Origin of the sequence: Streptococcus equinus ATCC 9812 (assembly GCF_000187265.1) — a bacterium.
GTDB lineage: Bacteria > Bacillota > Bacilli > Lactobacillales > Streptococcaceae > Streptococcus > Streptococcus equinus.
Genome location: NZ_GL698430.1, coordinates 1 through 43526 on the forward strand (window position 1 = coordinate 1; position 43526 = coordinate 43526).

Below are 43526 nucleotides of genomic sequence, written 5' to 3' on the forward strand. Positions count from 1 at the left end.
CAAATCTTTGTAATTTTTTAGTAAAGGAAGTTATAAATACTGTAAAATAGAGATATTTACACACCTTAGAGAAGGTTTTGAAACAAAATTGCCTTATGTATTTCTTAAAAAAAATAATGATTTTATATTTTTAAGGCTGTCTAATTCTTGATAAACTACACAATTAGTATTATTTTTGGTAGAAAAATATTAATTTAGACTAGCATTGACTCCCCCAAAAACGAGCCGCTTCTGTATATAGGCATTTTTGGGGTAATCCGCTACCTGTTAGCTTCTGTGCAGCAATATATCATAATTGTCCTTAGGAAGCAAAATAGAGCCTTCTGGGCCTCTTATTTGATTCCTTAAAGTGGATTTAGCACCTTTCTCTTAAAAATCTGCTAAAAAGCGATAAAAAAAGAGTATCACAGCTGCTCTCAATATATATTTGAATTGAGAATAAGAATCCAATATGGTTAATTTTTACAACAAAATAATATAAGCACGCTATAACTTTTATCACTACTACATAAATCAAGCTGTAAAATATCCAATACTGAAATTGTAAAGAAATAGGTAACCTAATATCTCAATTTCAGAGATGAATAATCAAAAGTTATAGGAGGTTCCCCGGGAAAAATCATTTTTGCCATAAAATGCAATAGAAAAACGCCTGCTTACGAAGTGTTTCTAATCTAGAGACATTTCGTAAACAAGCGTTACTTATCTATCACCAATATGATGAGTGTTCCCGCTAGGAAAAAATCCTAGCGGTAGACCAGAGCTAGACTAAGAACCAAAGGTTCCATCATCATAACACTCAACAAAATTGATAAAAATTAAACTAATTCAATGATTGCCATTGGAGCAGCATCACCACGGCGAGGTTCAGTTTTAAGAATACGAGTGTATCCACCGTTGCGTTCTGCATAGCGAGGTGCGATTTCATCGAAAAGTTTTTGAAGAGCTGTTTGTGAAGAGTATTTTTCAGTAGCTTCATCAAAGTTTTCAGATGCAATTTCATTACGTACGAAAGCAGCAGCTTGACGACGTGCATGAAGGTCACCACGTTTACCTAAAGTAATCATTTTTTCAACTGTTTTACGGATTTCTTTAGCACGAGCTTCAGTTGTTACAATAGATTCGTTAATCAATAAATCTGTTGTCAAATCACGAAGCATTGCTTTACGTTGTGAGCTAGTGCGTCCTAATTTACGGTAAGCCATTTTTTCCTCCTATATTATTTATCGTTTTTGAGTCCGAGTCCAAGATCAGCAAGTTTAACTTTGACTTCTTCAAGGCTCTTACGACCAAGGTTACGGACTTTCATCATTTCAGGCTCAGTTTTTTCTGTCAAATCGAATACAGTGTTAATGCCTGCACGTTTAAGACAGTTATATGAGCGGACTGACAAATCAAGTTCTTCGATAGTACGGTCAAGCACTTTTTCATCGTTAACTTTTTCTGCTTCTTTCATTACATCAGTGTTTTTAGCAACTTCTGTAAGGTCAGTAAATAGATTCAAGTGTTCGATCAAAACGCGTGCAGATAGACCTAAAGCATCTTCAGGAATGATTGTGCCATTTGTCATGATTTCGATTGTCAATTTATCAAAGCCGTCATTGCTACCTACACGAGCAGGTTCAACTTGATAATTAACTTTCTTCACTGGTGTGTAGATAGAATCTACAGCCAATGTTCCCACTGGAGCATCTTCTTTTTTATTGCCTTCTGCTGGAACGTAACCACGTTTTTTAGCAACAGTCATTGTAGCTTTCAAACTGTGTCCTTCAGCAATAGTAAAGAGATAGTGGTCAGTGTTGACAATTTCAACATCGCTATCTGTCAAAATATCTCCTGCAGTTACTTCTGCTGGACCTTCAACATCAAGTTCGATAATTTTTTCATCATCAACATAAGATTTTACTGCAAGTCCTTTAATGTTAAGGATGATTTGCATAACATCTTCGCGTACACCTGGAATAGTGTCAAATTCGTGGAGTACTCCATCAATTTTAATTGATGTTACTGCCGCACCTGGGAGTGAAGACAAGAGTACACGACGAAGAGAATTACCTAGAGTTGTACCATAACCACGTTCAAGTGGTTCGATAACAAATCTGCCGTAATCTTTATTTTCATCAATTTTTGTTATTATTGGTTTTTCAAACTCAATCATTTATTATACTCCCTCGAAACGAATCTTGTGTACTATTAACAATTATGATTACACACGACGACGTTTTGGAGGACGAGCACCATTGTGTGGCACAGGAGTAACGTCACGGATTGAAGTCACTTCAAGACCAGCAGCAGCAAGAGCACGAATAGCAGACTCACGACCTGAACCAGGACCTTTTACAGTAACTTCAACAGTTTTAAGACCATGTTCTTGTGCAGATTTAGCAGCAGCTTCAGCAGCCATTTGTGCAGCGAATGGAGTAGATTTACGAGAACCTTTGAATCCAAGAGCACCAGCTGATGACCAAGCAATTGCATTACCGTGCACATCTGTAATCATAACAATAGTGTTATTGAATGTAGCGTGAATATGAGCAACACCAGATTCGATGTTCTTTTTCACACGACGTTTACGTGTTGGTTTAGCCAATTTTTTTACCTCCTATTTTATTTTTTCTTACCAGCAATCGCAACAGCTTTACCTTTACGAGTGCGAGCGTTATTTTTAGTGTTTTGACCACGGACAGGAAGTCCTCGACGGTGACGGATACCACGGTATGAACCAATTTCCATCAAACGTTTGATGTTCATGTTCACTTCACGACGAAGGTCACCTTCAACTTTGATTGCATCAACTTCACGACGGATAGCATCTTCTTGATCTGATGTCAAATCTTTAACACGGATGTCTTCAGAAACACCAGCAGCTGCTAAGATTTTCTTAGAAGTTGCAAGACCGATACCATATACATAAGTAAGTGAAATTACTACACGTTTTTCATTTGGAATATCAACTCCAGCAATACGAGCCATTTTTTCTCCTTTCTATATTATCCTTGACGTTGTTTGTGTTTTGGATTTGATGGACAAATTACCATAACACGACCGTTACGACGAATAACTTTACAGTATTCGCAAATTGGTTTGACTGATGGTCTTACCTTCATTTTTTAATCCCTCCAATTATTTCGATTATTTAAAGCGGTATGTGATACGTCCACGTGTTAAATCGTAAGGACTCATTTCAACAGTAACACGGTCACCTACCAAAATACGAATGTAGTTTTTACGGATTTTTCCTGATACAGTTGCCAAGATTTGGTGTCCATTTTCTAATTCAACAGTAAACATAGCGTTAGGCATCGTCTCAACAACTTTACCTTCAATTTCAATCACATCTTCTTTTGCCACGCAAAAGTACCCCCTAAATTTCGATTTGATGTCCTCTGAGTGCAGAGGTAACAATTATAAGCCAGACTAGCCTATTATATCACGACTCTTCTACTTGTGCAAGTAGAAACTCTTAAATTATTTTAATGATGAGATTGCTTTTGCAATGTCAGCAAATACATCATCAATGTCTTGGTTACCTTGAACATCAAAAACAATACCAGCTTTACGATAGTGTTCGATGATTGGTGCACCTTGAGCAATGTTAACATCTAGACGACGTTTTACAGTTTCAGGTTTGTCATCTTCACGTTGATAGAATTCGTGTCCTTCACATGCATCACAAGTTCCTTCAACTTTTGTTGGATTAAATACTTTGTGATAAGTTGCTCCACAAGAACGGCAGATGAAACGACCTGATAAACGTTCAATCAAGCTTTCTGGATTAACGTCGATGTTGATAACACCGTCTAATTTAAGATCCAAGTTTTTAAGTGCTTCGTCCAAAGCGTGTGCTTGTTCAATAGTACGTGGGTAACCATCAAGCAAGAAACCTTTTTCAGTGATATCAGCTTGTGCCAAACGTTCTTTAACGATACCGTTAGTTACTTCATCTGGTACAAGTTCACCTTTATCGATGAATGATTTAGCAAGAACACCCATTTCAGTTTTGTTTGCCATTGCAGCACGGAACATGTCTCCAGTTGAAATGTGAGCTACGCCAAATTTTTCAACGATTTTCGCAGCTTGAGTTCCTTTACCAGCACCTGGTAAACCCATGATTAAAAGATTCATGATACTCTCCTTATTTTATTTTTAAATAAATTTAACACCGAGGTGCTAAACTTATTCAAAAACAAAATAGAAAGGTTGACTAGGTCAACCTATATTCTATTCTGCTGTATTCATGAAACCAACATACTGTCTCTTCAAGAGATAACCTTCAAGTTGTTTCATTCCTTCAATGCCTGTTGAAATCAAGATTAGAAGACTTGTTCCTCCAAGAGCAATACTACTAGATAGATTCATTGCTTGTTGAGCAATAATTGGTGTTAATGAAATAAACGCCAAGAAAATTGATCCGACAGTAGCTAATTTCTTCAATAATGAAGACAAATATTCTTCTGTTTCGCGTCCAGGTCGAACACTAGGAATATATGACGCACCCTTTTGCAAGTTTTCTGCAGTTTTTTCAGGATTAACTTGTACAAAAGTATAGAAGAATGAGAATAAAATAATTAGTACTGCGTAAATTACCATTCCAATCGGTGTTTGGTAATTCAAGAATGATTCTAGAGTTGTAAGCCAAGGAATATCATGTCCATTTGAAATCAACGGAATAATCGTACTTGGAATCGTTGTAATCGAACTGGCAAAGATAACGGGAATGACGCCAGCCGGATTAATTTTTAAAGGAAGATAAGAACTTGTTGGTGCTCCTTGAACAAGTTTTGTATATTGGATTGGAATTTTATATTCTGCTTGTTGGACAAAGGTTGTAAAGAAAACAATTGCCAATACAGCGACGATTAACAAAGCTACAAAGATGTATGAAGATACTAAGTCACTTGAACGAACATTTACAAAGAAATCTTCATAGATTGTTGAAATCGCATTTGGAATTGATGAAATGATACCAGCAAAGATAATCATTGAGACACCATTCCCGAAACCTTTATCGGTGATTTGTTCCCCAAGCCAAGTCACAATCATACTACCTGTTGTGAGCAAAGCTCCAATCAGGATATATGTTTTAACATTTGGTGTTGAAACAAGTGAAATGCTTGATAAAGTATTAAAGCCTGCTGTAATCCCAATTGATTGGATAAATGCAAGAACTAGTGAAATATAGCGAGTCGCTTGGTTTAATTTACGACGACCAACCTCACCTTGTTTGCTCCATTCAACAAACTTAGGTAAAATATCCATCTGCAATAGTTGAACAATGATAGATGCTGTGATGTACGGGCTAACACCCATTGAGAATACAGAGAAGTTACTCATAGCATTACCAGAAACAAGATTCAACATATTAAGAAAGGGAAGTTCACCTAGTTGGTCAAGACTTTTGGCATTAATACCAGGTACGGTAATATGCGTACCAACTCGGAAAACAAAGATGATAAAAAGCGTAAAGAAAATTTTATTTCTAACATTTTTTACCTTTAGTGCATCTTTAAGTAATTTAAAGAACATACCGAGTCCTCCTCAATTAGATGACTTCGATTGAACCACCTTTTGCAGTGATAGCTGCTTCAGCAGATTTTGAGAATTTAGCTGCTTTAACAGTCAATTTTTTAGTCAATTCGCCGTTACCAAGAACTTTAACGCCTGATTTTTCAGCACGGATGATTCCAGCTTCTTTAAGAACAACTGGAGTTACTTCTGTACCATCTTCGAAAACGTTAAGTTGATCAAGGTTTACAAGAGCGTATTCTTTAGCGTTGATGTTCAAGAAACCACGTTTTGGCATACGACGGAACAATGGAGTTTGTCCACCTTCAAAACCAAGACGTACTTTACCACCGCTACGAGCTTTTTGACCTTTTTGACCGCGTCCTGCAGTTTTACCGTTACCAGATGAAGTACCACGACCTACACGATTACGGACTTTACGAGAACCTTCAGCAGGTTTAAGTTCATGAAGTTTCATTATTAATTTCTCCTTATTTGTAAAATGCTAGCGCCTCTATGAGGGGAAAGGACTCCCCATAAAAACTCGCCTATACTATATCTAGTTTAAGTCGCAAGAGTTTCCCCCGCGACTTAAACCTAAAATTTATTTAATGTTAATTATTTAACATCTTCAACAGTTACCAAGTGTGAAACTGAAGCAACCATTCCACGGATAGCTGGAGTGTCTTCTTTGACAACTGAGCTATGTAATTTACCAAGTCCAAGAGCAGCAACTGTTTTACGTTGTGCAGGAATGCGTCCGATTGGAGACTTAGTCAAAGTGATTTTAATTTGAGCCATTATTATCCCCTTTCTTAAGCTAAGTCAGAAACTGAAATACCGCGAAGAGCAGCAACTTCTTCTGCACGTTTAAGTTGTTTCAAACCTTCAACAGTTGCGCGAACAATGTTGATTGGAGTGTTTGAGCCAAGTGATTTAGATGTAACATCTGCAACACCAGCCAATTCGATGACGGCACGAACAGCACCACCAGCGGCAACCCCAGCACCTTCTACAGCAGGTTTCAACAATACTTTAGCTCCACCAAATTCTGAACGAACTTCGTGAGGAATTGTTGTACCAACCATAGGTACTTCGATCAAGTTTTTCTTAGCGTCTTCAACAGCTTTACGAATAGCTTCTGGTACTTCTTGAGCTTTACCAGTACCGAAACCTACACGACCATTACGGTCACCAACAACTACAAGAGCAGCAAAGCGAAGACGACGTCCACCTTTAACAACTTTTGTAACACGGTTGATCGCAACAACGCGTTCTTCAAGTTCAACTGCATTATCTTTAAATGCCATTATTTAGTGTCCTCCCTATTAGAATTTCAATCCGTTTTCACGAGCTGAGTCAGCCAAAGCTTTAACACGTCCGTGATAGAGATATCCACCGCGGTCAAACACCACTTCAGAAATACCTTTAGCTACTGCGCGTTCAGCAACAAGTTTACCGACAACAACGGCTTGTTCTGTTTTAGTTCCTTTAGAAACTTCTTTATCAAGAGTTGATGCACTTGCGAGCGTTACACCCGCTACGTCATCAATAACTTGAGCGTAGATGCCTGTATTAGAACGGAAAACGTTCAAACGTGGGCGATCAGCAGTTCCAGAGAGTTTACCGCGAACGCGACGGTGGCGTTTTTGGCGGATTTTGTTTTTATCTGGTTTCGAAATCACAATTTTCACCTCTTAATTAATTGATTAATGTCGAAACGACATTGTTGTATAAATATTAGCGTATGAGTTCTGCGAGAATAACTCTCGCAAAATCTCCCATAAGCTATTATTTACCTGTTTTACCTTCTTTACGACGTACGTACTCACCAACGTAACGGATACCTTTACCTTTGTAAGGTTCTGGAGCACGAAGGCTACGGATGTAAGCTGCTGTTTGACCAACAACTTCTTTGTTGATACCGTTAACGACGATAGTAGTTGCAGATGGAACTTCAAATGAAACACCTTCTGGAGCTTCTACTTCGTCTTGGTGAGATTTACCTACAGAAAGTACAAGTTTTGAACCTTGAAGTTGAGCACGGTAACCAACCCCGCGCATTTCAAGTTCTTTTTTGAAACCTTCAGAAACACCAACAACCATGTTGTTCAAGTTAGCACGAGCTGTACCATGGATTGTTTTCATTTCTTTTGAGTCGTTTGGACGGTGAAGCGAAACTTCAGTGCCTTCAACTTTGATTTCAATATTTTTGTTAAACTCACGAGTGAGTTCGCCTTTAGGTCCTTTGACAGTTACTACGTTATCATTGTTAGTAACTTCTACACCAGCAGGCAAGTTGATAACTTTATTACCAATACGTGACATAGTTTTATTTTCTCCTGTTAGATTGTCAAGCCGCATACGCGACGAGTTTTCACGGGGCGACTATTATACAGAATACCTGTATCTATAGTCCATTATTTTTAGTAAGAAACTTTTTCAATAAAAATTGAAAGGAAACTTTATCTTACCAAACGTAAGCAATAACTTCTCCACCAACGTTCTTTTGGCGAGCTTCTTTGTCAGTCAAAAGACCTTCTGATGTAGAGATGATTGCAATTCCAAGTCCGTTAAGAACTTTAGGAACATCTTCACGTTTTGCGTAAACACGAAGACCTGGTTTAGAGATACGTTTCAAGTTAGTGACAACACGTTCACCGTTTTGTCCGTATTTAAGGAATACACGGATGATACCTTGTTTGTCATCTTCGATAACTTCAACGTTTTTTACGAAACCTTCGCGTTTAAGAATTTCTGCAATTCCTTTTTTGATATTTGATGCAGGTACTTCAAGCACTTCGTGTTTTGCTTGGTTAGCGTTACGAATGCGTGTCAAAAAGTCTGCAATTGGGTCAGTCATAACCATTTATATATTCTCCTCTTACTAGTAGTTTGAATAGTTCACTTGCTAGTTAATGTGCCTTACGGCTTGTTTTCAAGAATAACTCTTGAACCCATCATGAACTTCGCCAAACAGAGGATAATTTCTTCTATATGGCTTGTTCAGTCAGGAATATTATATCATCGACTTACCAAGAAGCTTTGGTAACGCCTGGGATTTGTCCTTTGTAAGCTAACTCACGGAAGCAAACACGGCAAAGTTTGAATTTGCGGTAAACTGAGTGTGGACGGCCACAACGTTCGCAACGAGTGTAAGCTTGCGTAGAGAATTTCGCAGGGCGATGATTCTTAGCAATCATAGATTTTTTAGCCAATTGATTTACCTCCTAAATTATTTTGCAAAAGGCATTCCAAGGCCTTTAAGCAATTCACGACCTTCTTCGTCAGTGTTAGCAGTAGTTACGATAACGATATCAAGACCACGTACTTTATCAACATCATCAAAGTTGATTTCTGGGAAGATCAATTGTTCTTTCACACCAAGTGTGTAGTTACCACGTCCGTCAAATGATTTTGTTGGAACACCGTGGAAGTCACGTACACGTGGAAGTGAAACAGTTACCAATTTATCTAAGAATTCGTACATACGTTCACCACGAAGGGTAACTTTTGCACCGATCGCTACACCTTCACGAAGACGGAAGCCAGCGATTGATTTCTTAGCTTTAGTAATCAATGGTTTTTGACCTGAAATAAGTGCCAATTCAGCAGCAGCTTTTTCAAGGTTTTTAGCGTTATTTACAGCATCACCAACACCCATGTTAAGAACGATTTTCTCAACTTTTGGGACAGCCATAACTGAAGTGTAGTTGAATTTTTCAGTCAAAGCAGGAACTACTTCGTTAGTGTATTTTTCTTTTAAGCGATTTGCCATTATATACTTTCTCCTTTCCTTCGTGATTAATCAAGCACTTCGCCTGATTTTTTGTTGTAACGAACTTTTTTGCCGTCTACAACTTTGTAACCAACACGTCCTGCAACACCATTTTTGTCAAGAACTTGAACGTTAGACACATGGATTGGTGCTTCTTTTTCCACGATAGCACCTTGAGGGTTTACGTTGTTTGGTTTTTGATGTTTTTTAACAATAGCAACACCTTCAACAACAACTTTGTTGACTTTAGGAAGGGCTTTAAGAACTACAGCTTCAACGCCTTTGTCCTTACCAGCAATAACGCGAACTTTATCGCCTTTTTTTACAAACATTTGGTTTTTCTCCTATTATTTCTTACGCCCTAATGGGCACCCTGCAAAAGCAGGGGACTTAGTTTGTGTTTATGAATTAAAGTACTTCTGGTGCAAGTGATACGATCTTCATGAAGCCACCTTCACGCAATTCACGTGCAACAGGGCCGAAGATACGAGTTCCGCGAGGAGTTTTGTCATCACGGATAATTACTGCAGCGTTGTCGTCAAATTTGATGTATGAACCGTCTGGACGGCGTGCACCTGATTTAGTACGAACAACTACAGCTTTTACGACATCACCTTTTTTAACAGCTCCACCAGGAGTAGCTTGTTTTACAGAAGCAACGATTACGTCACCGATGTTAGCGAATTTACGTCCTGAACCACCAAGAACTTTGATAGTCAAGATCTCACGAGCACCGCTATTATCAGCAACTTTCAAGCGAGTTTCTTGTTGAATCATTTCAAATTTCTCCTTTTAGTTTGATTAGATAATAACAGCTTCTTCCACAACTTCTACAAGACGGAAGTGTTTTGTAGCTGAAAGTGGACGAGTTTCCATGATACGAACGATATCGCCTTCTTTAGCAACGTTGTTTTCATCATGTGCTTTGTATTTTTTAGAATAGTTGATACGTTTACCATAGACTGGGTGGTTACGTTTAGTTTCAACTACAACAGTGATTGTTTTATCCATTTTGTCAGATACTACGCGTCCAACAAGGGTTTTACGTTGATTACGTTCCATTATTAGAATTTCTCCTTTCCCAATCTATTATTTCTTTTCAGATTGCACTGTTTTAACACGTGCAATTTGTTTTTTAACTTCGTTCAAACGAGCAGTTTGATCAAGTTGACCTGCTGCAGCTTGGAAACGAAGATCAAAAAGTTCTTTCTTAAGTTCGTTTTCTTTCTTAGCAAGTTCTTCTTGAGAAAGACCACGAAGCTCTTTAACAAAATCTTTAATTTCTTGAAGTTTCATGATTTCTCCTTATTCTGCTTCACGTTTCACGAATTTAGTCTTAACTGGCAATTTGTGGCTAGCAAGACGAAGTGCTTCACGTGCAACTTCTTCAGGTACACCAGCGATTTCGAACATAACTTTACCACGTTTAACTGGTGCTACCCAACCTTCAGGTGCCCCTTTACCAGAACCCATACGTACACCGATAGCTTTAGCAGTGTATGATTTGTGTGGGAAGATTTTAATCCAAACTTTACCACCACGTTTCATGTAACGAGTCATTGCGATACGGGCAGCTTCGATTTGACGGTTTGTGATCCAGTGGCTAGTCGTAGCTTGAAGTCCGTATTCACCGAATGCGACTTCTTTACCACCTTTAGCTTCACCGCGCATTTTTCCACGGAATTCGCGACGGTGTTTAACACGTTTAGGTACTAACATTTGTTATTTGCCTCCTTTAGTGTTTTTACGAGCTGGAAGAACTTCACCACGGTAGATCCAAACTTTAACACCAAGTTTACCGTAAGTAGTGTCAGCTTCTTCCCAAGCGTAGTCGATATCTGCACGAAGTGTGTGAAGTGGAACAGTTCCTTCTGAGTAACCTTCAGCACGAGCGATATCAGCACCGTTCAAACGACCAGATACTTGAGTTTTGATACCTTTAGCACCTGCACGCATTGCACGTTGGATAGCTTGTTTTTGAGCACGACGGAAAGCAACACGTTGTTCAAGTTGACGTGCAATGTTTTCACCAACAAGGTGTGCGTCCAAATCAGGTTGTTTGATTTCAACGATGTTGATGTGAACTTGTTTTCCAGTCAATTTGTTAAGTTTAACGCGAAGAGCGTCAACGTTAGCTCCACCTTTACCGATAACCATACCTGGTTTAGCAGTGTGAAGTGAAACAATTACTTTATTTACAGCACGTTCAATTTCAATACGTGAAACTGAAGCGTCTGCCAATTCTGTTTGGATGAATTTGCGGATTGCAAGATCTTCATGAAGGTAATCCGCGTATTCTTTTTCAGCATACCATTTCGCATCCCAATCACGGATGATTCCGACACGCATACCAATTGGATGTACTTTTTGACCCACGATTTTACCTCCTTATTTTTCTGACACAACTACTGTTACGTGAGTTGTGCGTTTGTTGATTGGTGAAGCTGAACCTTTAGCACGTGGACGGAAACGTTTCATTGTTGGTCCTTCGTTTGCGAAAGTTTCAGATACTACCAAGTTAGCTTTTTCCAAACCAAAGTTGTTTTCTGCGTTAGCGATAGCAGAGTTAAGAACTTTTTCAACTACACGAGCTGCTTTGTTTGGAGTGAATTTCAAGATTGCGATTGCGTCAGCAACGTTCTTACCACGGATAAGATCAAGTACAAGACGTGTTTTACGAGGTGAAACACGGACTGTACGAGCCATTGCTTTAGCTGAAGTAATTTCTGCCATTGTGTCCTCCTCCTATTAACGACGTGTTTTCTTATCGTCAGCTGCGTGACCTTTGTAAGTACGAGTTGGTGCGAATTCACCAAGTTTGTGACCTACCATGTCTTCTTGGATGTAAACTGGTACGTGTTTACGTCCATCATAAACTGCGATTGTATAACCGATGAAACTTGGGAAAATCGTTGAACGACGTGACCAAGTTTTAATTACTTTTTTCTTTTCGTCATTTGCTTGAGCTTCAACTTTTTTCATCAAATGCTCATCGACGAAAGGTCCTTTTTTAAGACTACGTCCCATTTTGTAGTTTTCTCCTTTAAAATATAGTACCACAGCGGCCTGTGTGCAAAATGCACACTACCGAGCTGGCGGATGATTATTTAACTAAGCGACTGAATTATTTATCGTTACGACGACGAACGATAAGTTTGTCAGATTTAGCTTTTTTGTTACGAGTTTTAAGACCAAGCGCAGGTTTACCCCAAGGAGTAGATGGCGCTTTACGTCCAACTGGTGCTTTACCTTCACCACCACCGTGTGGGTGATCATTAGGGTTCATTACAGAACCACGAACTGTAGGACGGACACCCATCCAACGGCTGCGACCAGCTTTACCAAGGTTAACAAGAACTTGTTGTTCGTTACCAACTGTACCGATTGTAGCACGGCAAGTTCCAAGAATCATACGAACTTCGCCTGATTGAAGACGAACAAGAACATATTTACCTTCTTGACCAAGTACTTGTGCAGATGCACCAGCGGCACGAATCAATTCAGCACCTTTACCTGGTTGAAGTTCGATGTTGTGAATAACTGTACCAACAGGGATGTTAGCAAGTGGAAGTGCGTTACCAACTTTGATATCTGCATCTGGACCTGAAACGATACGTTGACCAACTTCAAGACCTTTAGGTGCAAGGATGTAAGCTTTCACACCATCAGTGTAGTGTACAAGAGCGATGTTAGCTGTACGGTTTGGATCGTACTCGATAGTTTTAACAACTGCTTCAACACCATCTTTGTTACGTTTGAAGTCAATCAAACGGTAGTGACGTTTGTGTCCGCCACCTTGGTGACGTACAGTGATGCGACCGTTGTTGTTACGACCAGCTTTGTTTTTAAGTGAAACAAGCAATGATTTCTCAGGAGTGCTTGTAGTGATTTCAGCAAAATCCAAAGAAGTCATATTACGACGACCATTTGTCGTTGGTTTATAAGCTTTAATACCCACGTTATTTCCTCCTTAGATTATTCAGCTTCAGCTGCAAACAACTCGATTGCTTTAGAATCAGCTGTAAGAGTGATGATAGCTTTTTTAGTTTTTGAAGTGAAACCAGTGTAACGACCAACACGTTTAGCTTTTGGTTTAACAGTTACAGTATTCACGTTTGCAACTTTAACTCCATCAAAAGCAGCTTCAACAGCTTGTTTGATCAAAAGTTTGTGCGCACGAGAGTCAACTTCAAATGTATATTTACCTGCTTCGAGGTCGTACATTGATTTTTCAGTGATAACTGGTTTTTTGATTACGTCGTACAAATTCATTATGCAAGAACCTCCTCGATTGTAGAGATTGCTTCTTTAGTAACAAGAAGTTTGTCGCTGTTTACGATATCAAGAACACTTGCAGTTGTTGCAGTTGCAACTTTAACGTTAGGAAGGTTACGTGCAGAAAGAGCTGCAAATTCATTACCTTCTTCAAGGATTACAAGTACTTTTGAGTCAACGTTAAGAGCTGAAAGTACGTTTGCGAATTCAGCAGTTTTTGGAGCTGCAAATGAAAGGCTTTCTACAGCTACAAATTTTTCTTCAGCAACTTTAGCTGAGTAAACTGATTTCAATGCAAGGCGACGAACTTTTTGTGGAAGTTTGTATCCGTATGAACGTGGAGTTGGTCCGAAGACTACACCACCACCACGCCATTGTGGTGAGCGGATAGAACCTTGACGAGCGCGTCCAGTTCCTTTTTGACGCCATGGTTTACGACCACCACCAGATACTGCAGAGCGGTTTTTAACTGCGTGAGTACCTTGGCGAAGGCTAGCGCGTTGGCTGATAACAACATCAAACACTACTGATTCGTTTGGTTCGATACCGAAGATAGCATCGTTCAATTCAACTGAGCTAACTTCTTTACCAGTTTGGTCAAATAGTTTTACGTTTGCCATTTTAACTGTTTTCTCCTTTCTTATTATTTAGCAGCCTTAACTGCTGATTTGATAGTGATAAGAGATTTCTTAGCACCTGGTACGTTACCTTTGATAAGGATAACGTTTTTCTCTGGGATAACTTGGACAACTTCAAGGTTTTGGATTGTCACACGGTTACCACCCATACGTCCTGCCAAGTGTTTGTTTTTGAAAACACGGTTAGGCGCAACAGGTCCCATAGAACCTGGACGACGGTGATAACGAGAACCGTGAGCCATTGGTCCACGAGCTTGACCATGGCGTTTGATAACACCTTGGAAACCTTTACCTTTAGATGTACCAGTTACATCAACAACATCTCCAGCTTCGAATGTATCAACTGTGATTTCTTGACCAACTTCTAAGCCTTCAATGTTTTTGAATTCACGAATGAAGCGCTTAGGAGCTGTGTTAGCTTTCGCTACATGGCCTTTGGCAGGTTTGTTGCTCAATACTTCACGTTTGTCGTCAAAACCAACTTGAACAGCTTCATAACCGTCTGTTTCAACAGTTTTCACTTGAAGCACAACGTTTGGAGTTGCTTCGATGACAGTAACAGGGATGAATTCACCAGATTCAGTGAAGATTTGAGTCATTCCCACTTTTTTCCCTAAGATTCCTTTTGTCATGAGAAAATATTTCCTTTACTTTATTTATTTAAAAAGTTTTTAATGAGCGTTTTTTATGCTCAAAAAAGTTTTTAATGAGCGTTTTTTGTGCTCAAGAATCAAATCCTTATTAAAGTTTGATTTCTACGTTAACACCACTTGGAAGATCCAATTTCATCAAAGCATCAACAGTTTTTTGTGTTGGGTTGACGATATCGATCAAGCGTTTGTGAGTACGCATTTCAAATTGTTCGCGAGAATCTTTGTATTTGTGAGTCGCACGAATAATTGTGTACAAGCTACGTTCAGTTGGAAGTGGAACTGGTCCAGCTACTGAAGCACCTGTACGTGTTGCAGTTTCAACAATTTTTTCTGCCGCTGTATCAAGTGTACGATGTTCGTATGCTTTCAAACGGATACGGATTTTTTTGTTTGCCATCTTTTTCTCCTTTTCGTCTATTTAAGATAATAGGCTAGCTCCTCAAGAAAACCAACACGCCTTTTGCGTGGCAATGCAACCGAGCGTGTCGCAACCTCTTGTATCATAGCTAAAGTCACTGTATCAACAGCACTTGTCTATAATATCAGATTTAACAGTGCATTGCAAGGATTTTACTCCCTTTTTTTCGATTTTTTTGAAGAAACTGTTTTCAGTTTTCTTACACAAAAAAGACCAGATAAATATCTGGTCATAATTTACGCTATTTAATAGTAGAGTTTTAGATTTTTTTCATGTATTTTCTGTAAAGAATGTATAAGAATATCCAACGAAAAACATTATCTGCCACCGTAGCAAGCCAAACTCCTGTTAGCCCAAAATGCAAAACAATTCCTAGAACATATCCAGTTACAATTCGAATCACCCACATACCGACGGTTGTTGCATAAAAAGGTAACTTTGCATTTCCTAATCCTTGCCAAGTTGCTGTAAATATGAGAGTTCCAGCAGTTGCTGGTCCGCCAATAAATGAGTAAAACAAAACCACAAGGCTCGCTTCTAATGCAGCTTCATTTGTCGTAAAGAGATGCGTTAGCTGATTACCTGAAAAATATACCATCGCTCCTACAGCAAACATAAGCACAGCTGATACAAGATAAGAAGTTCGTACCAACTGACGGATTTCTTGTTTATTTTTTTGCCCAAGACTATGAGCAACCAAAATAACTGTCGCTGTGGCCACACCCATTCCTGGCATATAGTTAAACTGAGTCAAGGTTTCACCAATAGCATTTCCCGCTACAACCTCCGTACCAAATTTAACAATAATGGCTACAATAACAACATCACCAGCTCGCATCATTAAACGTTCACCTGCCGCTGGCAAGGCTATGCTTACCAAATCCCGATCAAGTGTCCACCTAATATTTTTAACAATCTTTTTAATTGGCAATTGACTAGCTAGCATTACGACTCCAAGAAGGCGAGAAATTACCGTTGAGCATGCTACCCCAACAATTCCCCAATGAAAAATAAATATCGCTACAGCCGATAAGACTGCATTTAAAACATTGGTCAGCAGACTCACATACATAGGTAATTGTGGTTTTCCAAGCGCTCGCAAAAAAGCGCTCAGAGTTGTCATAAGTCCTAGACTAACAATCAAACCACCTACAATAGCAAGATACAAACCTCCTGTCTGTGTAACAGCCGCTTCAGTCCCCAACCAAGCTAAAATGTACTTACCAAATACTATTGAAATCAAGCCAAGAAGGACACTCAAGCCTAAAGTAATAAGTAAGGACTCCGACTGATAATGCAGTGACTTTTGAGGATTCTTTTCACCAATACTTTTAGACACCAAACTAGACACCGCTGCACCAAGAGCAATAAAAATCGCTTGATAAATTGTAATAATGTTATTGGCCACAGATACCCCTGAAACAGCAATTAAGCCGACTTGCGCAACAAGGTAATTATCGACAACACCCATGAGCATCTGCAGCAAATTTTCCATCATCGCTGGAAAAGCCAGACGCATAATTTTCTTTGTTTGTTTCATATCTCTATCGTAACAAAAAGAAAAGCCGAGAACCAGTCTCAGCTTCTACTTTTTAAAGTCCCAAATAATCTTCGACAGCTTTTTGCATATCACTTGTCGCAACAACTGCCCTATGTCGAACTTCAGCTGTTTCAAGTCCATCGACAGCTTTCGGAATAACGACACCTGATAATTTTTCAAGTTCTTTTACTGCAGCAAAATCGTCTGCTGGAGCTTTTCCACTCACTGCTTCAACTGCCACACGTGGGAATTTATATGGACTTGCTGTTGAGGCAATGACCGTTGGCGTGTGATCTCCTGTACGTTCAACATATTTTTGATAAACAGCTGATGCAACTGCCGTATGAGGATCTTCAACATAGTCAGAAGCATCATAAACACGCTTAATCTCAGCCGATGTTTCAGCTTCTGTTGCATATCCAGCTTCAAACATATCAAGAATTTCTTGATTGACTTCTGGAAGTGTATATTCACCTTGTGTAGTCAGTTTTTCCATCAATTCTTTTGTCTTAGCAGCATCATTACCCAAAAGGTGGAAAATCAAACGCTCTAGGTTAGAAGATACCAAGATATCCATTGAAGGACTTGTTGTTACTTTAAAGTCACGTTTTTTATCATAAGTCCCTGTTGTAAAGAAATCAGTCAACACTTTATTTTCGTTCGATGCACAGATTAATTTACCTACTGGAACACCAATTTGACTAGCATAATAAGCTGCTAAAATGTTACCGAAGTTTCCAGTTGGAACTGTAATATTAACTTTGTCACCAACTTTAATATGACCAGTTTTGACAAGCTGAGCATAAGCATAAACGTAATAAACAACTTGAGGCACCAAGCGACCAACATTCATTGAGTTAGCTGACGAAAATTGGGTTTTGTGGGCAAGCAATTTTTCACGCAAAGCCACATCATTAAACATACGTTTGACATCCGTTTGAGCATCATCAAAATTACCAGTAATTGCAACAACATGAGTGTTATTACCAGTTTGAGTTGTCATTTGGAGTTCTTGAATTTTGCTGACACCGTCTTTAGGATAAAAGACAATGATTTCAGTTCCGGGAACATCTGCAAAACCTGCCATGGCAGCTTTACCAGTGTCACCCGATGTCGCTGTCAAAATTACAATTTTATTGTCAACACCTTGTTTCTTAGCTGATGTTGTCAAAAGGTAAGGCAAAATCGACAAAGCCATATCCTTAAAGGCAATCGTTGAACCATGGAAAAGTTCAAGATTATATTGGTCACCCAATTTCACTACTGGAGCAATCGCTGGGGTATCAAATTTTTCATCGTAAGCTGAGTTGATACAGTAATCTAACTCCTCTTCAGTAAAATCATCCAAAAAAGCTGACAAGACCAATTTTGCTACTTCTTGGTATGAAGCATCCTTTAAAGCATTAAAATCTAAAGCTACTTTTGGAATTGACACAGGGGTAAACAAACCGCCGTCAGTTGCCAATCCTTGTAAAATAGCTTGGCTAGCAGTTACTTTGTTATTTTCGTCACGAGTTGATTGGTAAATTAACGTCATCGCAAATTCCTCATTTTTAGATAGTCTTGCACCAATTGTATCACAATTATCAGAAAATTTATACAGTTTTACGCTATTTATTAAAAAAAGCACCCTTTCGGTGCTGTTACAACTTACTATTTACCCCAGCGTGAATCTACGCCCGCAATTGAAATCCAGACACTTGCCAAAACATCATAGAACAACTCAGCCACTTGTTTTACCCCTTCTCTCACGTTTTATGTCACATATATTATAACGCTATCAAACGTTGATGTAAAGGGATTTTTGATATATTTTTGACGTCATATTTTCTCACATAGATTGACAGTTTCTAACATAAAAAAAGCCAACCGAAGTTGACTTTTCTGTATTAATTATCCGATTCACCTTTTGCAGGCTTTTTAGCTGATTTATCAATGGCCTGTTGAATTGTCTTAACGTAAAGATTAGCTCCTTTTGTATTGGCATCGCTGTAGTGAACACCATCAGTGCCATTCCAAATTTCAGGATGATTCGTCGCTGCTTTATACCAATCAGCAACCGTAATGTAACTATAAGACTTCGCTAAGCTCAATTCATAATCACGCGCCTCTTTAACCTTCGCTTCATCACCAGCATTGTACGGCGTAACAATAACTAAACGATAGCCATCTGGCAAAGCATCAATAAATTGTTGAATATCTTCTTGATAATGATCTAGTGAGTTTACACCGATTGCCAGAACTGTCGTTTTAGAAAGAGTACCACTAGAAATTTCATTTTGGAAAATTTCAAAAGCATTATCAAAACTTCGACTAACCGCCGCATCTAACTGCACATTCGGAAGCAATGTCGCAAACGACGCACTTGAACGAAGAGCAACAGAATCTCCAATAACAGTGACATCACTCAACGCTCCCGCATCTCCTGCCGCTACCGTATGAGTACGATTTAAATTCACTTGAGATTGTTGAAGCGAACTAACTAAAAGACTTGTCTCAAATTTTCCTACCGCAGGTGCCGTCATAACTGTCACAAGCGTCACCACAGCTAATGCTGCCGAACCACCTAACATCCATTTCTTGTAAGGTTCTAAGTCTAATGGTTTACCAAACAATTTCGGTGATTTTCCAGCAAGGAATGGTTCAACAACATAGTAAGACAAGGTTGAAAATACCAATGAAAGAATAACTGTTAGCAAGACAGCAAAACCATTTGACATCAACTGAGTAAAGATAATGTAAAACGGCCAGTGGAACAAATAAACACCATAACTGACATCTGCTAGATAATTGATAATGGCAGGCTCTTTAGCATTTGGAGTTTGGTCGTTCAAAATACGCGCCGCATAAATCATCACCGTAGCAAATAAGCTTGCCAAAACAAAACCAAATAAGTAGGTGATACGTTGATCAAACTTCAATATAAACATCAACAGCACTAACAAAGCTGCGCTCACTAGCATTGTCAAAATGCTACGCTTTGTAGACCACAATCGGACATTCTTTTTAAAGCGAGCAGTCGTCTCTTTAATCCCTGTCATTGTCGCAGCCATTGCCCCCAAGAAGAATGGGAAACTGTGCGTTAGAGATGAGAAGTAAATTGTTGACACATTATCAACAAAAAATGCTCGGACGAACATGGATAGAAAACTTCCTGCGAAAAATACCAAAGAAAGTCCAAAAATCAAACTACGGAATTTTGCTAAACTATCCTGACGTCTTCCTAGTAACCAAACTAAAAATCCCCAAATTAGATAAAAATGCATCTCAATTGCTAAACTCCATGTATGAACAAAGAGATGAGGGATAAATTGTGTTTCGTAATTACCACCTGTAATGATTTCATAAAAGTTTGTCGTGAAACCTATCACCGCAGCCACTTGACTACCAATACTTGCCACATAATCTCTACGGACTAAGTAAGTAAACGGCATAACAATCAAAATCATTAAAATTAATGGCGGAACGATACGGTAAAAACGTCTCTTATAAAATCCTAAAAGATCAATTTTCTTACTTCGTGAATACTCATCAATCAGCAATGCTGTAATCAAATACCCTGAAAAAGTAAAGAAAATGTCAACACCAATAAAACCGCCTGGAAAAGCCGTTTTAAAGAAATGGTAGAACAGAACCAACAAAAGTCCTGTCACCCTAACCATTGAAAACCATTTTATTCTCATTTTTGAAAAATCCCCTGTTTAAAGGTTCCTGTATATACCTTACCATTTTGTGCAGTCAAAACGCCTTCGCCATCTGGTTGACCATTTTTGAACTCACCTTTATAAATCCAACCAGAATGTGACGTAAAGACGCCTTGCCCTTCAAAAACTCCATCTACAAAATCACCTTCATAGACATCGCCGTTCTCATATGTCAACTTACCTTGACCATTCATACGATGATTAACCACATAACCTGTGTAGGTAATTTTACCATTATCGTATATCAATGTTGTTTTTGATTTTATCGTTAATGCAAAAACCGATAAACCACAAACAATAAGAATTAAAACCGTCAGAAGCTCGAGGCGACCTCTGGTTAATTTGATTTTTTTCATTTTACTCAACTTCTCTTTAAGAATTTCTTAGTCGCGCTAGCCACTGTTCACAACCACGCTTAACCAAATCATAAGTAGTATCAAAATCACCTGTATACCATGGATCAGGTACTCCACCATCCACAAAAAGAAAGATTTTATCATCAAATCTACCACGTGATATTTGTTTTAAATCTGCCACATTATTGGCATCCATACCAATAATAACATCAAAGTCACAAAAGTCTTGATATGAAATCTGTTGGGATGACTTGTAATTATCATAAGCAATCTGATGCTTTTTAAAAATTTCTTGTGTTCCATGATGAATAGGATTGCCATGCTCCCAACTTGATGTTGCACGACTCTCGATAAGCAGATGTTCATCACTTATCAAATCTTTCATCACAAATTCTGCCATTGGACTTCGACAAATATTTCCTAGGCAAACAAAACAGATTTTTTTCATTTTTTCTCCTACGAGTTATCAGCATCTTGCTTAAAAACTTCATCTACCATTATAACAAAAAATAGTACCTTATCACATGCTAATTACTTTTTTAGCAAAAGGAGAGAGCCCTGCTAAGCAGAGCCCTCTCAGGAGATTATGAAAAAGAAAAGTTTTAGGATTGTTTATAGTATAAGAAAACATGCTTAAATAAAGCTTAAGCATGTTTTTTATTTTTCTATATAAGGATATCCTAAATGTTCATATGCCTTAGCAGTTGCCACGCGCCCAGTTCTGGTACGCATGATAAATCCTTTTTGAATCAAATAGGGTTCATACATATCTTCAACCGTATCACGTTCTTCTGCGATATTAACAGAAAGAGTCCCTAGACCAACAGGCCCACCATTATAAACTTCAATCATCGTGCGCAAGATTTTTTGGTCAATATAATCAAGTCCCTCGTGATCAACATCAAGCATCGTCAACGCTTTATCTGTAATGCCTTTTGTGATGATACCATCGCCCATGATTTGGGCATAATCACGCACACGTTTCAATAAACGGTTAGCGATACGTGGCGTTCCACGACTGCGTCGTGCTAATTCTTGTGCGGCTTCATGGACAATTTCCATCTCAAAAATATCAGCCGTACGTTCTACAATTTCTGTCAAATCTTCAACAGCATAATATTCCATGTGACCAGTGATACCAAAACGTGCACGCAATGGATTTGAAAGCATCCCTGCACGCGTTGTCGCACCAATTAAAGTAAAAGGTGGCAATTCTAAATGGACACTACGACTAGTCTCACCATTACCAATCATAATGTCAATATAGAAATCTTCCATAGCGCTGTAAAGCACCTCTTCTACTGCCATTGGCATACGATGGATTTCATCAATAAACAACACATCACCTGGTTCTAAGTCATTCAGAATCGCAACCAAATCACCAGCCTTTTCAATAGCCGGTCCAGAAGTTTGTTTTAAATTCACCCCTAATTCATTAGCAATCACAAATGCCATTGTCGTCTTACCTAACCCCGGAGGGCCAAACAACAGCACATGGTCCAATGACTCATCTCGTAATTTAGCAGCTTCAATAAAAATTTTCAGCTGATTTTTTACCTTATCCTGTCCAATATATTCTTTTAAATACTGAGGACGAAGCGTACGTTCCACAAACTCTTCATCACCCATAATATCATTGTCTAAAATTCTGCTCATAGCCTTATTATACCAAAACAAAGACCATCAGTGAATTGTTTGATAATCAATTATAATCCCCACCAACTAGTTAAAAGAATTGAAAATACCTTCATTGTTAACTTCTCCTCTCCTTTCCCAATTTCTAATATTATTGTAAAAGGTTTCAAGAAAAAACAACATGACAAAAATGTCATGTTGTTGTATCGAATTTCCATTCTTCTTTAAGTTTGTTTTCTAGGTAAACATCACCGATTAATCTTGCAAATAAAGTTGCGTGTGTAAAAGATTGTTTTGCACTGTCATAATCATGTTTAAACTTCAAATAATATTTCCATTCAACTAAGCTTAAAATTGGGCGACGTTGAAAATCATGAATCTCAGTCATAATCCTATCGCTTATCTTAATCACTTTATAAACGTAGTCTTCTCGTTCAAATTTAAAAGCCAGAGCAATATTATTTAACAACACATTATTTAAAATCAAACTAGTCTCCGGCGTAACATGACTTTGATTTAATAAACAATCCATCAAATTATCGTAAATATCCAAACTGTAAATTCCAGTATACGCTTTAGCAGATGCCATGCATACACAGTAAAGATCAATCAAAATTAAATCATTGATATTAAAAGTCTCTTTACGAATAACTTGATCAAAATAATCATTTAAAATACCATCACCAAAATTTACGTCATCACTAAAATGAACATCAAATTTTGACTGTAAACAATCTATGATGAGTTTCTCTTCTTCAGGAATAATATCATAATAATTTTCTGATATCTCATCAAAATAATCATTTTTCCGATCAACTCTCTCTTGATCGCCATACGTCGGTGTCCTAAGCAACAAATACTTCAGCTCTTTATACCGCTTTGGTAATTCTAAGCTATCGCCGTCTGTCAGGGTTCCGAGTTTTACACCAAGGCGATTAGCAATGAATTGTGCTTTACTTAGGTTAGGTATCGATTGATTTAGCTCAATTCGTGCTAGTTGTCGTACGGATAATTCGGTCTCGTCCCCACAGAATTCTTCGCGTGAGATTCCCTTTTTCTCCCGCAAAATACGAATTTTGTTCCCAAATTTTTTCACTTCTATCTCCTATTACAAAAAAAGTTGGTATATTTTATATTTTAACATAACGCTTTTTTGCAACAAAACATTTTCATTAAAAACAACAAATTTTCTAATAAAATATTTAACAAAAAAACGCCTGAGACAAACATCTCAGACATTTTTCTATTATATTAGTCACCTAAACCGATCCGTTCAAAGATTTCATCAACACGTTTAGTGTAATATGATGGGTTGAACAATTCATCAATTTCGTCTTGTGTCAAACGTGAAGTGACTTCTTCGTCAGCTTCAAGAAGTGGTTTGAAGTCAACTTGATTGTCCCAAGAATAAGCTGTCTTAGGTTGAACAAGGTCATAAGCTTGTTCACGTGTCATACCTTTTTCGATTAATTTAAGCATTACACGTTGACTGAAGATAAGACCAAATGTAGAACCCATGTTGCGAATCATGTTTTCTGGGAAAACAGTCAAGTTTTTCACAATATTGCCAAAACGGTTAAGCATGTAATCGATAAGGATTGTTGTATCTGGTGAAATGATACGTTCAGCAGATGAGTGAGAAATGTCGCGTTCATGCCAAAGTGACACATTTTCGTAAGCTGTAATCATGTGACCACGGATAACACGTGCAAGACCTGTCATATTTTCTGAACTGATTGGGTTGCGTTTGTGAGGCATAGCTGAGCTACCTTTTTGACCTTTAGCAAAGTATTCTTCAACTTCACGTTGTTCAGATTTTTGAAGACCACGGATTTCAGTTGCCATACGTTCGATTGATGTTGCAATACTTGCAAGAACTGCAAAGTATTCTGCATGAAGGTCACGTGGAAGAACTTGTGTTGAAATTTCTTGTGCACGAATACCAAGTTTTTCACACACATAAGCTTCAACAAATGGTGGAATGTTAGCGAAGTTACCAACAGCACCTGAGATTTTACCAGCTTCAACACCAGCAGCAGCGTGTTCAAAACGTTCGATGTTACGTTTCATTTCACTGTACCAAGTTGCCAATTTCAAACCAAAGGTAGTTGGCTCAGCATGGACACCGTGAGTACGTCCCATCATGATTGTAAATTTATGTTCTTTAGCTTTGTTAGCAATGATTTCAAGAAAATTATGCAAATCTTTGCGGATGATTTCATTAGCTTGTTTGTAAAGGTAACCATAAGCTGTATCAACAACATCAGTTGATGTCAAGCCATAGTGCACCCATTTACGTTCTTGTCCAAGACTTTCAGAAACCGCACGTGTAAAAGCAACAACGTCATGACGTGTTTGTTGTTCAATTTCCAAAATACGATCAACGTCAAAACTTGCATTAGCACGAATTTTAGCCACATCTTCTTTAGGAATTTCACCTAATTCAGCCCAAGCTTCGTCAGCCAAAATTTCAACTTCAAGCCAAGCTTTGTATTTGTTTTCTTCACTCCAAATTGCCGCCATCTCAGGGCGTGAATAACGATCAATCATGTTTAAGATATTAAGGGCATTAAGCGAATAAGGTTAACACCCTAGCTCCTTTCCTTTTTTTAGTTATATCAATAAAATAACTAACAAAATTAATTAAAATCTTCCTTACCAATTTCAACAGATGGATAGTGAGGTAAAGTTGTTAAATCTGTATCAAGTGGCAAATCATAAACAGCAAGGTAATCATTGGGGTACTTATTTGTCAGCTCTTCCATTTTTTCAGAAATACGAGACCTATCAGAAGAAGCAAAAACGACTTCAACGATAGCTTTCTCAACATTATCAATATAAGCATGAACAATGATTTTCAGCATATTTTCCCCGATTAACACTTTAAAAATCCATTCCTTCCCCCATTTCCGCAATGGTATCTGGTTCATCACTAAACAAAGTAATGTGTCCCATTTTGCGGTTATGCTTTGCCTCTAGTTTACCATAAAGGTGGAGGTGAGCGCTAGGATTTTCATTAACATATGCTTGCGCTTTGTCCATATGTTGACCAAGAACATTAAGCATAACAGCTGGTTGGTGCAAGTGAATCTTAGGAAGAGGCAAACCGAGAATTCCTAAAATATGTATATCAAATTGTGAAAAATTACAAGCCTCGATTGAATAGTGCCCAGAATTGTGAGGGCGTGGTGCGATTTCATTGACAATAATGTCATCAGATGTTGCAAACATTTCAATACATAGTGTTCCAGACAATTCTAGTTTTTCAGCAATTTGAACAGCCATTGCTTGTGCTTTTTTAGCAAGTTCGTCAGAAATGCGAGCTGGCACGATTGTCTTAGATAGAATGTTATTACGATGAATATTTTCTTGCACTGGGAAAACAGTCATATCCGTGCCATTTCCTGAAACAATCACAGATATTTCAAGGTCAAAATTCACAAATTCTTCCAAAACACACTCATAAGAGTTTGCTAATTTGTTAGCGTCAGCTAAATCATCTGCTGACTTAATCACGATTTGCCCGTGACCATCATAACCACCAGTTGCTGTTTTCAAGACATAATTCTTGGATAAATCAATATTCTCAAGGTCAAGGCTCGATATCACAACCTTATAAGGTGCCACTTTCACACCTGCTTTTTGAGACAAAAAGTTTTTCTCAAAGATACGATTTTGTGAAATGCGAAGTAGGTCAGTTCCTTGTGGCAATTGATTGTCTTTAACCACAGCATCCAAAGCCTCCGCATCGACATTTTCGAACTCATAAGTAAGCACATCGCAACGCTCTGCCAATTCACGTATCGCATCAACATCATCGTACGGTGCCACAATCATATCACTAACACGTGATGCTGGGCAATCCGCTGTCGGGTCAAGGGTAACCACCTTGTGCCCCATATAAATAGCTGAAATAGCCATCATCTGACCTAATTGTCCACCACCGATAATACCAATTGTTTTAGTCGAGTTCATCTGTTGATGCCTCCGCAACCTTACCTTGTTCGATAGCAAATTTTTCTAGTTTTTCTGCCAAAGCTGCATCTTCAATCGCCAAAATACGAAGAGCTGTCAAAGCTGCATTTTTAGCTCCTGATTCACCAATCGCCATTGTCGCAACTGGTACACCACCGGGCATTTGAACGATTGAATAAAGAGAATCAAGTCCACTAAGGGCACGTGATTTCACAGGAACACCAATAACTGGAAGTGTTGTTTTTGCTGCGACCATACCAGGTAAATGCGCAGCACCACCAGCACCAGCAATAATCACCTTGATACCACGACCTCGTGCTTCTTCGGCATGTTTAAACATCAAATCTGGTGTACGATGAGCTGAAACAACTTTCTTCTCATAAGCCACACCAAATTCATCAAGTACTTCTGCTGTTTTTTTCATGGTAGCCCAATCTGATTTGCTACCCATGATAACTGAAATTAATGGTTTCATTATTTTCCTTCCAATTGTTTTATATCTTCAACATCAAGAACAAGATAACCAAGTTTCTTTAATTTTTGAGTAAAAAGTCCGCTACCTGCTACTTTTTGACCAGAAAAATTTCCATCATAAATTTGATTGACACCACACGACGGACTGCGTGATTGTAAAACTGCTAGGTCAATTTGTTTGCCAGAAATCTCATTGACACAACGCTCAATTCCTTTTTCAAACAAATCATCGTAACAATTTCCCATCTTATCGAGAACGTGTCCGTCTACTAATTCAACAGGTTCTCGTGGTGTAGGAAGCCCAGCTAAAACTTCTGGACAAATAGCTATTACATCTTTGTCAGCAACATAATCAACAAGAGCTTGGTTGTAATTATGACCGCCATTGTACTTATATCTCTCACCCAAGAGACATGCACTGACTAAAATACATTTAGGTTTAGCGTCCAAGAGCTTTACTTCCAATATCGTTACGATAGAAAAGACCTGTTGTATCTTGTTTGGCAAGTTCTGCATAGATAACATCTTGAGCTGATTTTACATCATCTTCTGTCGTCACTAGCATATACACACGTCCACCATTTGAAAGAAGGGAATTATCTTCAGCAAATTTTGCTCCCGCATAATAAGTAATAACATCACCTGATGTTTTTGCAGGAAGGTGAACACCTTTTTCATAGGCAACAGGATAACCTTCTGAGGCAACCACTACACCAAGAGTCACACCTTTATCTGTCCATGTAATTTTTGGAACTTTTCCATCCAAAATATCAGTCATATTTTGTGCAAAATCAGATGTCAAACGTGGCAAGATAACTTGTGTTTCAGGGTCACCAAAACGTGAATTGAACTCGATAACTTTTGGTCCATCAGCTGTCAAGATAAGACCAGCGTAAAGAACACCAAGATATGGACGACCTTCAGCAATCATACCGTTAAGAACTGGCTTAACAATTGTTTCAACGGCAGTGTCAATTACAGATTGTGGCAAATGTGGCACTGGTGCGTAAGCTCCCATACCACCAGTATTAGGACCTTTATCACCGTCAAAAGCACGTTTGTGGTCTTGTGCTGTTGGCATGATGTAGAATTTATCACCATTGACAAAAGCAAACAATGAGAATTCTTCACCGTCAAGAAATTCTTCGATAACCACGCGCGCACCAGAATCACCAAATTTATTATCAAGCAACATTTCATGTGCGGCTTCTACCGCTTGATCAACTGTTTCAGCAACAACCACACCTTTACCAAGTGCCAAGCCGTCTGCTTTGACAACAATCGGTGCACCATGTTCTTCAATATAACTCTTTGCTTGTTCAAAATCTGAGAAGGTGCTGTAAGCCGCTGTTGGAACATGGTATTTAGCCATGATTGATTTAGCAAAGTCTTTAGACCATTCAAGTTCTGCTGCAGCTTTACTTGGTCCAAAAGCTTTTAAGCCAGCTGCATTAAAATCATCAACAATTCCTGCTGCTAAAGCATCATCAGGACCGATAAATGTCCAAGCAACGTCATTTGCTTTTGCAAAATCAATCAGTTTAGAATGTTCGGAAATTCCGATATTTACTAAATCAAGTCCGTCAAGTGTCATTCCATCGTTACCAGGTGCTACAAAAACCTGACTCACCTGAGGAGATTCCAACAACTTCTTAGCAATAGCGTGCTCACGCCCGCCAGAGCCAACAACTAAAAGTTTCATAAGTAAAAATACCTCAATAGAAAACAATCATAGGAGCTAGCGCTCCACTATCAACAAAGCACGCAAAAACAAAACGTTTTTACGAATTATCTAGATATATTATATCACATTTGTTCGGAAATAGATAAAAATCCCGTGATAAGTTTTGAAAAATTACATTAAATATAAAAAATCCCAATCAATTTAGATTGGGATGGAATCGGATTATGAAAAAAAGTTTATTTAGGAGTTATTTTAGTATAGGTATTCTTACTTAAGTGAGGCTTAAGAATAACTTATAAAAAACTTAAAGCAAAAGCACCTTAGCTTTCAGCCAAGATGCCTTGCGGTGAAATATTAAATAAAGGAAGTAAAATTAGTCAATCTTAATGACGGAAATGGCGAACACCTGTAAATACCATGGTAATGCCGTATTTATCAGCCATGTCGATTGATTCTTGGTCACGAACTGAACCACCAGGTTGGATGATAGCTTTCACACCTGCAGCAGCAATTTCTTCAACGTTATCTGCAAATGGGAAGAAAGCATCACTAGCAAGAACAGCACCGTTAAGACGGTCTTTAGCTTGGTCAAGTGCAATACGAACTGAAGCTACACGGTTTGTTTGACCAGGACCAACACCAAGTGTCATGTGGTCATTTGTCACGATGATACCGTTAGATTTAACATATTTGATTGATTTCCAAGCAAATTCAAGAGCTGCTTTTTCTTGGTCAGTTGGTTGACGTTTTGTCACAACTTTCCAGTCAGCTGGATTTTCTTCGATAACATCTTGGTTTTGAACCAAAAGTCCACCAACAACACCAGTGTATTCTTTTTCTAATTGGCTAGCTTCTTGAGCATCAAACGGCAATTGAAGAATACGCATATTTTTCTTCTTAGTTGTCAAAATTTCAAGAGCTTCATCAGAATAGCTTGGCGCAATGATGATTTCAAGGAAAATAGCGTGCATTTTCTTAGCTGTTGCGGCGTCAACTTCGCGGTTAAGCACAACGATTCCACCAAAGATTGAAACAGGGTCTGATTCATAAGCGTAATCCCAAGCTGTTTCGATGTCATCTGCTTGACCGATACCACATGGATTCATGTGTTTAAGCGCAACAACAGTTGGACGGTCTTTGAAATCACGGATAATGCGGATAGCAGCATCTGCATCGCGAATGTTGTTAAATGACAATTCTTTACCGTTCAATTGTTTAGCAGAAGCAATTGAGTAATCTGTTGGCAAAGCTTTTTGGTAGAAATCAGCATCTTGTTGTGGGTTTTCACCATAACGCATTGGTTGCTTCAAATCATAAGTGATTGTGAGTTTTTCAGGTTTTGTTTCACCAACTTGTTTTGTAAAGTATTCCGCAATCAAAGCATCGTATGCTGCAGTGTGACGGAAAACTTTTGCTGCCAAACGTTGACGAGTTTCAAAGCTTGTTTCGCCATTAGCTGACAATTCATCCAAAACAACTGCGTAATCAGCAGGGTCAACAACAACTGTGACGCTAGCGTGGTTTTTAGCCGCAGAACGAAGCATTGAAGGTCCACCGATATCAATGTTTTCAACTGCATCAGCATAAGTGACATCTGGTTTCAAGATTGTTTCTTTGAATGGGTAAAGGTTAACCACGACAAGATCAATCAATTCAATATGATTGTCTTTTGCTGCTTGAAGGTGGCTGTCAAGGTCACGACGAGCCAAAAGACCACCGTGGATATTTGGGTGAAGCGTCTTCACACGACCATCCATCATTTCTGGGAAACCAGTCACATCATCAATCGCAATTGTATCAACACCTGCTTTATCAAGCGCAACTTTTGTTCCACCAGTTGAGATAATATCCCAACCAAGTTTTTTCAATTCTTGAGCAAATTCAACAATGCCCGCTTTGTCAGAAACACTAATTAGTGCACGTTTTGTCATTTTTTCTCCTTTAAAAAGATGTTACTGCTATTTTTTAAATTTAAAGTCATCACAAAGCATAAGTTATGAGATTACTTTTTCTCAACTCCCAAGCTCTCTAAAACCTCAGGATAAAGCTTATACTCATTTTCATGAATGCGAGCTTCAAAGCTTTCAATGGTATCGTCAGCCAATCGAGGCACACGAACTTGTTTAATCACTTTTCCTGTGTCAACGCCATTGTCAACCCAGTGAATGGTAACGCCAGACTGATCAACGCCAGCTTCCCAAGCATCATCAATACCATGAGCACCTGGAAATTCAGGAAGATAAGCTGGATGAATATTAATGATTCGAGCTTCGTAAGCTGCAAGCAAAGTCGGTCCAACAATTTTCATATAACCAGCCAAGCAAACCAAATCAATGTCATATTTTTCAAGCAAAGCTACAATTGCTTTTTCATAATCTACTTTACTATCAAACTCTTTAAGCTCAAAAGCATGAGCTGTCACACCGATTTTTTCTGCACGTTCTAAGACATATGCATCTCGGTGGTCTGAAAAGACAAACTCAACCGGAAACTGCTCTGCAATGACTTGAAAATTTGACCCATTACCACTCGCAAATACTGCGATTTTTTTCATTACTTAATCACCACACTTGCATCAGCTTTTTTGACGATACGACCAAGTTCGTAAACTGGTTCGTCAAGCAATTCTTTCACGCGCTCAACTTTATCAGGACTAACTGCCATCATCAAACCAATACCCATGTTGAAGATTTCAAACATTTCTTCGTGTTTGATATTGCCATATTTTTCAAGAGCTTTGAAAATTGGAAGAACAGGAATTTTATCTTCTTCGATTTCAGCAGCCAAATCATCAGCGAACATACGTGGAACATTTTCAATGAAACCACCACCAGTAATGTGAGCAATACCATTTACCAATTCTTCTTTGATAAGTGGAAGTACCGCTTTAACATAGATACGTGTTGGTTCAAGAAGTACTTCTTTCAATTTTTTACCTTCAAGTTCTGGAAGAACTTCTTCCCCTGTGTAGTCAGCAAAAACACGACGAACAAGTGAGTAACCATTTGAGTGAATACCACTTGAAGCAAGCCCAAGAAGAACATCACCATCAGAAACTTTTGAACCATCAATGATTTGTGATTTTTCAGCAACACCTACTGCAAAACCAGCCAAATCATAGTCATCTTCACCATACATACCAGGCATTTCAGCAGTTTCACCACCGATAAGAGCTGCGCCAGATTGAACACAACCTTCAGCAACACCTGCAACGACTTGTTCAAGTTTTGCAGGTTCATTTTTACCAGTTGCAATGTAATCTAGGAAATAAAGTGGTTCAGCACCAGCTGCAATGATGTCATTAACACACATAGCAACACAGTCTTGACCGATTGTATCGTGTTTATCATATTTGATGGCAAGCATGAGTTTTGTTCCCACACCATCAGTCCCTGAAATCAAAACAGGTTCTTTCACGCCAGTTTTTGTAAGGTCAAACATACCGCCAAAGCCACCAAGAGCTCCCATAACACCCGCACGTTCAGTACGCGCAACGTGTTTTTTGATACGTGCAACAACTTCATAACCCGCTTCAACATCAACACCAGATTGGGCATAAGCATTTTTTGTCATAATATTTTTCTCCTTTTGGGAAATAGCAGAGCTATTTATTCTCATTAACTTCGTGAATATAGAAACTTGTTTTTTCTTCCAAGCTCTTGAGGTATGCTTCTTCGTAATCGTAAAGTGGTGTTGGATACTTACCATCAAAGTATGCCACACAAAGACCACCGTTTGGAGCATCTGTATCAAGACCAATTGACTCAATCAAACCATCAATTGATAGGTAAGTTAAACTATCAGCTCCGATAATCTCACAAACTTCCTCTTTGGTATGATTAGCCGAAATCAACTCACGACGATTTTGAATGTCAATACCGTAGAAACATGGGTATTTCAATTCTGGACTACCGATTGCAACGTGAACTTCTGTCGCGCCAGCTTCACGTAGCAGGCGAACGATACGACGTGATGTTGTTCCACGTACGATAGAATCGTCAACCATGACAACGCGCTTACCTTTAACAACACCAGATACGGCTGAGAGTTTCATGCGAACACCTTGCTCACGTAATTCTTGTGTTGGTTGAATGAAAGTACGTTGTGTGTATTGATTTTTCACCAAGCCCATTTCATTTGGGAGACCTGACTCTTCTGCAAAGCCCATGGCTGCTGAAAGTGATGAATTCGGTACACCAACGACGATATCAGCTTCATGATGGAACTCTTGCGCCAAACGTTTCCCCATATTTTTGCGAGCTGTGTGAACATTAACACCATAAATATCACTATCAGGACGAGCGAAGTAAATGTATTCCATTGAACAAATAGCAAGTTGAGTATCAGTTGTGTAGGTATCATACTGGATACCATTGTCATCAATGATAACAAGTTCACCTGGTTTTACATCGCGAACCCATTTCGCACCGATCACTTCAAACGCACATGTTTCACTTGAAACAACCCAAGCACCGTTATCCATTTGACCGATTGACAATGGACGGAAACCATTTGGATCAAGCGCAGCAATCAACTTGTCTTTTGTCATCAAGAGATAAGCAAAGCCACCTTTAACAGTATTAAGAGCTTCTTTGACTTTGCCGATAAACTTTGGATTGTGGCTACGTCGAATCAAGTGCATCAAAATTTCAGTATCTGATGATGCGTTAAAAATCGCACCTTCGTTTTCCAATTCTTTTTTCAATGAAACAGCATTTGTCAAATTACCATTGTGGCAAAGACCAAATTGTTCATCTGTAAAGTTGTAAAGAAAAGGTTGAATATTGTTAATTGATGCTGAACCTGCTGTCGCGTAACGAACGTGACCAATTGCTGCAGTCCCTGTCAATTTTTCCAAATCAGCAGGATTTTTAAACACATCTGACAGGAGACCTGTATTACGGTGCTGAAGAAGTTTACCGTTATCGTTTGTGACGATACCAGCACCTTCTTGACCGCGGTGTTGAAGACTGTGGAGCCCAAAATAAGTAACGTGAGCTGCTTGAGGATGTCCCCAAATCCCAAACACACCACACTCTTCGTTAAGAGATTTAACTTCGTATGTCATTCTTTTTTATTACCTAAAAATTCCTTTGACAAGTTGACAAAGGGTACTCACGTACCTTGTCATTGTCATTTCTATAAAATATATTTATCATGGATATTAAGCTTTAGTGAAATATTCAACAGCGCTACGGAACAAGTGTTGGTCTTTATTTCCTGGAATATTTTGGAAAAGTCCATCTTCGTAACGTTCTGAGTGTCCCATCTTACCGATGATTTGTCCGTTCTTACTTGTGATACCTTCGATAGCATTAACAGAACCATTTGGATTGTATTTAGAATCCATGCTTGGTTTACCATCAAAGTCAACGTATTGACTAAAGATTTGTCCGTTGTCACGAAGTTCAGCGAACTCTTCATCAGTCACAACAAATTTACCTTCACCGTGTGAAACTGGGATAGCATAAACATCACCAACTTCAACTCCAGCAAGCCAAGGTGAGTTCGTATTAGCAATACGTGTTTCAACCATTTTCGCAACGTGTTGGTTAGCATCATTGTAGAAAAGAGTTGGACTTGTTTCAGTAGCATCTTCAAAGTTACCGTATGGAAGAAGACCTGATTTAACAAGGGCTTGGAATCCATTGCAGATACCGATGATAAGACCACCTTTTTCAATAAAGGCATCAATAGCTGCACGAACTTTTTGGTTGAGTAAGATGTTGATGATAAATTTAGCTGAGCCATCTGGTTCATCAGCGGCAGAGAAACCACCAGCAAAGAAGATAATGTTAGCTTTATTGATGTTGTCAACCATTGTGTCAACTGAGGCTTCAATTGCTGCTTCATTAAGTGTGACAAATGGAACCAAATTAACTTTTGCACCAGCTTGTTCAAAAGCTTTAGCTGAATCATATTCTGAGTTGGTACCAGGGAAAACTGGGATGTAAACGAGTGGTTCAGCAACTTTTTGACTTGCTTTGATGACTGCATCTGAAGCTACTGCTGGGACTTCTTCAAGTTTAGTACTTTGTTCAAACTCAGTTGGGTAAACTTCTTCAAGTGTTCCTTCAAAGGCTGAAAGGAGTTTTTCACAAGCAAGATTGACACCATTGACAGTAAGTGTAAAGTCAGCTGTTGTTTCACCGATTTTAACTGCGTCAGCAATTTCTTCAGCAGATGTAAAGATGAAGCCTCCGAGTTGAGCTGTCAAGCTAGTAGCAAGCTCTGCCAATTCAACCTTAGCACCGATGTGGTTACCAAAGCTAGCAAGTGCTAGGCTCTCCATCACACCACCATATTTAACAGCTGAAGCTGATGTGATATGATGTGCTTTTTGAATCGCTTCAAACTTAGCGAAGTTAGCTTTAATCAAATCAAAATCAATATCTTGTGAAATAGCTTGTCCTGGAATGTAGTAAACATTTTCTCCAGCTGCTTTAAATTCTGGTGAAAGAACTTTACGGCTATCTGCTGTTGTCACACCAAAGGCAACCAATGTTGGTGGCACTGTCAATTCTTCAAACGTACCAGACATTGAGTCTTTACCACCGATTGATGGTAAACCAAGTTGGATTTGTGCTTCGATTGAACCAAGGAGTGCTGAAACAGGTTGACCAAAACGTTCAGATTTTTTATCCATACGTTGAAAATATTCTTGGTAAGAGAAACGCGCTTTAGACCAGTTAGCACCAGTTGCTACCAAACGAGCTGTTGCTTCGATAACAGCATAAGCTGCACCGTGGTATGGTGACCATTCAGCAATATAAGGGTTGAAACCTTGTGCCATGACAGAAGCTGTTGTTGTCACACCATTTTGAACAGGAAGTTTTTGAACAGAACTTTCTGTTGGAGTGATTTGATAACGTCCACCAATCGGATGGTTAACTGTTGAACGACCAACTGAACTATCAAAGATAGTTTGCAAACCTTTTTGGCTAGCATGATTAAGGTCTGAAAGAACATTTACAGTATCAGCTTCAAGAGTTGTTGCTGATGTTTTGCGTTGTTCTGGCATATCAACCGTGCTGTCAACAACATTTGCATCAACAACCACGCGCACACCGTTTGTATCAAGGAAACGACGTTCAATATCAACGATAGTTTGACCATTCCAAGTCATGACAAGGTTTGGTTTTTCAGTAACTGTCGCAACTACTACAGCATCGATATTTTCTTTGTGGCATTCCTCTACGAAAGCCTCAACATCTTTTGGACGAACCACAACCGCCATACGTTCTTGTGATTCTGAAATAGCAATTTCAGTTCCGTTAAGACCTTGGTATTTCAAAGGCACTTTGTTAAGGTCAATTTCAAGACCATCTGCCAATTCACCGATTGCAACACAGACACCACCAGCACCAAAGTCATTTGATTTTTTGATAAGGCGAGTCACATTACCATTACGGAAAAGACGTTGAATTTTACGTTCTTCAATGGCGTTACCTTTTTGAACTTCTGCACCAGCTGTTTCAACAGATTCGACTGTTTGAACTTTAGATGAACCAGTTGCACCGCCGACACCATCACGACCAGTTTTACCACCGAGAAGAATAACGACATCGCCAGCTTCTGGTTTTTCACGAACAACATTACCTTTAGGAGCTGCACCGACAACGGTACCTAGTTCCATACGCTTAGCAACGAAACCTGGGTGGAAATATTCTTTAATGTAAGTTGTTGCAAGACCGATTTGGTTACCATATGAAGAATAACCGTGAGCTGCTATTTTTGAAATCACTTGTTGTGGCAATTTACCAAGACGAGTTTCTGAGATTGGTGTTGTAATATCACCAGCACCTGAAATACGCATCGCTTGATAAACATATGAACGTCCTGACAATGGATCGCGGATTGCACCACCGATACATGTTGCCGCACCACCGAATGGCTCGATTTCTGTTGGGTGGTTATGTGTTTCATTTTTGAACATCAAAAGCCAAGGTTCTTTGACACCATTCACGTCAACTTCAATTTCAACAGAACATGCATTGATTTCATCTGAAACTTCCATATCATCCAAACGACCATTGGCACGTTCATAACGACCAAAGATAGTCGCCATATCCATCAATGTTTGTGGTCTTTCAGAACGACCTAGTTCATCACGCATAGCAATGTATTTATCATAAGTTGCTTGCAATTGTTTTTGGAATTTAGACGCTGAGAAATTAATGTGTTTAAGCTCAGTTTCAAATGTTGTGTGACGACAGTGGTCTGACCAATAAGTATCTAAAACTTTCAATTCAGTTTCAGTTGGCACACGCCCAATTGATTTGAAATAAGCTTGGATGAATACAAGGTCATCAACTTCCATCGCCAAACCTTGCTCAGCTTTATAATCAGCAAATTCAGCTGCCGTATAAGTTTTGAAGAAATCAAGAGTTGGAATTGTTTTATCAGATTCTGAAAATGCTTGAGGCGCAATACCCGTCGTAATATCTTTAAAACGAGAATCAACAGGATTAAGAAGATAATTCTTAACCGCATCAAGTTCAGCAGTATCAATATCTTTATTCACAAGATAAAGCTGCGCTGTATTAACTGTCACATCATTGCTACTACCAAGAAGGAGCAAAGCTTCTTGTGATGAAGCTGCACGTTGGTCAAATTGACCAGGAAGTGACTCAATAGCAAAGAAAGCATAATTAGCAAGTTCAGCAACTACTTCATCTTCTGCCAAGATATTATCTGTAACTTGTTCAGAAAAGATATGTTTTTCAGCACGTTCAAAAAGTGAGTCTGCTAATCCAAAAACATCATACACTTGAACAATACGCAAATCTGTCAAGCTTGTTAACTGAAGATTATGTTTAAGTTCTTTAACAAGCGCTTGAGCTTTGATGTTGAAATTTGATTTTTTCTCAACGAAAATTCGTTTATTCATTTTTTACCCTTTTTAGAAATTCTTTTGACACTCTAGAAATCGCAATTACTTAGTCAAGTTCTTTTAGTTTTTCAAGAACCACTTCGTAAACATCAGTCAAACTACCCAAGTCACGACGGAAAACATCTTTATCCATGTGGTGACCTTCAGCATCCCAAAGGCGGCAGTTATCTGGTGAAAATTCATCCGCAAGAATAATTTTGCCATCTTTGTCTTTACCAAATTCCAATTTGAAATCAATCAAAGTAAGACCGATTTGTTTGAACCATTCTTTCAAAAGTTCGTTAATACGACGTGTTTCAGCTTTGATGTAAGCAATGTCTTCTTCACTTGCAATTCCAAGGAATTTCACATGTTCATCATTAATGAATGGATCATCCAATTCGTCATTCTTATAGTAGAACTCAACGATCGGTGTATCTAATTTAATACCTTCTTCAACACCAAAACGTTTTGAGAATGACCCAGCAGTAACATTACGCAAAACAACTTCAAGTGGAACAATATCAACTTTTTTGTTCAATTGTTCGGTTTCTGACAATTGTTTAACAAAATGAGTGGCTACACCTGCTTCATTCAATTTTGTAAAAATTAAAGATGAGATTTGATTATTAAGAACGCCTTTACCTTTAATAGTCTCTTTTCGAGCACCATTAAGCATAGTAGCTTGATCTTTGTAGACTGAAATAATCAAGTTCTCATCTTCTGAAGTTGTGTAAATATCTTTAGCTTTTCCCGTATAAATTAGTTGTCGTGACATGTTTTTGTTCGCCTTTCGCTTTTATTCTACTAAATTTTAACACATGCTCAAACCAATTTCAACATTTAACAGACTTTTTAATGAAATAAAATTAAAAACGTCCGCTTTTTGCGAACGTTTTTTCTTTATTTTACTCTATTATAGAGATATTCCATCATTTCTCCCATACATTTCATGTCTTCAACATCTTCATCAGGGATTTCCAAATGGAATTCATCTTCAAGATTGATAACAAATTCTGTCAAAGCAATAGAATCAACTCCCAAATCATCGTGGAGACTCGTTGTTTGTGTAATCTCCAAATCAGGCTTATTCATCTGCTCCTTGATGATGAAACTAATCCTTTCAAAAATAGCCTCTTTTGTCATCTCATCCTCCCTTTTCGTTAATCTTTCAGTGTGAATGCTTCTACTAATTGACCAACAACATTAGTATCTAACATCTTACGAGCTTGTCTAATAGTATAATAAACAGCTTGCGCATCACTTGAACCATGGCATTTGACAACAGGTGTTTTAAGTCCGAAAAGAACTGCTCCACCAGCACTTGAATAATCCATAGTATCTTTCAAACTATACAAGCTATCTTTCAATAGAAGAGCACCTAATTTAGCCTTGAATCCGCCTGATTTAATAGAAGATTTCAAAGCCCCCATAATGTTAAGAGCAGTTCCTTCCATTGTTTTAAGAACAGCGTTTCCTGTGAAACCATCTGATACCACAACATCAGCAACACCATTCATCAAATCACGCGCTTCAACATTTCCAACAAAATTCAAGGTGTCATCTTCAGCTAATAAAGCATAAGTTTCCTTGTGAAGAGGATCACCTTTAGTAGATTCTGTACCATTATTAAGCAAACCAACACGTGGTTTATCAATCCCGCGAACATTCTTAGCATAAAATGAACCTAAGATAGCATACTGATGCAAATGTTTTGGTGTATTTTCAGCATTAGCACCAAGGTCTAGCATATCGTATCCTTTGCCATCCAAAGTTGGTAATGTAGACATAAGACCTGGACGATCAATCCCTTTAATACGTCCAACTACAAACAAGCCTGCTGCTAGAAGAGCACCTGTATTTCCTGCAGAAATAACAGCGTCCGCTTCACCTTCTTTGACAGCTTTGGCACCAAGCACCATACTTGCTTTCTTTTTACGACGAATTGCTTTAGCCGGCTCATCATCTGAATTAATTTTTTCATCTGTATGAATAATTGACACACGCTCTGTCGCTGTCAAATATTTTTTAATTTTTGCTTCATCTCCATAAAGTTGAACCTCAATATCTGAGAATTCGGCTACGGCACGATTGACTCCTTCAACAATAGCTTTAGGAGCATTGTCCCCACCCATAGCATCAATAGCAATTTTTTTCATATGAATTTCCTCACAAAACATTATCGCTTTATTATAGCATGATTCGAGTTTTTTTTCATTTTTCGAAAATAGCAGAGCAACTTTCAGAAAAAAGCCACCTGACAAACACAGCAACAAGTGTTTATCAAGTGACCTTTATTTCATAATATTTCCCCAAGAACCTAAATCATCGATGAACTTCTTACTCTTCAATCGAACACCGACATAGTTATCATAGATATCATCGATAAATAAACGCAGTTTTCGTTTCATGTCAGGTTTAACCGAAATTGTCTTTAACTCATCAAATTGAATGGCTTGAAAACGATCAAGGAGATAAAGCATATTTGGATCAACATGACTTCGATGCTCATCTTTTGCATAATGCTCTGGGCAAAGCAAGCCAGTATACTTATGAGAAAAATCAAAAGGAAGTCCTACACGATGACAAAATGCACATTCATGCAGATTCAGACTAATACCAAAGCGCTCCAAAATCTGAATCTCAAAGATATTCGTCAAGATTTCATAATCAAGACCCTCTTCCATCAAAGATAAAGTCTTGTTCAAAAAAGCAAACAACTGCGAATCAGCCACATTATCAGGCACAGCAGCATCAGCCAAAGAAGTTACATAAGAAGCATATGACAACTTAAATAAATCAGCATTGATTTCCTTAAACGAAGCCACTTCCTTATAATCCTCGATGAACGACAAACCATTGTCGTTAATTTTCACGATAAATTTAGCAATGGTCAACGGCTGAATCACAGAATTAAAGCGAGATTTTCCCGCATGTCTCACAAAAAACATATGCTTGCCATCTGTTTCTGTAAAAATCTTAACTAGTTTGTCATCCTCACGATAATTGCGATTATAGAGGACAAGACCATAAGTTTCTTTAGTTTGCATGTTCTTCCATAAATTCTTTCAAACGATCCATCGCTGTAGTAATTGTTTCCATGCTAGCTGCGTAAGATAAACGAACATAACCTTCACCGTACTGACCAAAGGCAACACCTGGGATAAAGGCAACAGCCTTTTCACGCGCGAAACTTTGACAGAATTTAAATGAATCTTGTTCATAACCAGCAGGAATTTTGGCAAAGATATAGAAAGCTCCATCTGGTTTAATAATCTTAAATCCAAGAGCAGACATTTTATCCATAATATAATCACGACGTTTCAAATACTCAGCTTTCATTGGAAGAGCATCATCTTTACCAACAGAAAGAGCTTCAATAGCCGCAAATTGTGCCATCGTCGCTGCAGCCGTTACCAAATATTGGTGACTCTTAATCAACTGAGCAGTGAAAACAGCAGGCGCAAAAACCAAACCAATTCGCCAACCAGTCATGGCATGAGATTTAGACAGACCATTAATCAAAATAGTTTGTTCTGGAAGGTACTCAGCAATCGATACGTGAGGTTCATTACTATAAGTCAACTCAGCATAAACTTCATCAGAAATTACAAAAACATCATATTTCTTGAGCACATCAGCCAACTCTTTGATTTGTTTACGTGAATAAGTCACACCAGTCGGATTCGTTGGATAATTTAGCAAAACCGCTTTTAGCTTATCACCTTGTTCTAAAATTGCTTTTTCAAGCATTTCTGGCGTCAAAACAAAATCATTATCAGTTGTATCAATTTCAACAATTTCAGCACCCACAAGATTAGCAATCGGTTCATAACCTGGATAGGCTGGCGCTGGCAAAAGAACTGTATCACCAGGTTCTAAAATAGCAGTCAATGTAGCTGATAGAGCTTCAGTAGCTCCAATTGTAACCAAAATTTCATTGTCAGGGTTGTATGACAAATTGTACTTTGTTTTTACAAAATCAGCTGCAGCTTGACGAAGAGCAGGTAAACCAGCCATACCAGTATAATGTGACTGATTGGCATCAATTGCAGCCTTAGCTGCTTCTTTAACATGATCAGGTGTTGTAAAATCAGGCTCACCAAGAGTCAGTTTCATAATCCCTGGTACATCCGAAATGGATTGATCAAATTGGCGAATTAACGACACTTCAATCTTATCTAAATTTTTATTAAAACGATCTGTTAAACTCATAGTTTCACCTCAAAAATCTAATTACATCTATTATACATAAAATTCTAATAATTATACACCCTTTTTTGATTTAGCCACAACGAACTCCAAAAAGAGATTTTGTAAGTTATTCACATGTGCACAGTCCAAAATAAAAACCGCTGGCAGATAAACCAACGATTTTTTTACTTACTCTAAAATTAATTATTAACGGTCGTTAACTCCCACTTCAAACAATGGTGACAACGGACGTTTTTCATGAATACGAGTAATTGCTTCTGCAATTAATTCTGCAATTGAAATTTGTTCAATTTTATCAATTAAACGTTCTTCTGGAAGGTAAATGGTATCCAAAACTACCAATTTCTTAATAGCTGAATTTTGGATGTTATCAAGAGCTGGACCTGAAAGGACTGGGTGAGTACATGAAGCATAAACTTCTGTTGCACCAGCTTCAGCAAGAGCGTCAGCTGCGTGACAAATTGTACCTGCAGTATCAATCATGTCATCAATCAAGATACATTTTTTACCTTTAACATTACCAATGATGTGCATAACTTCACTGGTATTCATTTTTGTAACACTACGACGTTTATCAATGATAGCAATCGGTGTTTGGAGGAAGTGTGCCAATTTACGAGCACGTGTCACACCACCATGGTCAGGGCTAACAACAACAACATCGTCTCCGACCAATCCGTGACGATCGAAATAATCAGCGATCAATGGTGCACCCATCAAATGATCAACTGGAATATCAAAGAAGCCTTGAATTTGAGCAGCGTGCAAATCAACAGTCAAAAGACGATCAACACCTGCTACTTCAAGCATATTTGCTACTAATTTAGATGTAATTGGTTCGCGTGAACGAGCTTTACGGTCTTGACGTGCATATCCATAATAAGGAATAACTACGCTAATTTTTTCAGCACTAGCACGTTTAAGAGCATCAACCATGATTAAGATTTCCATCAAATTATTATTAACTGGTGAGCTAGTTGATTGCAAAATAAAGACATGGTCGCCGCGAATTGATTCTTCAATATTGACTTGGATTTCACCATCAGAAAATTGACGTACAGATGATTTTCCGAGCTGAATTCCCATAGCCGAAGCTACTTTTTCTGCTAATTCTTTGTTTGACGATAAGGCAAACAATTTTAAATCAGAATAAGACATGATTTCCTCCAAAGTTTTTATCCTTTACCATTTTAACGTTTTTTCGGCTTTTTTTCAATGACAAATGCGTTAAATCCGCTTAAATACAGGGAAATAAAAAAAGAGAGGGGGAATCCCTCTCACAGATTTATTATTGGTAGATGTAGTAGACAGTACCGCCACCCCAAGTTGATGAAGTTGGGTTAAACCATCCACGGTAGTTACCGATTGAAGAGTTACCAGAGTAGTTCGCTTCCATAACTTGGATGTTAGTTGAACTTTGAACAGCTGTTACGTAAGCAACGTGTCCGTATCCACCACCATCATATGGCCATACAGCGACAGCACCAGCTTGTGGTGTAGTACCTACTGAATGACCTGCAGCTTGTGCGCTAGCAATCCATTGGTTTGCATTACCCCAATAGTTACCAACCCATGAAGCAAGTGATTTTACACCCCAAGTACATTGACCTACTGGGTAAGTGTTACCTGCTGTATTAGCTGATGGTGTTACTGAACTTGGTTTGGCAGCAGCTGATTGTGCTGCTGATGAAGTATTTTGTACTGGTTTAGCAGCTGGTTGTGCTGCTGATGAACTGTTTTGCGCTGGTGTAGTAGCAGTTGGTTGTTCTGCTGATGAACTGTTTTGCGCTGGTGTAGTAGCAGC

General features: G+C 38.5%; 54 protein-coding genes. All 54 read right to left on the minus strand.

Features of this window, described 5'->3' with window-relative positions:
• Positions 1-818 precede the first annotated feature (818 nt).
• Positions 819-1205 carry a 50S ribosomal protein L17 gene (rplQ, locus tag HMPREF0819_RS06615; RefSeq protein WP_003067190.1) on the minus strand — a complete coding sequence of 129 codons (387 nt, stop codon included), beginning with the start codon at positions 1203-1205 and terminating at the stop codon, positions 819-821.
• 14 nt (positions 1206-1219) lie between these two features.
• A complete protein-coding gene (locus HMPREF0819_RS06620; RefSeq protein WP_003067193.1) occupies positions 1220-2158 on the minus strand; it encodes a DNA-directed RNA polymerase subunit alpha in 939 nt (312 codons plus the stop codon).
• A 48-nt stretch (positions 2159-2206) separates the two neighbouring features.
• Positions 2207-2590: a 30S ribosomal protein S11 gene (gene rpsK, locus HMPREF0819_RS06625; RefSeq protein WP_003062885.1), complete on the minus strand. Its 384-nt coding sequence runs from the start codon at positions 2588-2590 to the stop codon at positions 2207-2209.
• Between the two features lie 17 nt (positions 2591-2607).
• Positions 2608-2973 (minus strand): 30S ribosomal protein S13, encoded by a 366-nt coding sequence (gene rpsM, locus HMPREF0819_RS06630; RefSeq protein ID WP_003067196.1) that lies wholly within the window; start codon positions 2971-2973, stop codon positions 2608-2610.
• 17 nt (positions 2974-2990) lie between these two features.
• The gene (gene rpmJ / locus HMPREF0819_RS06635; RefSeq protein WP_002959355.1) at positions 2991-3107 is read right to left on the minus strand and encodes a 50S ribosomal protein L36; all 117 of its coding nucleotides are present in this window, start codon (positions 3105-3107) and stop codon (positions 2991-2993) included.
• A gap of 25 nt (positions 3108-3132) precedes the next feature.
• Positions 3133-3351 carry a translation initiation factor IF-1 gene (gene infA / locus HMPREF0819_RS06640; RefSeq protein ID WP_001040189.1) on the minus strand — a complete coding sequence of 73 codons (219 nt, stop codon included), beginning with the start codon at positions 3349-3351 and terminating at the stop codon, positions 3133-3135.
• A gap of 117 nt (positions 3352-3468) precedes the next feature.
• A complete protein-coding gene (locus HMPREF0819_RS06645) occupies positions 3469-4125 on the minus strand; it encodes an adenylate kinase (protein ID WP_003067199.1) in 657 nt (218 codons plus the stop codon).
• Between the two features lie 96 nt (positions 4126-4221).
• A complete protein-coding gene (gene secY / locus HMPREF0819_RS06650) occupies positions 4222-5526 on the minus strand; it encodes a preprotein translocase subunit SecY (protein WP_003067201.1) in 1305 nt (434 codons plus the stop codon).
• Between the two features lie 16 nt (positions 5527-5542).
• A complete protein-coding gene (rplO, locus tag HMPREF0819_RS06655; RefSeq protein ID WP_003067203.1) occupies positions 5543-5983 on the minus strand; it encodes a 50S ribosomal protein L15 in 441 nt (146 codons plus the stop codon).
• A 140-nt stretch (positions 5984-6123) separates the two neighbouring features.
• Positions 6124-6306, minus strand: a complete 183-nt coding sequence (gene rpmD / locus HMPREF0819_RS06660) for a 50S ribosomal protein L30 (RefSeq protein ID WP_003067205.1) — start codon at positions 6304-6306, stop codon at positions 6124-6126.
• A gap of 14 nt (positions 6307-6320) precedes the next feature.
• Complete coding sequence (rpsE, locus tag HMPREF0819_RS06665; RefSeq protein ID WP_003067208.1) at positions 6321-6815, minus strand: 30S ribosomal protein S5; 495 nt, start codon at positions 6813-6815, stop codon at positions 6321-6323.
• Between the two features lie 18 nt (positions 6816-6833).
• Positions 6834-7190, minus strand: a complete 357-nt coding sequence (rplR, locus tag HMPREF0819_RS06670; protein WP_003001342.1) for a 50S ribosomal protein L18 — start codon at positions 7188-7190, stop codon at positions 6834-6836.
• A gap of 106 nt (positions 7191-7296) precedes the next feature.
• Positions 7297-7833 carry a 50S ribosomal protein L6 gene (gene rplF / locus HMPREF0819_RS06675; protein ID WP_009853214.1) on the minus strand — a complete coding sequence of 179 codons (537 nt, stop codon included), beginning with the start codon at positions 7831-7833 and terminating at the stop codon, positions 7297-7299.
• Between the two features lie 142 nt (positions 7834-7975).
• Complete coding sequence (gene rpsH / locus HMPREF0819_RS06680) at positions 7976-8374, minus strand: 30S ribosomal protein S8 (RefSeq protein ID WP_003067213.1); 399 nt, start codon at positions 8372-8374, stop codon at positions 7976-7978.
• Between the two features lie 163 nt (positions 8375-8537).
• The gene (locus HMPREF0819_RS06685; RefSeq protein ID WP_003062863.1) at positions 8538-8723 is read right to left on the minus strand and encodes a type Z 30S ribosomal protein S14; all 186 of its coding nucleotides are present in this window, start codon (positions 8721-8723) and stop codon (positions 8538-8540) included.
• Between the two features lie 17 nt (positions 8724-8740).
• Positions 8741-9283, minus strand: coding sequence for a 50S ribosomal protein L5 (rplE, locus tag HMPREF0819_RS06690; RefSeq protein ID WP_003067215.1), 543 nt, complete (start codon positions 9281-9283; stop codon positions 8741-8743).
• Between the two features lie 26 nt (positions 9284-9309).
• Positions 9310-9615 (minus strand): 50S ribosomal protein L24, encoded by a 306-nt coding sequence (gene rplX / locus HMPREF0819_RS06695; RefSeq protein WP_003067218.1) that lies wholly within the window; start codon positions 9613-9615, stop codon positions 9310-9312.
• 76 nt (positions 9616-9691) lie between these two features.
• A complete protein-coding gene (gene rplN / locus HMPREF0819_RS06700) occupies positions 9692-10060 on the minus strand; it encodes a 50S ribosomal protein L14 (protein WP_003062856.1) in 369 nt (122 codons plus the stop codon).
• Positions 10061-10084: 24 nt separating this feature from the next.
• Entirely contained in the window at positions 10085-10345 is a 261-nt protein-coding gene (gene rpsQ / locus HMPREF0819_RS06705; protein WP_002944482.1) for a 30S ribosomal protein S17, read from the minus strand.
• Between the two features lie 27 nt (positions 10346-10372).
• Positions 10373-10579, minus strand: coding sequence for a 50S ribosomal protein L29 (gene rpmC / locus HMPREF0819_RS06710; protein ID WP_003062854.1), 207 nt, complete (start codon positions 10577-10579; stop codon positions 10373-10375).
• 9 nt (positions 10580-10588) lie between these two features.
• Positions 10589-11002: a 50S ribosomal protein L16 gene (rplP, locus tag HMPREF0819_RS06715; RefSeq protein WP_003029477.1), complete on the minus strand. Its 414-nt coding sequence runs from the start codon at positions 11000-11002 to the stop codon at positions 10589-10591.
• Between the two features lie 3 nt (positions 11003-11005).
• Positions 11006-11659 carry a 30S ribosomal protein S3 gene (gene rpsC, locus HMPREF0819_RS06720; RefSeq protein WP_003067220.1) on the minus strand — a complete coding sequence of 218 codons (654 nt, stop codon included), beginning with the start codon at positions 11657-11659 and terminating at the stop codon, positions 11006-11008.
• A gap of 12 nt (positions 11660-11671) precedes the next feature.
• The gene (gene rplV, locus HMPREF0819_RS06725) at positions 11672-12016 is read right to left on the minus strand and encodes a 50S ribosomal protein L22 (RefSeq protein ID WP_003062848.1); all 345 of its coding nucleotides are present in this window, start codon (positions 12014-12016) and stop codon (positions 11672-11674) included.
• Positions 12017-12031: 15 nt separating this feature from the next.
• Positions 12032-12310 (minus strand): 30S ribosomal protein S19, encoded by a 279-nt coding sequence (rpsS, locus tag HMPREF0819_RS06730; RefSeq protein WP_000533765.1) that lies wholly within the window; start codon positions 12308-12310, stop codon positions 12032-12034.
• Positions 12311-12407: 97 nt separating this feature from the next.
• The gene (gene rplB, locus HMPREF0819_RS06735) at positions 12408-13241 is read right to left on the minus strand and encodes a 50S ribosomal protein L2 (protein WP_003067222.1); all 834 of its coding nucleotides are present in this window, start codon (positions 13239-13241) and stop codon (positions 12408-12410) included.
• 17 nt (positions 13242-13258) lie between these two features.
• Positions 13259-13555, minus strand: a complete 297-nt coding sequence (locus tag HMPREF0819_RS06740) for a 50S ribosomal protein L23 (protein ID WP_003062842.1) — start codon at positions 13553-13555, stop codon at positions 13259-13261.
• Positions 13555-14178, minus strand: a complete 624-nt coding sequence (gene rplD / locus HMPREF0819_RS06745; RefSeq protein ID WP_003067225.1) for a 50S ribosomal protein L4 — start codon at positions 14176-14178, stop codon at positions 13555-13557. Before rplD ends, HMPREF0819_RS06740 begins: the two co-directional genes overlap by 1 nt.
• Positions 14179-14201: 23 nt before the next feature.
• Positions 14202-14828: a 50S ribosomal protein L3 gene (gene rplC / locus HMPREF0819_RS06750; RefSeq protein ID WP_003067226.1), complete on the minus strand. Its 627-nt coding sequence runs from the start codon at positions 14826-14828 to the stop codon at positions 14202-14204.
• Between the two features lie 109 nt (positions 14829-14937).
• On the minus strand, positions 14938-15246 hold the full coding sequence (rpsJ, locus tag HMPREF0819_RS06755) for a 30S ribosomal protein S10 (RefSeq protein ID WP_003067229.1): 309 nt from the start codon (positions 15244-15246) through the stop codon (positions 14938-14940).
• Positions 15247-15526: 280 nt separating this feature from the next.
• Positions 15527-16807 carry an MATE family efflux transporter gene (locus HMPREF0819_RS06760; RefSeq protein ID WP_003067233.1) on the minus strand — a complete coding sequence of 427 codons (1281 nt, stop codon included), beginning with the start codon at positions 16805-16807 and terminating at the stop codon, positions 15527-15529.
• 52 nt (positions 16808-16859) lie between these two features.
• Positions 16860-18344, minus strand: coding sequence for a threonine synthase (gene thrC / locus HMPREF0819_RS06765; RefSeq protein ID WP_044023439.1), 1485 nt, complete (start codon positions 18342-18344; stop codon positions 16860-16862).
• A gap of 352 nt (positions 18345-18696) precedes the next feature.
• The gene (locus HMPREF0819_RS06770) at positions 18697-20490 is read right to left on the minus strand and encodes an acyltransferase family protein (protein WP_003067237.1); all 1794 of its coding nucleotides are present in this window, start codon (positions 20488-20490) and stop codon (positions 18697-18699) included.
• Positions 20487-20867, minus strand: coding sequence for an MORN repeat-containing protein (locus HMPREF0819_RS06775; protein ID WP_003067239.1), 381 nt, complete (start codon positions 20865-20867; stop codon positions 20487-20489). Before HMPREF0819_RS06775 ends, HMPREF0819_RS06770 begins: the two co-directional genes overlap by 4 nt.
• A gap of 16 nt (positions 20868-20883) precedes the next feature.
• Positions 20884-21315: a low molecular weight protein-tyrosine-phosphatase gene (locus tag HMPREF0819_RS06780; RefSeq protein ID WP_003067241.1), complete on the minus strand. Its 432-nt coding sequence runs from the start codon at positions 21313-21315 to the stop codon at positions 20884-20886.
• A gap of 209 nt (positions 21316-21524) precedes the next feature.
• Positions 21525-22523: a Holliday junction branch migration DNA helicase RuvB gene (gene ruvB / locus HMPREF0819_RS06785; RefSeq protein ID WP_003067244.1), complete on the minus strand. Its 999-nt coding sequence runs from the start codon at positions 22521-22523 to the stop codon at positions 21525-21527.
• Between the two features lie 172 nt (positions 22524-22695).
• Complete coding sequence (locus tag HMPREF0819_RS06790) at positions 22696-23598, minus strand: helix-turn-helix domain-containing protein (RefSeq protein WP_003067247.1); 903 nt, start codon at positions 23596-23598, stop codon at positions 22696-22698.
• Between the two features lie 155 nt (positions 23599-23753).
• Positions 23754-25052 carry an adenylosuccinate lyase gene (gene purB / locus HMPREF0819_RS06795; protein WP_003067249.1) on the minus strand — a complete coding sequence of 433 codons (1299 nt, stop codon included), beginning with the start codon at positions 25050-25052 and terminating at the stop codon, positions 23754-23756.
• A gap of 89 nt (positions 25053-25141) precedes the next feature.
• Entirely contained in the window at positions 25142-25366 is a 225-nt protein-coding gene (locus HMPREF0819_RS06800) for a hypothetical protein (protein ID WP_003067251.1), read from the minus strand.
• 19 nt (positions 25367-25385) lie between these two features.
• Complete coding sequence (purK, locus tag HMPREF0819_RS06805; RefSeq protein ID WP_003067254.1) at positions 25386-26477, minus strand: 5-(carboxyamino)imidazole ribonucleotide synthase; 1092 nt, start codon at positions 26475-26477, stop codon at positions 25386-25388.
• The gene (purE, locus tag HMPREF0819_RS06810; protein ID WP_003067257.1) at positions 26464-26952 is read right to left on the minus strand and encodes a 5-(carboxyamino)imidazole ribonucleotide mutase; all 489 of its coding nucleotides are present in this window, start codon (positions 26950-26952) and stop codon (positions 26464-26466) included. Before purE ends, purK begins: the two co-directional genes overlap by 14 nt.
• Positions 26952-27401: a 2-thiouracil desulfurase family protein gene (locus HMPREF0819_RS06815; protein ID WP_003067260.1), complete on the minus strand. Its 450-nt coding sequence runs from the start codon at positions 27399-27401 to the stop codon at positions 26952-26954. The genes purE and HMPREF0819_RS06815 overlap by 1 nt, the downstream gene beginning before the upstream one ends.
• Positions 27391-28653 (minus strand): phosphoribosylamine--glycine ligase, encoded by a 1263-nt coding sequence (gene purD, locus HMPREF0819_RS06820; RefSeq protein ID WP_003067263.1) that lies wholly within the window; start codon positions 28651-28653, stop codon positions 27391-27393. Before purD ends, HMPREF0819_RS06815 begins: the two co-directional genes overlap by 11 nt.
• Positions 28654-29018: 365 nt before the next feature.
• Positions 29019-30566, minus strand: coding sequence for a bifunctional phosphoribosylaminoimidazolecarboxamide formyltransferase/IMP cyclohydrolase (gene purH, locus HMPREF0819_RS06825; RefSeq protein ID WP_003067266.1), 1548 nt, complete (start codon positions 30564-30566; stop codon positions 29019-29021).
• Positions 30567-30637: 71 nt separating this feature from the next.
• A complete protein-coding gene (purN, locus tag HMPREF0819_RS06830) occupies positions 30638-31189 on the minus strand; it encodes a phosphoribosylglycinamide formyltransferase (RefSeq protein ID WP_003067269.1) in 552 nt (183 codons plus the stop codon).
• A complete protein-coding gene (purM, locus tag HMPREF0819_RS06835) occupies positions 31189-32208 on the minus strand; it encodes a phosphoribosylformylglycinamidine cyclo-ligase (protein WP_033152113.1) in 1020 nt (339 codons plus the stop codon). The genes purN and purM overlap by 1 nt, the downstream gene beginning before the upstream one ends.
• A gap of 31 nt (positions 32209-32239) precedes the next feature.
• On the minus strand, positions 32240-33703 hold the full coding sequence (gene purF / locus HMPREF0819_RS06840; RefSeq protein ID WP_003067274.1) for an amidophosphoribosyltransferase: 1464 nt from the start codon (positions 33701-33703) through the stop codon (positions 32240-32242).
• A 96-nt stretch (positions 33704-33799) separates the two neighbouring features.
• The gene (locus HMPREF0819_RS06845) at positions 33800-37525 is read right to left on the minus strand and encodes a phosphoribosylformylglycinamidine synthase (RefSeq protein WP_003067276.1); all 3726 of its coding nucleotides are present in this window, start codon (positions 37523-37525) and stop codon (positions 33800-33802) included.
• A gap of 49 nt (positions 37526-37574) precedes the next feature.
• On the minus strand, positions 37575-38285 hold the full coding sequence (gene purC / locus HMPREF0819_RS06850) for a phosphoribosylaminoimidazolesuccinocarboxamide synthase (protein WP_003067278.1): 711 nt from the start codon (positions 38283-38285) through the stop codon (positions 37575-37577).
• A gap of 125 nt (positions 38286-38410) precedes the next feature.
• Positions 38411-38653, minus strand: coding sequence for an acyl carrier protein (locus HMPREF0819_RS06855; protein WP_003067281.1), 243 nt, complete (start codon positions 38651-38653; stop codon positions 38411-38413).
• A gap of 17 nt (positions 38654-38670) precedes the next feature.
• Complete coding sequence (plsX, locus tag HMPREF0819_RS06860) at positions 38671-39666, minus strand: phosphate acyltransferase PlsX (protein ID WP_044023440.1); 996 nt, start codon at positions 39664-39666, stop codon at positions 38671-38673.
• Between the two features lie 135 nt (positions 39667-39801).
• Positions 39802-40557 (minus strand): DNA repair protein RecO, encoded by a 756-nt coding sequence (gene recO / locus HMPREF0819_RS06865; protein WP_003067284.1) that lies wholly within the window; start codon positions 40555-40557, stop codon positions 39802-39804.
• A complete protein-coding gene (locus HMPREF0819_RS06870; protein WP_003067286.1) occupies positions 40547-41722 on the minus strand; it encodes a pyridoxal phosphate-dependent aminotransferase in 1176 nt (391 codons plus the stop codon). The genes recO and HMPREF0819_RS06870 overlap by 11 nt, the downstream gene beginning before the upstream one ends.
• Positions 41723-41908: 186 nt before the next feature.
• Entirely contained in the window at positions 41909-42880 is a 972-nt protein-coding gene (locus HMPREF0819_RS06875) for a ribose-phosphate diphosphokinase (protein WP_003067288.1), read from the minus strand.
• Between the two features lie 130 nt (positions 42881-43010).
• Positions 43011-43526: CHAP domain-containing protein (locus HMPREF0819_RS06880; RefSeq protein WP_003067291.1), on the minus strand; the 516-nt coding region annotated here is incomplete at its 5' end.

Bases quoted from the DNA above. Each gene is read 5' to 3' on its own strand.
- rplQ (WP_003067190.1), bottom strand. From the start codon at position 1,205: ATGGCTTACCGTAAATTAGGACGCACTAGCTCACAACGTAAAGCAATG.
- HMPREF0819_RS06620 (WP_003067193.1), bottom strand. From the start codon at position 2,158: ATGATTGAGTTTGAAAAACCAATAATAACAAAAATTGATGAAAATAAA.
- rpsM (WP_003067196.1), bottom strand. From the start codon at position 2,973: ATGGCTCGTATTGCTGGAGTTGATATTCCAAATGAAAAACGTGTAGTA.
- rpmJ (WP_002959355.1), bottom strand. From the start codon at position 3,107: ATGAAGGTAAGACCATCAGTCAAACCAATTTGCGAATACTGTAAAGTT.
- HMPREF0819_RS06645 (WP_003067199.1), bottom strand. From the start codon at position 4,125: ATGAATCTTTTAATCATGGGTTTACCAGGTGCTGGTAAAGGAACTCAA.
- secY (WP_003067201.1), bottom strand. From the start codon at position 5,526: ATGTTCTTTAAATTACTTAAAGATGCACTAAAGGTAAAAAATGTTAGA.
- rplO (WP_003067203.1), bottom strand. From the start codon at position 5,983: ATGAAACTTCATGAACTTAAACCTGCTGAAGGTTCTCGTAAAGTCCGT.
- rpmD (WP_003067205.1), bottom strand. From the start codon at position 6,306: ATGGCTCAAATTAAAATCACTTTGACTAAGTCTCCAATCGGACGCATT.
- rpsE (WP_003067208.1), bottom strand. From the start codon at position 6,815: ATGGCATTTAAAGATAATGCAGTTGAACTTGAAGAACGCGTTGTTGCG.
- rplF (WP_009853214.1), bottom strand. From the start codon at position 7,833: ATGTCACGTATTGGTAATAAAGTTATCAACTTGCCTGCTGGTGTAGAA.
- rpsH (WP_003067213.1), bottom strand. From the start codon at position 8,374: ATGGTTATGACTGACCCAATTGCAGACTTTTTGACACGCATTCGTAAC.
- rplE (WP_003067215.1), bottom strand. From the start codon at position 9,283: ATGGCAAATCGCTTAAAAGAAAAATACACTAACGAAGTAGTTCCTGCT.
- rplX (WP_003067218.1), bottom strand. From the start codon at position 9,615: ATGTTTGTAAAAAAAGGCGATAAAGTTCGCGTTATTGCTGGTAAGGAC.
- rplN (WP_003062856.1), bottom strand. From the start codon at position 10,060: ATGATTCAACAAGAAACTCGCTTGAAAGTTGCTGATAATAGCGGTGCT.
- rpsQ (WP_002944482.1), bottom strand. From the start codon at position 10,345: ATGGAACGTAATCAACGTAAAACCCTTGTTGGACGCGTAGTATCTGAC.
- rpmC (WP_003062854.1), bottom strand. From the start codon at position 10,579: ATGAAACTTCAAGAAATTAAAGATTTTGTTAAAGAGCTTCGTGGTCTT.
- rplP (WP_003029477.1), bottom strand. From the start codon at position 11,002: ATGTTAGTACCTAAACGTGTTAAACACCGTCGCGAATTCCGTGGAAAA.
- rplV (WP_003062848.1), bottom strand. From the start codon at position 12,016: ATGGCAGAAATTACTTCAGCTAAAGCAATGGCTCGTACAGTCCGTGTT.
- rpsS (WP_000533765.1), bottom strand. From the start codon at position 12,310: ATGGGACGTAGTCTTAAAAAAGGACCTTTCGTCGATGAGCATTTGATG.
- HMPREF0819_RS06740 (WP_003062842.1), bottom strand. From the start codon at position 13,555: ATGAATTTGTACGACGTAATCAAAAAACCAGTTATCACTGAAAAATCA.
- rplD (WP_003067225.1), bottom strand. From the start codon at position 14,178: ATGGCAAACGTAAAACTATTTGACCAAACTGGTAAAGAAGTTAGCTCA.
- rplC (WP_003067226.1), bottom strand. From the start codon at position 14,828: ATGACAAAAGGAATCTTAGGGAAAAAAGTGGGAATGACTCAAATCTTC.
- rpsJ (WP_003067229.1), bottom strand. From the start codon at position 15,246: ATGGCAAACAAAAAAATCCGTATCCGTTTGAAAGCATACGAACATCGT.
- HMPREF0819_RS06760 (WP_003067233.1), bottom strand. From the start codon at position 16,807: ATGAAACAAACAAAGAAAATTATGCGTCTGGCTTTTCCAGCGATGATG.
- thrC (WP_044023439.1), bottom strand. From the start codon at position 18,344: ATGACGTTAATTTACCAATCAACTCGTGACGAAAATAACAAAGTAACT.
- HMPREF0819_RS06770 (WP_003067237.1), bottom strand. From the start codon at position 20,490: ATGAGAATAAAATGGTTTTCAATGGTTAGGGTGACAGGACTTTTGTTG.
- HMPREF0819_RS06775 (WP_003067239.1), bottom strand. From the start codon at position 20,867: ATGAAAAAAATCAAATTAACCAGAGGTCGCCTCGAGCTTCTGACGGTT.
- HMPREF0819_RS06780 (WP_003067241.1), bottom strand. From the start codon at position 21,315: ATGAAAAAAATCTGTTTTGTTTGCCTAGGAAATATTTGTCGAAGTCCA.
- ruvB (WP_003067244.1), bottom strand. From the start codon at position 22,523: ATGAGCAGAATTTTAGACAATGATATTATGGGTGATGAAGAGTTTGTG.
- purB (WP_003067249.1), bottom strand. From the start codon at position 25,052: ATGATTGATCGTTATTCACGCCCTGAGATGGCGGCAATTTGGAGTGAA.
- HMPREF0819_RS06800 (WP_003067251.1), bottom strand. From the start codon at position 25,366: ATGCTGAAAATCATTGTTCATGCTTATATTGATAATGTTGAGAAAGCT.
- purK (WP_003067254.1), bottom strand. From the start codon at position 26,477: ATGAACTCGACTAAAACAATTGGTATTATCGGTGGTGGACAATTAGGT.
- purE (WP_003067257.1), bottom strand. From the start codon at position 26,952: ATGAAACCATTAATTTCAGTTATCATGGGTAGCAAATCAGATTGGGCT.
- purD (WP_003067263.1), bottom strand. From the start codon at position 28,653: ATGAAACTTTTAGTTGTTGGCTCTGGCGGGCGTGAGCACGCTATTGCT.
- purH (WP_003067266.1), bottom strand. From the start codon at position 30,566: ATGACAAAACGTGCACTAATTAGTGTTTCTGACAAAGCGGGCATTGTT.
- purN (WP_003067269.1), bottom strand. From the start codon at position 31,189: ATGAAAAAAATCGCAGTATTTGCGAGTGGTAATGGGTCAAATTTTCAA.
- purM (WP_033152113.1), bottom strand. From the start codon at position 32,208: ATGACAAAAAATGCTTATGCCCAATCTGGTGTTGATGTTGAAGCGGGT.
- purF (WP_003067274.1), bottom strand. From the start codon at position 33,703: ATGACATACGAAGTTAAATCTCTTAACGAAGAGTGTGGTGTGTTTGGG.
- HMPREF0819_RS06845 (WP_003067276.1), bottom strand. From the start codon at position 37,525: ATGAATAAACGAATTTTCGTTGAGAAAAAATCAAATTTCAACATCAAA.
- purC (WP_003067278.1), bottom strand. From the start codon at position 38,285: ATGTCACGACAACTAATTTATACGGGAAAAGCTAAAGATATTTACACA.
- HMPREF0819_RS06855 (WP_003067281.1), bottom strand. From the start codon at position 38,653: ATGACAAAAGAGGCTATTTTTGAAAGGATTAGTTTCATCATCAAGGAG.
- plsX (WP_044023440.1), bottom strand. From the start codon at position 39,666: ATGAAAAAAATTGCTATTGATGCTATGGGTGGGGACAATGCTCCTAAA.
- recO (WP_003067284.1), bottom strand. From the start codon at position 40,557: ATGCAAACTAAAGAAACTTATGGTCTTGTCCTCTATAATCGCAATTAT.
- HMPREF0819_RS06870 (WP_003067286.1), bottom strand. From the start codon at position 41,722: ATGAGTTTAACAGATCGTTTTAATAAAAATTTAGATAAGATTGAAGTG.
- HMPREF0819_RS06875 (WP_003067288.1), bottom strand. From the start codon at position 42,880: ATGTCTTATTCTGATTTAAAATTGTTTGCCTTATCGTCAAACAAAGAA.